The organism is Gammaproteobacteria bacterium (genome assembly GCA_016705365.1).
In the GTDB taxonomy this organism is placed as follows: Bacteria; Pseudomonadota; Gammaproteobacteria; order Pseudomonadales; family UBA5518; genus UBA5518.
Map to the genome: position 1 here is coordinate 230686 of JADIYI010000006.1, position 45990 is coordinate 276675.

A 45990-nucleotide genomic window follows, 5' to 3' on the forward strand; every position below is an offset into this window, starting at 1 on the left:
CGCCGTTCGACCAGCGCCTCGTCACTGGCCAGGAACTCCAGGCCCCGGTCGAGCAAGCCACGACTCTCCAGCGAGCTGATAAGGCCGCGGTACTCGTTGATCCGCAGCTGCGCCTCGCGCTCGGCAATGCTGATCGCCTGCGCCTGGCGGTAATTGTTGCGCAGCACCAGCTCGGCGACCTCGTCGCGCATTTCCTCGAGCAGCCTGACACGCTGCTTTTCGGTCATGTCGCCCGCTGCCATGACCCGGTTGAGCAGGATCTTGATATTGACCTCGTGATCCGAGCAATCCACGCCACCGGAGTTGTCGATGAAATCGGTGTTGCAGGCACCGCCGCGGCTCGCGAACTCGATCCGCGCGAGCTGGGTCATACCGAGATTCCCGCCCTCGCCCACCACCCGCGCACGGATCCGGCAGCCATCGATGCGCACCGCGTCGTTGGACTTGTCGCCGGCATCGGCGTGGCTCTCGCTGCTCGCCTTGAAGTAGGTACCGATCCCGCCGTTCCAGATCAGGTCGACGGGCGCGGCGAGTATCGCCGACATCAGCTCCGATGGCGTCAGGCGCTCGGCATCGCAGCCGAGCACACGGCGCATCTCCGCACTCAGGGCTATGGACTTGGCCGTGCGCGCAAATACTCCGCCACCGCTCGAGATCAGGCTCGCGTCGTAGTCCGCCCAGCTCGAGCGCGGCAACGCGAACAGCCGCTCGCGCTCGGCAAAACTGCGCGCAGGATCGGGGTCGGGATCGACAAAGATGTGCAGGTGGTTGAACGCCGCAATCAGCTTTGCATGCGGCGAGCGCAGCAGGCCGTTGCCGAACACATCGCCTGACATGTCGCCGATACCGACCACGCTGAATTCGCTCTGCTGCACATCGAGGTCGCGCTCGCGGAAATGGCGTTGCACCGACACCCACGCACCGCGGGCCGTGATCGCCATTTTCTTGTGGTCGTAGCCGACGCTGCCGCCCGAGGCAAAGGCATCGCGCAACCAGAAATCGTAGCGCGCGGAAATGGCGTTCGCGATATCCGAGAACGATGCGGTGCCCTTGTCGGCCGCCACCACCAGATAGGGGTCGGGATCGTCATGGCAGACCACCGCCGGTGGCGCTACCGTATTGCCGTCGACCAGGTTGTCGGTCAGATCGAGCAGGCCTTGCACGAATATCTCGTAACAGGCCACACCCTCGGCCTGCACTGCCTCGCGCGTGGCATCGGGACGCAGCTGCTTCAGCACGAATCCGCCCTTGGCGCCTACCGGCACGATCACCGCGTTCTTGACCTGCTGCGCCTTGACCAGGCCCAGCACCTCGGTGCGAAAATCCTCGAGCCGGTCGGACCAGCGCAACCCCCCGCGCGCGACCTTGCCGCGCCGCAGGTGGATCCCTTCCATGCGGGTCGAATACACCCAGATCTCGAATTTCGGCACCGGCCGCGGCATGTTCGGCAACGCCACCGAGTCGAACTTGAACGAGAAATATTCCTTGGCCACACCGCCGGCATCAGGCTGGAAACAATTGGTGCGCAGGGTCCCGTTGATCAGCTCCAGATAGGAACGCAGGATCTGGTCCTCGTTCAGCTGCGCGACCTGCTCGAGCGCCGCGAGAATGCGCGCCGCGACTTCCTGCTCCGCCGCCGCACGCCGCTCGCTATCGAGTGCCGGCGCCGGATCGAAACGCGCCCGGAACAGCTCGATCAGATCGCGCGCGATCCCGAGATGGCGTCCCAGCGTCTCGGCGACGAACTGCTGCGAGAAGTTGTAGCGCAGCTGCTTCATGTAGTGCGCGTAGGCGCGCAGGATCGCGGCCTCGCGCCAGCCGAGCCCGGTACCGACGATCAGGCGGTTGAAACCGTCGTTCTCGGCACGCCCGGCGAGCACGTTCAGAAACGCCGACTCCACCGCGGCGCTGATCGACGGCACGTCGATATCCTCGGACAGCGCATAGACCAGGCTGAAGTCGTGCACCCACAGCTCGCGCTGGTCGGAGCGGCGCAGCCGATAGGGGCGCTCGCCAAGCACCCGCATCCCGAGATTCTCGAACATCGGAATCACGTCGGAGAGCTCGACCGGACGATCGGCGCTGTAGAGCCGGAAATGCAGCAGGTCCTCGGCCTCGCGGATATTGCGGTAAAGATGCACGCCGAGCTCGCCTGCACTCTCCAGCGCGCTGAATTTCCGTATGTCCGCCACTGCCATCGGCGGGTCGTTGTCATCGCGGTAACCGGCCGGAAACGCGCTGCCGTACAGACCGACCAGCGTCGAACCCTGCTCCTCGCCGAACTCCTCCAGCAACGCGGCCGCCAGCTGATCCTGCCACTGCTGCGAAATGCGCACGATGAGATCTTCGAGTTCCTCCTGGTCGAAATCGGGCTGCTGTCCGGGGCACAGGCGCATCACGAAATGCGTGCGCACCAGCAGCGACTCGGAGAAGAAGGTCGTGAACTCGGACTCCTCGGCACCAAGTGCATCCATCAGCAGGTTTTCGATCCTGAGGCGCAACTCGGTGCAGTAGATCTCGCGCGGCCAGTACACCAGGCAGGAGGCGAAGCAGTAGCGCCGGTCCGGGCGGATGAACAGGCGGATCTTGCGGCGCTCCTGGATGTGAAAGATGCGCATCGCGGTGTGATAAAGGGTATCGACATCGCTCTGGAACAATTCGTCGCGTGGCAGCACTTCGAGCACGCGCTGCAGGGCGCGCATACGGTGACTGCTGGTGGCCGGGCGCGAGCGCTCGATGACCTGCGCGACCTTGCGCCGCACGATCGGGATATTGTCGGGGTCCATGGTGTAGACCACCGCGGTGAACAGCCCGAGAAAGCGGTGCTGCCCGTTGACCCGTCCCTCGCTGTCGAAACACTTGATCGAGATATAGTCGGGATACGCCACCCGGTGCACCCGCGAGCGGCGCGATGACTTGAAAAACACCACCTGCACCGGCAGCAGGTCCGCGGGACTGGAGGCGTCCCGGATCTCTTGCTCGAGATCGCTGACGCCCGAAGTCTCGCGCTCGCGCAGCAGCCCGAGGCGGGTATCGGCAACCGTGACTACCCGCGCCGTGCCCGTCGCCCAGTCAACGCCGAGCTCCTCGTAGCCGAGGAAGGTGAAGTTGCCATCCAGCAACCACTCGAGCAGGGCCCGGTTCTCGCTCCAGTCATGCTCGGAGATCCCGTCGGAAAACGACCCGAAATCCTGCACCAGGGTGCGCAGGCGGCCGCACATCGGCTCGAAATCCGATACCACGGTCTTCACCTCGGAGACCACGCTGGCGAGGCTGCTCTCGAGCTCGATCAGCAGCGCCGGGTCGGTGATCCGCGAGACCTCCATGTAGATCAAGGCTTCGCGCACGCGCTTGCTGCCATCGGCAGGCACGGTGGCGGGATAGAGATACAGCAGCTCGTTATCGCTGTCGCGCTGCACCGTGAGATCAGAGCTGATCAGCATGTGGATCACGATATTGCGCCGGTTCAGCTCCAGGCGCAGCGACTCGGCCACGAACGGCATGCCGTCGGTCAGCACCATGATCGCGGTGTGGCGCGATGACCAGCCGAATTGTTCGAAACTGGGATTGAAAATGCGGATCTTGGGCGCGCGCCGATCGTAGTCCTGCAGGTACTGCCAGGCGTAATGAATGGTTCCGTAGACGTCGACCGGCTTGCGCTCGCGCACGTCCTCGAAATCCATCCCCGCCAGCACCTCGGCCGCGAATCCCTTGAGCACCGGGTGGTCCTTGCCGGGCGAGCGGCGATCGATCTCTTCCTCGAGAAAACCGAGAAACCGCTCCTTGCTCTTGCTGTCGCTCATAACGTGATCACGCCCCGGTATTGCGCGAATGCGCGAAAGCGCGCAAACAGTGCCGCGCAGGATACTATGGAACCAAGATGCGGGCGACCGGTCGAAGCGAGCGGAATACGTATCCTCGAATCGCTTTTCACCGCGCCGGGTCGCGTAGAATGCGCGCCTCGTGCAATTTCCGGAGCATCGATCCCCGTGAGCAGATCCAGTGAATCCGTAGGCCAGTTGCAGCAATGGCTGGCGACCGAAGTCATCGGACAGGAGAACCTCGTCGAGCGACTGCTGATCGCGTTGCTCGCCGACGGCCACCTGCTGGTCGAGGGAGCCCCGGGCCTGGCCAAAACGCGCGCGATCCGCCAGCTCGCGCGCGGCATCGAGTGTGATTTCCAGCGTATCCAGTTCACTCCCGACCTGTTGCCGAGCGATATCACCGGCACCGACATCTATCGCCCGGAAGACGGCAGTTTCCGCTTCCAGCGTGGCCCCATATTCCACAACCTGGTGCTGACCGACGAAATCAATCGTGCCCCGGCCAAGGTGCAGTCGGCGCTGCTGGAAGCCATGGCCGAGCGCCAGGTGAGCATCGGCGGCACCACCTATGAACTGCCGCCGCTGTTTCTGGTCATGGCGACTCAGAACCCGATCGAACAGGAAGGCACCTACCCGCTGCCCGAGGCCCAGCTCGACCGCTTCCTGATGCATGTGCGCGTCGGCTATCCGGAGCGCGAGGCCGAGCGCGAAATCCTGCGCCTGGCACGTCGCGAAGCCGCGGAACACCCTGGCGTGCCGCCGGCTGTACTCAGCCAGGAAGCGGTTTTCGGCGCCCGGGCTGAGATATTGTCATTGCATATGGCCGAGCCGGTGGAGGAATACATCATTCATCTGGCGCTGGCCACACGTGGCAATGCGACGCTGCGCCAATGGCTGGATTACGGTGCCAGCCCGCGCGGCACCATTGCGCTCGATCGCTGCGCCCGTGCCCACGCCTGGCTGCACGGCAACGATTTCGTCGCACCCGCCAATGTGCAGGCGGTGGTGCACGATGTGCTCCGCCATCGGCTGATCCTCAACTTCGATGCCGAGGCCGCCGGCATGAGCACGGATGGAGTGATCGACGAACTGCTGAACTGCGTCCCGGTCGCCTGAGTCCGGTCATGGCCGTGCCATCCGCAGCCGTATCGATACCGGGCGCAACCGGCCCCTATTGCGATCTGCCGACACTGCTGCGCCTGCGTGCGGCTGCCGCCAGCCTGCGCATCACTCCGCCGAGCCGGGCCCTCAGCCGGATGAGCGGACCGCTGCGCAGCAATATGCGCGGCCGCGGCATCGAGTTCGAGGAAGTCCGCGCCTACGAGGCGGGCGATGACATCCGCAATATCGACTGGCGGGTCACGGCGCGCACCGGCAGCGCGCATACCAAGCTGTTTCGCGAGGAGCGCGAGCGCCCGGTCTATCTCCTCGTCGACCAGCGCCGCACGATGTTCTTCGGCAGCCGCCACACGCTGAAATCGGTGCAGGCGATACATGCAGCCGCACTGCTGGCGTGGGCAACACTGGATGGCGGCGATCGCATCGGTGGCCTGGTGCTGGGCGACCACGAACATCACGAAGTCCGTCCGCAACGCAGTCGCCACGCGGTACTTGCATTGCTGCGTCTGTGTCACGAATTCAACCACCGCCTCGGCATCCCGCGGGAGCAATCCGCCGCGGCGTGCCTCGATCTGGCCACGGCGCTGGCCGGGATCCGGCGCGTCGCGCGACCCGGCAGCCTGGTGATGATCATCAGCGACTTTCGCGGCTGGGACGAGGCGGCGGTGAAGCACCTGCACCTGCTGGCGCGGCATACCGAGATCGCCGCGATCAACGTGTTCGATCCGCTGGAGCGCGCGTTGCCGGCGATCGGTCGCACCGCCGTCTCCAACGGATACCGGCGCCAGGATATCGACACCTCGGATACCGGGTTCCGGACCCGCCATGCCGCAAGTCACGAGGCCGAACAGAACGCGCTGTCGCAGTCGTTCCGGCGTCTCGGGGCACCGTTCATCCAGATTGCGACCGACGAGCCCGCATTCGATGTGCTGGCCCGCTACTATCGCCGACGAAAACGCTCATGAACCCGGACCCGCTCGCGCCACTGCGCCCGCTGCATCTTCCGGATCAGATCGGCTGGTGGCCACCCGCACCCGGCTGGTGGCTGCTGGCCGGCGTGGCTGCCGTGGTGCTGGGTGGTACCTTGTGGCTGGCATGGCGCCATCTGCGAGGCAACCGCTACCGCCGCGCAGCGCAGCGCGAACTGAAGGCCGCATATCGGTGCCGCCACGCCGCGCCGCCGGGCGAGGCGCCGTTTGCCGCACAAGCCAGCCGGATCCTGCGTCGTGCCGCGCTGGTGCATTACCCGAGCCGCGAGGTCGCGGCGCTGTGCGCCGAACAATGGCTCGACTTTCTCGATCGCAGCGCCGGCCTCCGGGTGTTTCGCGAAGGTCCGGGCCGGGCACTGGCTGACGCCCCCTACAACCCCGGATCGCAACCCGACGATGCCGCGCTGCACGATGCCTGCCGGCAATGGCTGAGACGGCACCGATGATCAGTTTCATTTACCCGTGGATCTTTCTGGCGCTGCCGTTGCCGTGGCTGGTCCATCGTCTGGCAAGTCCCGCCACGACGCAGGAAGCGGCACTGTATTTTCCCCGCGCGCTGGCGCCCGAATCGCGGTCCTCGCAGGCCGGTGCCACTGCGCGACGTGATCGCTCGCGCCTTGCGTTGCTGCTGCCGGCGTGGCTCGGCCTGTTGTGCGCCGCTGCCGGGCCGAACTGGACAGGAGAACCGGTATCGGTTCCGGTCAGCGGCCGCGACCTGATGCTGGCGGTGGATATCTCGGAGAGCATGCAGACCGAGGATCTCGAACTAGCGGGCCGGCAGGTCGATCGACTGAGCGTGGTGAAATCCGTGGTCGGTGATTTTCTGCGTCGGCGCAACGGCGACCGCGTCGGTCTGATCGTGTTCGGCAGCAATGCCTATCTGCACGCGCCACTGACTTTCGATCGCGCCACCGTGGGGCGCCTGCTCGGCGAGGCGCTCATCGGTTTTGCGGGCCCCAAGACCGCCATTGGCGATGCGCTGGCGATCGCCGTGAAGCGACTGCGCGAACGTCCCGAGGGCAGCCGGGTACTGATCCTGCTCACCGATGGTGCCAATACCGCCGGCGAGATCGCGCCGCGACAGGCAGCGGAGCTCGCGGCACGCAGCGGGCTGCGCGTCTACACGGTCGGCATCGGGGCCGATGAAATGGAGCTGCCGGGAATATTCGGCAGTTCCTTCGGGGCGCGCCGCGTCAACCCCTCGGCGGACCTCGACGAAGAGACGCTCGGCTATATCGCGAGCGTCACCGGCGGGCGCTATTTCCGCGCGCGCAGCGAGAACGAGCTCGAATCGATCTACGCGGAACTCGATCGGCTCGAGCCGATCGAGCAGGAGCAACAGAGCTACCGGCCGACGATCTCGCTGGCCCACTGGCCGCTGGCGCTGAGTTTTCTCCTGTCGCTCGCCGTGGCGCTCCGCTACGCCTGGCCGATCGCGGAGCGCACGGCATGAACGCCACGTTCTCGGCACTGAGCCAGTTCCATTTTCTGCGCCCTCTGTGGTTGCTGGCGCTGCTTCCCGCGCTGCTGCTGTTCGCGTGGCTGCTGCGCGCGCGCAATCGCCGGGGCGCCTGGCGCACGGTAATCGATCCCGCGCTGCTGCGGGTGTTGCTGCTCGATGGTCCGGGCGCCGCGCGACGACCGGCGCTGCCGTTGCTGTTGTGCGGCTGGCTGATCGGTGTGATCGCCCTGGCAGGACCGGCCTGGGAGCGGCTGCCGCAACCGCTGCATCGCAACCAGGACGCCCTGGTGATCGCACTCGACCTGAGCATGTCGATGCGCGCGCAGGATATGCAGCCCTCGCGGCTCGAGCGCGCGCGCTTCAAGCTGGCCGACATCCTCGCCGCGCGCCGCGAGGGCCTGACCGCGCTGATCGTCTACGCCGGCGATGCCCATGTGGTGACGCCGCTGTCGGATGACAGCCATACGGTGGAATCGATGCTGAGCGCGCTGGCGCCGGAAATCATGCCCAGCCAGGGCAGCAATCTGCCGGCGGCGATCGAGGCCGCGACCGGATTGCTGCACGGTGCCGGCGTGGCACGGGCACGCCTGCTGGTGGTTGCCGATTCCTTTCCCGCCGCACAGCAGGCCGAAGTCGGGCGCCTGCTGCGCCACGGCGGCCTGTCATTGTCGCTGCTGGCAGTCGGCACCTCCGCGGGCGCGCCGGTGCCGCTGCCCGAGGGCGGATTCCTGCGCGATTCCGCCGGTGGCATCGTGGTGCCAGCGACAGACCTGCCGGGAATGGCGCGCGCGGTGGCGGCCAGCGGCGGGCGCTTCAGCGAACTGACGCTGGATGACAGTGATATCCGGACCCTGCTGCCAACCAGCATCAGCCCGGACCTGGCCGTGGATGACGGCAATTCGCGGCTGTTCGATCAGTGGCAGGATCGAGCACCGTGGCTGGCGATGTTGCTGCTGCCACTGGCAAGCCTTGCTTTCCGCCGTGGCTGGTTGCTGCTGCTGCCGTTGTGCATGTTGCTGCCCTCACCTCCCGCCGCTGCGTTCGAATGGCAGGATCTGTGGCTCACACCCGATCAGCAGGGTGCTCGCGCGCTTGCCGCGCAAGACCCGGCGAGCGCCGCAAAACTGTTCCGATCGCCGGATTGGCGAGGCAGTGCCGCCTATGCCGCCGGGGAGTATGCGGCAGCCGCGGAATCATTTGCCCACGGCAAGACCGCAGCTGCCGATTACAACCGTGGCAATGCACTGGCGCGTGCCGGGCAGTTGCAGGAATCACTGGCCGCCTACGATGCCGCACTGGCAGTTGAGCCCACGCTGGAGGATGCGATCGCCAACCGCAAGCTGGTCGAGGATCTGCTCAAGCAACAACAACAACAGCAGCAGCAGCAGCAGCAGCAACAGCAACAGCAACAGCAACAGCAACAGCAACAGCAACAGCAACAGCAACAGCAACAGCAACAGCAACAGCAACAGCAAAATTCTGATACGCAATCCGCCAATCGGCAAGGCGATCAGCAAGCGGCGGCGGAAAACAATCCCGCTGGGCAGGCGCAGCAGGACGAATCATCGCCACCGCAGGAGTCCAGGAACAAGGACACCGCCGCACAGCGCGAGGAGCAGCAGCGTGAGGAGCAGCAGCGTCGCGAAGCGGAGCAATCGCAACAGGCCGCATCCGGCGATCCGCGCAGGCAGGAGCCACAAGCCACGTCGGGCGAGGATCAGAAGCCGCCGGTCGACGAGGAAGACCAGGCGCTGGAGCAATGGCTGCGCCAGGTGCCGGATGATCCGGGCGCCTTGCTGCGCCGCAAGTTCGCCTACGAATATCAGCGCAAACGCGCTGCGAACCCGGATCAGGAGAATGTCCGATGAACGCGTTGTGGCGCATACTGGGCTGTCTGTTGCTGACGCTGAGCATCGCCGCCCCGGCCCTCGCGACCGCTACCGCGAGCGTCGATCGCAGCCGCGTCAGCGCCTCGGAAAGCGTGCAGCTGCGCCTTCGCGTCGACAGCACCCTGGCGGTTCCCGATCCCGACCTGCAACCGCTGACCAAGGATTTCGAGATTCTGTCGACCAGCCGCAATTCGCGTATTTCCCTGGTCAATGGGCAGGGAGAAGCCTTTACCGAATGGCTGGTCGAACTGATGCCGCTCGTCGGTGGCGAGCTGCAGATTCCCGCGCTGTCGATCGGAGCCGAACGCACCGATCCGATCCGCATCAGTGTCACGCCCGAAAATCCTGCCACCGGCGTGCCGGATCGCGATGTCTTCGTCGAACTGGAAGTCGACAGCGACAAGGTTCATGTGCAGCAGCAGATCCTGCTCACCGTGCGGGTGCTGCATGCGGTGAATTTCAACCGCGGGGCCAGCCTCGAGGAGCCGTCCATCGAGCATGCCGTGGTCCGCCAGATTGGCGAGGGCTCCTACGAGAAAGTCATTGCCGGGCGGCACTACGGAGTGTTCGAACGCAGGTACGCGATCTTCCCCCAGGCCAGCGGCGAATTGCGGATCCCGCCGCTGGCGTTCCAGGCCACCGTCGGTGGCAGCGGCAACAGCTTTTTCGATGCCTTCGGCAGCCGTGGACATGCCCTGCGGCTGCGCTCTCCCGAGCGCCGCATACAGGTCGCGCCGCCCGAGAGCGGCGCCAACCCCTGGGTGCCGGCCAGCGTGCTGACCCTGGTCGAGACCTGGGACAAGAGTCCGACCCGGCTGCGGGTCGGCGAATCCGCCACCCGCACACTCACCCTGAGTGCCGCGGGCCTGACGGGAGCGCAATTGCCCGAACTCTCCCCGCCGGGGGTGGACGGGCTGCGCTTCTACCCTGACCAGGCCGAAGTATCGGATCAGCAGCAGGAAGACGGCATCACCGGAACGCGCATCGAACGCAGTGCGGTGATCCCGCTGCGCAGCGGCGATATGGAGCTTCCCGAAGTGCGCCTGCGCTGGTGGGACACCGTGAACCAGCGCTTCGAGGAAGCCCTGGTACCGGCCAAGACGATTCGCGTGCTGCCTGCCGCTGCCGCCAGTGCGACACCCACCGCGAGCAGTGCTGCCGTTGCCGCCACACCGGCCACGGAATCGCCACCGGTACCCACTGCGGCGCTGCCGGCAAGCACCGCCACCGCACCATGGCCATGGATCATCGCGACCCTGGTGCTGGCGCTCGCCACGCTGGTCTCGAGTCTGCAATGGTGGCGGCTCTCCCGCGGCAATCCGGCCGCGGCACCTGCGCCGCACGGGCCCGACCCACGCGCCGAGCGCGAACTCTTCGCGACCCTGCGCACTGCCTGTCGCGCCGGCGACGCGGCGCAAACCGAACGCCTGCTGTGCCAGTGGGCGCGGCTGGCATTTCCCGACCTCAGGCTGCGCTCGGTAGTGGATGTCGCGAGGGTCGCCGCCAGGCCGGGCTTGGCGAAAGCCCTGCAGGACATGCTCGCGAGTCGCTATGGAAACGCCCCCGGGGACTGGGACCCGAGCGTGCTGCTGGAGCATATCGAGGCGTTGCGTGCCGCGGCAACAGCCGGGCGAAAGACCCCGACGAGGCCTGCGCTGCCACCTCTGTATCAGGGCTGAGGCGCTGTTCTCAGTCGAGGAACTCGCGCACATGCGCTTCGATTTCCGCACGCCCGCGGCTGCTGGCCATCGCGATCAGGACCTGGCCCGATGACAAGAGGTAATCGTCTCCGGGGTTGAAGGCCCAGTCGTTGCCGTCGCGCACCGCGAGCAGCACGTATTCGGGGCAGCGCAGCCTGAGCGAGGACAGCCGCGTGGGCGGAAACCGCTCGGGGATCACCACCTGCTCGACGCGCAGTCCGTGATCCGAGTGCAGCATCTCGTCAAGGAAACTCACCACGTGCGGGCGGATCATCGCGGAAGCAATGCGCATTCCACCGGTGAAATCGGGCGAGATCACGTCATCGGCTCCGGCCCTGCGCATTTTCTCGATGTTCTGCACCTCGTGCGCCCGTGCCACCACGCGGATCTTCGGGTTGAGCTGGCGCGCGGTGAACGTGATCATCAGGTTGCGCGAATCGTCACCGGTCACTGCGAAAACGCCGGCCGCATCCTCGATGTCGGCCGCCAGCAACACCGCGTCGTCCGAGGCATCGCCGTCGAGAAACAGCAACTCCGGAAATCGTTCGTGGTGCTCGTTGAATTTAGCCTGCTCGAGATCGATCGCGACGAACTGCCGCCCGGTGAGCCGCAACTCGTCGGCGGCGTTGCGACCGACGCGGCCGAATCCGCACACGATGTAGTGCTGGCTCAGCTTGCGAATCTGCTTCTCCATGCGACGCCTCCACAGCGTATGATCCAGGTCCTGCTCGAGAAAGAACATCGACAGACTGGTGAACAGAAAGGTCAGGGCACCGAAACCCACGATCGAGGCCATACCGGCAAATATCCGGTCGCCGGCGCTGACCAGCGGCATGACTTCGTTGTAGCCCACGGTCGAGACCGTGATCAGCGACATGTAGAACGCGTCCATGAACGTCGCCTGGCCGCCGCCGGCGAGATAGAACCCGATCGTCGAGCATACGATCACCACGACCAGGAACAGGCTCGCCGCAACGATACGGCGCACGATCCGCGGTAACGCGGAATGCTTCAGGCTGGGAGGCCGGTAGCGGGCCGCGTGGGTATGCTTGCGCAGACGCGATCTCATGACGCTGAACCGGTTTCAGCCCGTCGCGGCAATCGGCGCGGGCGCAAGACTCTTGGAAATCACCTCGTAGCTGTCGGGAGAGAGTCCCGCGAGGCCCAGCAATTCCTCGAGCGCCGCGCGCATTCCCCCGGCATGGGACGGTGCGTAACGGCGCCAGCGCGTGAGCGGCGTGATCAGGCGGGCCGCGATCTGCGGATTCAGTGCATCGATCTCCGCGACCTGGCGGGCGAAGAAACGGTAGCCCGCATGATCCGCCCGGTGAAACCCGAGCGGGTTGGAATGGAAATAGGCGCCCAGCAGCGCGCGCACCTTGTTCGGATTGTGCACATCGAATTCCTCGCTGGCGCGCAGCGCAACCACATCCTCCAGCACTTCCGTGGCCGGTCGCATGGCCTGCACCTGGAACCACAGGTTCATCGTCAGGGCCTCGTCACGCCAGCGGGCGTGAAAGTCGTCGAGCAACTCGCGCGACAGCGCACGATCGGCGCCGGCTTCGTTGTGCACCAGCGCCGTCAGTGCCGCGAGCACATCGGTCATGTTCTCCTGCGCGTAATACTGCTGTCTGGCCAGCGTTCGGCTCTCGGTATCATCCAGCAATAGCAGGTAGGACAGGCAGACATTCCTGAGACTGCGCCGGCCGATGTCCTGCGCCTCCACCCGGTACGCGGACGGCCCCGTGCTGGTCTGGTAACAGGACAGCAGTTCGGCGCGCAACTCGCCCGCCAGCACGCTGCGCAAACCCTTGCGTGCCCGGTGTATCACTACCGGGTCTATCACGTCGACCCGCTCGGCAAGATAGGATTCACCAGGCAGCACCAGCATCTGCGCGACCATCGCCGGATCGGCCGTGCGATCGCCCAGCAGCACGCGAAATGCCGCAACCAGGCGCGGCTCGGCAGCCGGTGTCCGCCCCGCCGCGATCGTATCGATATGCGCCCGCAACACCTGCACCGCGAGCGTCTGGCCCGCATCCCAACGCGCGAATCCATCACTGTCGCATTGCATCAGGCGCGCGAGATCGTCGGGCGAATACGGATACTCGAGCTTGACCGGCGCCGAGAAACCGCGCAGCAGGCTCGGAATGGGACGCTGCGCGATATCCGTGAATTCGAAGCTGTGCGATGGCTCGGTCAGCTCGAGCACGCGCTCGGTGAGCCCTTCCCCGAGCGCCAGGTCACCGTCACTGCCGACCAGCCCGAAGCGCAACGGGATGTGGAATGGCGCCTTCTCCGGCTGACCGGGTGTCGGCGGACAGCTCTGCCGCACATGCAGGCGATAGAGTTTGCGCGCGGCATCGTATTCGTCGCTCACCGCGAGCAGCGGCGTTCCGGCCTGGGTATACCAGCGCCGGAACTGTTCCAGATCGCGCCCACTCGCCTCTTCCATCGCGCACACGAAATCCTCGGTGGTAACGGCCTGCCCGTCATGACGCGCGAAGTACAGGTCCGATCCGGCACGAAAAGCCTGCGCACCGATCAGCTCCCGGATCATGCGCACCACTTCGGCACCTTTTTCATAGATGGTGACGGTATAGAAATTGTTGATCTCGATATAGGACTCCGGGCGTACGGGGTGCGCCATTGGCCCGCCGTCCTCGGCGAACTGGCTGGTACGCAGCAGCGTGACGTCCTCGATGCGCTTGACCGTGCGCGAACCGGTGTCGGCGGAAAACTCGCTGTCGCGAAATACCGTGAAGCCTTCCTTCAGGCTCAGCTGGAACCAGTCGCGGCAGGTGACCCGGTTGCCCGACCAGTTGTGGAAATACTCGTGGGCAACGATACCGGCGATGCGCTGGAAGCTGGCATCGGTGGTGATCGCGGGATTGGCCAGCACACAGGAGGTATTGAATATGTTGAGGCCCTTGTTCTCCATCGCACCCATGTTGAAATCGTCGACCGCGACGATCATGAACACATCGAGATCGTATTCGCGCCCGTAGACCTGCTCGTCCCAGCGCATCGCCTGCTTGAGTGCCTGCATCGCGAACGCGCATTTGTCGAGATCCTTGGACTCCACGAAAATGCGCAGCTGTACCGTGCGACCCGAGGCGGTGACGAATGCGTCATCGAGCGATTCAAGATTTCCCGCCACCAGCGCAAACAGGTAACAGGGCTTGGGGAACGGATCTTCCCAGCGTACCCAGTGCCTGCCATCGTCGAGCACGCCGCGCTCCACATCATTGCCGTTGCCGAGCAGCACCGGGTAACGCGCGCGATCGGCCACGATCGTGGTGCTGAACAGCGCCAGCACGTCCGGGCGGTCGGGGAAAAACGTGATCCGCCGGAAACCCTCGGCCTCGCACTGGGTGCAGAACATCTGGCGCGAGCGGTAGAGCCCTTCCAGCGCCGTGTTGAGTTGTGGCTGGATCTCGATCTCGCTTTGCAGGACGAACGCTGCGGGCACTCGCTCGAGGCGCAGCACCTCGCCATCGTAATGGAAGTCCTGCTGCGCCAGCTCGCGGCCATCGAGCGCGAGCGATCCGAGCACCAGCTGCTGCCCGTCGAGGCGTAACGGTGCATCCACCGTCTGCGCCGCGGGATTGCGCCGCAGCGCAAGACGGCTGCGCACCCGCGTGACTTCATCCCCGAGTTCGACATGAAGCTCGATGGAATCGACCAGGAAGTCAGGCAGCCGGTAGTCTTCGAGGCGGATCGTCCGTGGTTGTGCGTCTTTCATCGAGTGTCAGTCCTGCATGGCGCGGAGTGGGGAATCAGGCGTGGCGAATCGGGCGCTTCATGCACTGATCCGGACATGATAGGAACCGAAATTGCGTACGTTCAGAACGCCTTGGTCGAAAATCAGGTACTGCCCCTTGATGCCGAGCAGGGTGGCCTCGAGCAGCGGCGTCTTGTCGAGATTGAGCGACACCGCCTTCTGCGGATATTGCTGCACCGGGTACTCGATGGCGACGGTGGCGGGATTCCCGAGCACCGTGATCGCTTCGGTTCCGAAGCGGATCCGCAGGTTGTCGAGTCCCTGGCGATGGCGCTCCAGCAGCGCGCCAGCGTCCGCGGCCAGGTCCCGCGGGTCCGCGGCACCCTGGAGCATTGCCCGCCAATTGGTCTTGTCGGCAAACGATTCGACAAACAGGATCTCCGCGAAACCCGAGATCTGCCGCGTCGCGACCCGCAGCACCGGACGCGCCTGGGTTGCACCCTGATCGATCCAGCGCGTAGGCACCTGCGAGACACGGGTGATGCCGACCTTGAGACCGGAGGAATTCGCCAGGTAGACCAGGTGATCGCTCATGCAGGACTCCTGCGCCCACTCGGGTTCGCGACAGGTCCCCTGGTGAAAGTGGCAGGTCTCCGGCTTCACGATGCAGGAATCGCAGCGCGCCAGGCGCTTGAAGCAGGGAAAGCAATAGCCCTGGGCGAAGCTGCGCGTGGTACGCCGTCCGCAATGGCAGCAGCTGATCACACCGAGATATTCGAGCCGCAGGCGTTGCCCGATCAGCGGGTTGAGCGCGAGCTCGCTCTCGCCAAGCGGCAAGGCATAACGTACCGGCGCCGCCAGCTCCACACGCATCTTGGCGAGCGCGCCGCTGCCGAGCTCCTGCAAGGCTACGCTCCTCCCATGTCACGCACTATGCGAACGACTTCGGGCTCCTCGCCCGGGGCATCGCGGGATCCGGCTTTGGCGCCAAGATCGATATAGCCGGTGCGCTGCCGCGCCTCGAGGTGACGCTGCTCGTAGGCGATCACGGCCTGCAGGCACAGTTCACGCTGCTCGCGGCTGAGCGGATTGCCATCGGCCCATTTGCCGATCTCCACCGCACGCCGCAGGCTTGCGTGCACCTCGGGTGTAATCAATTGCAGTATGTCGTTGAAATCCATACTGGATCCGGCGTCTCAGCGCTCGTGTTGGCGGGGCGGCGAGTATAACAAAGCCGCCGCCAGCCCGAGCAGCATGCCGAGCGCGAGACCGGCGCCATGCGCCGCATTGGCGACCGCCCCGAAACCGAGCACCTCGAGCACGCCGCTCATGCAGATCAGCAACCATGCGAGCATGAACACCAGCACGCCACGCGGCAACGCAAGCCGGCGATCACCCGACAGGCGAGTCCACATCCAGGCATATCCGAGCAGACCGTAGATCACGCCCGAGAGGCCGCCGAACAGCACGTCACCGTCGATGATGTACTGGGCGATATTGCCCCCGACGCCGGTGATCAGCAGCACCGCGAGCGCCGTCATGCGCCCCCGCACCCGCTCCAGGCGGCGCCCGAACTCCCAGTACCAGAGCAGGTTGAACGCCAGATGCAGCACACCGAAATGCAGGAATACCGGGCTCAGCAGGCGCCAGTACTGACCACGCGCCTGGCTGGCAGCCGCACTCTCGAACACCAGGCGCCGGCCGACGACCTGAAAATCGCTGAACGTGAACCAGTGCAGCCAGCGCAGTTCGGTATCGAAGCTGCAAAGCGCTCCGCCGAGCACGCTCAGCACGATCACACCCAGCGTGAGCGGTTGCGCGCGCCACAGGCCGGCCCCGCGTTCGGCAAGGCCGATCGAGGTAGCCGCGGCGCTGTCCTGCACGGACAATTCCCCGCTGCGCCAGCGCGCATACAGGTCGCGCACCAGTGCGACGTGCTCCTCGCGCGCCACCATCAGCACCTGCTGTCCCGATGCCTCGTCGAAGATGCGGTGCGGCAGGCGCCGCGCCCACAACAAGCGACTGAACTCCGCAAGATCGGCGCCGATCGACGTTTCCAGTGCCCTGAATGCCGTCACCGCAACCCCCGCCTGTCCGCGCTGCCGCATTCAATCACCGGGACCGCTGCCCCAGCCGAGCTTGGCACGGCATATCGCGTAGAAATTGTGCTCGAGCGGATGCAGCAATTGCAGCCGCTCGGGCTTCTTGTGGATATGGATCACATCGCCGGGGCTGGCGCGAAAATTGAGCTGTCCGTCGCAACTGATGTTCGGGTGCAGATCGTTGTACTCGTTGATCACGATACGCACACTGCTGTTGCCATGGATCACCAGCGGCCGGCTGCCCAGCGTGTGCGGGAACATCGGTACCAGCACCAGCGCGTCGAGTCCCGGGTGCATGATCGGCCCGCCACCCGAGAGCGAATAGGCGGTGCTGCCGGTAGGAGTGGAAATGATCAATCCGTCGGAACGCTGGGTGTAGACGAACTGTTCCTCGATATAGAGATCGAACTCGATCATGCGCGCGGATACGCCCGAATTGAGCACCACGTCGTTCAGCGCATCGCCACGCGCCAGCACCTCTTCGCCGCGCATCACCAGCACGTCGAGCAGAAAGCGTGACTCCAGCACATAGCGCCCCGCCAGCACACCCTCCAGCTGGCTTTCGAGCTGCTGCGGGGAAATATCGGTGAGGAAACCGAGCCGACCGCGGTTCACTCCGAGCACCGGCACTTCCTGCGCCGCGAGCGAGCGCGCCGCGCCGAGCAGGCTGCCATCACCACCGACAACTATCACCAGGTCGCTGTCACGGCCAATATGTTCGCGTGGCCGCACCTCTCCCGGATCGGTTCCGAGATGTTCGGCAACCTCCTGCTCCACGATCACCTTGCGACCGCGCGCGCGCAGGAAATCGCGCAGATGCACCAGGGTCTCGAGCACGGCCTCGCTGCCCACCCGGCCCATCAGGCCGATGGTGCTGAATTGCGTCATCAAACTGCTACTCCCGCTCAGCCACCGTCAACGGCCCCATAACCGCGCGGCTCGCATTATGACCCGCCCACGGTCGCGGGCGCCATCGCGCGGGCACCTGCAACACGGCGGCAGATCGAGACGCAACACACCGAACTCCACCCCGGCGGCCCGCAACACGGGGTGCCGGATCAGGTCGATGCGTGGCAGCCCGGGCAGCGGCAGCTCCCGGGTGAGGGTCAAACGGCCTGCTCCTTCGGCGGCACGGTGCGCGGCATCTGCTTGTGCACATCGCAGCGGTCGTGCATCCCGCTGACGAACTCCGCCGGCTTGAGCAGCCGCGTCAGCGGTTTCGCGCACGGGCCGCCGTCACCGGCGCTGCCCTGGCACACCGGGCTCGTGTAATGCGCCAGCCAGCGCCGGTAATGTTCGACGCTGACGGCGCATTTTTCCGCCACGAAATTCTCGGTGTCCTCGATGTAGCGACTGAGGTCCTCCATCGCGATGGTCAGGTGACCGGCACCGGGCTGGTAGGCCACGAACTTGACCCCTTTTTCCTTCAGCGCATCAAAAAACTTGTCGGCACCATCGCTCATCAGCCGCATCTTGTCGCGGCGCAGATCGGTGAGCTCGGTACGCAGACCCTGCAACTGTTCCTCCGCCGCCTGCAGTTCGCGCCCGAGGCGTTCGCGTTCGACCAGGGACTGCTGTGCGCTCTCGGCCAGCGCGGCGTCGCGCGCGGCTTGCATTTCCGCACGAATCGCCGCGGTTTGCGAACGCCCCAGCTCGGTGAGCTGCTGCAGCGCGCGCGCCGCGGCGGCACGCTCGTCCGCGACCGCGGCCGCCTGCTCGGCGAGCTGCTCGCTCAGCACACCCTTTTCGTTCAGCAACACCTGTACCTGCCCCTGCAATGCGGACAGGCGTTCCCCGGTGCCCGCCAGCTCCTGGCGGTGCTGCTTCCTCAGCAGCGCAACCTGCTGATTGCTCTGCTGCATGAACGCAAGCATGGCATCCGCCGATTCCGCCGTCGGCGCGCCAGCTACCGCCATCCCCGGGGCAACCCCGGAAACCACGGGGACCGCACCGGTGATTACCGCTCCGGGCAGCTGTGGTGAATGATCGACCGCATCGATACCGAGCCGGTTGCCGTGCAGCTTCTCGCGCAGCTGGCTGAGGGTATTGCCGCCAACACCGAACTCGATATCCCAGAGACTGTCTTCCTGCCCCGGTATCGGGCACTGGCTGCGGGTGGCAAGACGCACCGGGCCGCCACCGAGATCGGGACCGCGCGCGGCGGTTTCGGCCAGTTGGCGTAGCGGCACATTCCAGCTCTGCTCGGGGAAGCCACGCTCGTCGAAGGGGGCGTAAAAAAGTACCGTGGCAACCACGGCCAGCGCGGAATCCACGCGCACATAGGCGGCCTGCATGTTGCGCCCGACAAATTCACGCATCGGCACCACGCAGTCGAGCAGCGCCTCGAACTCGGTATAAAGCATCTCCTTGATGATCGCGCCATCGGCAAAGAACACGATGGCTTCGTGTGTCTGGTGTGACGATTTTTGCTGAAAGCTCATCCCGATTCCTCGATATACGCCGCCGCCAGCGAGCGTCGGAAAATCATGTTAACAGGCACGGCCGAGCGCATGGAATCACGCTTGTTGACCCGAACGGGTACTGCTACCGTGCGCCGCAGCCCACTCGGATACAAAGAGCGTAGACCAATGAACGACACTGCACTGCGCGCGGCACTGCTTGGCGCATGGGAACTCGTCGCCTGGCAGATCGACTATTCCGATGGCCGTGACTGTTCCTGGCCCTTCGGCCCGGCGGCGCGCGGCCTGTTGCTGTATACCCCGGAAGGGCTGATGTCGGCGGCAATATCGAAATCGGGGCGTGCACCCTTGGCCAGCACCAGCGCCCGCCATGCCTCGGTGGCGCAGAAAGCCGCTGCCTTCGACAGCTATTTCCACTACCAGGGTTCGTTTCATGTCGAGGCAGGTACGGTTGTTCACGAGGTTCGCGAATCCCTGAACCCCGACTTTCCCGGCACCCGGCAGGTCCGCACCATCGAGTTCGATGGCGATTCGCTGGTGCTATCGGCGCAGGACCTGCTTCCCGGCAGCTCCGTGCAACGATTTCACCGTCTGCAGTGGCGCCGCCCGGTCCGCTCCGGCGACGCGAGTGTCTGAACGATCGCTGCGCCCCGGGCCGCTCACCGGAACCTGGACCGGCTGCTACGGATTGAGCGTGCCCAGCGCCGCTGCAGCCGACACCCGGCTGCTCGCCCTGACCGCGGCCTGATGAGCCGCAAACGCGCCTGCGAGGCGATCTCCACACCACGGTTGCGGCGGCCTTTGCGCATACAGATGGCGGTCGAGCTCCGCCACGGCCACACGCAATTCCTCATCCGGCAAGCGCGCGGAGTCTTGCGCATTGCGCCAGCGAATCCACGCGGCTCCCGCCGCGTTCGCGTCATCGTGTCGGCAAGCGTGCAGCAGGCGGCGCGCGGCCACCCGCTGCGGAGTGTTGACGAAGCGCTGCAATTGTCCGCACCAGCGCGCGATGGCGTGTCGCCAGCGATACCCGGCCCCGGCGGACAAGATCGTGATCAGCAGCCACGCCCAGGCACGCCCGCCACCCGGACCCGCTGCGGGCGCGGGCGCGACATCGACGGTGACGGCTTCCAGCATCGTGGATTCGAGGGTCCGCGTGTCCGGATTCCACCAGGTGTAGCCGAGCGCCGGGAGAGTGAAGCTGCCGGCCCGCGGCAGCAGATAGGTAAGGGTCTCGCGGCGCTCGCCGGTGAATTCGCCGCGCTCGAGATGGTCCTCGACCTTGGCGCTGCCCCGGTATACGCGAACACCCTCGGGCACGGCGACGGATGCCGGCGCGAGTGCAATCCCCGATACCGATGAGGCACGCTGGACGATGGTGCGCTTGAATACCGCACCGGCCTGCGTGGCAGCAGGCAACGGCTCCCAGGTTTCGCTGATCTCGAGCGCCGGCGTCGTGATCAGGAAGCCAATGGCCTCGCTGCCGGGCGGGCGGCGGATCTCGATGCTCCAGCCCGGCACCTGCGCCTGCTTCTCGACCACCGGGCCAGCGAAACCTTCGCGGCTCGCAAAATGAACCGCGAATTCCGGCATCTCGAAGCGGCCGGGGGTCTGGGCAAACAGCGCAAACTCGTGAGTCTGCACCGTCCAGCTCTCGCCCTCGGCTTCCAGCGATCCCACCACCGGGCTACCGATCTTGATGAGCACGCTGCCGGGGAGTTGCGGCAACTCAAAGCGCGGCGAGCCGGCAAACGGGCCGCGCGCGCGCAGCTCGACGTAGAACGGCACCCGCTGCCCGATCCACGCCTGCCGCTGCTCCACCCGCACCGCCACCGCGGCAACATCCGCCCGCGCCGCCGGGCAGACGAGCGCCAATAACGTCAGCAGCGCGAGCCAGGTCTTCATGGCTGAGCCCCCGCGGCGCTCAGCGCCTGCTGCCATGCAAATTTCGCCCGCAGGAAATCCGCCGGGCGCGTCTGCACGCGGCGCAGCCACAGCGCCTGGATCTCCTGGTCCGAGAGCGTCTTGCCGCCATCGAGTTCGGTATCGTGCCCCTCGTTCGGCTGGTCCTTGTCGAAGACGATCTCGTCGGCACCGATCCGCTGATCACCCAGATCACCGCCCTTCTGCGCGACGCGTTGCGCACGGGCGAGCGCGATGGCGCGGTTTTGCAGCGCCTGCCGCCAATCGGGATGACGCGCCAGGGCGCGGTCATAACAGGCAATCGCGGCATCGTAGGCACCCAGCATCAGCCGCGCGTTGCCCTGGTTGTAATGCGCCTCGGCGCTGTCACGGCGCGCGAAGGCCTGCGCGGCTTTCAGGTAATCACCGTTGCGATAATATGCGGCGCCCTGCCACAACGGATCGTGAAAAACCTCGGCCGACTCCGCAAACGCGCCGCGCGCAAACAGCTGCTGACCCTGCTGGTCGGGCGTGAACCAGAGTCCCGCCCAGAACAGCGTCACACCCAGCGCCAGCGCATTCACGTGGCGGCCTCCGCACGCTCGCGCCGGCGAAACGCTGCCAGCATCAACAACGCCAGCGGGGGCACCAGCCAGTAGCCCGCCTCCTGCCACTGCCCGCCCTGCTCGCCGCGCAGTGTGTCGGGAGTGCGCGCCGCACGCCGCACGAGCGCCGCAACATCGTCACCTTCGATGGCGAAGGCTTCGACATGGCCCGACAATATGCGTGCAGCGGCCCGCAAGGACTGGTCCTCCGAGGATCCCGGAAGGTTGAGTGCAAGAAATTGCACGGCAATGGAACGCTCCGTGCCAGCGGCTTCGAGCAACGCGGAATCGGTATCCACAGCATCGGCCAGCACCACGATGCTGCCACCACGTGCACCTTGCGCGAGCACGCGTTGCGCCAGCGCCAGTGCGCGATCGAGCCGGTCACCGGGCTCGGGCATGATCTGCGGCGAGACTTCGGCCGCCATGCTCGCCACGATCGCGGTATCGCGCGTCGGCGGCAGCACCAGGTGCGCGGAGCCGGCATACGCAATCAGGCCGAGTGGCTGACCGCGGCGTGCCGCGGCGAGATCCGCGATCTTCAGCCACGCGCGCTCCAGCCGCGATGGCTCGAGGTCCGACTGCTCCATGCTGGCATCGGCCTTCAGCAGGAGCATCAGCGGCGTGGCATCATCGGCGAAGGGGCTGGGCTCGAGCTGCCAGGTCGGGCCGGCAACGGCCACCACGCCCAGCAACCATGCCACCAGCAACGACCCGCCCTGCCAGTGCTGTCGTCGGGAGTGCCCCACCACCAGGGCCTCGAGCAATTCCGGCGCGAGCTGGCGGCGCCAGCCACGCAGCGGATCCGCCTCGCGCCGCCACAGCCACCACAACGCAACGGCAACCGGAGCCAGCAACAGCCACAGCGGACGGATGAAATGAAAATCGCCCGGCAGTCCGCTCATGACTGCACCTCGAGCTTGCCGCTGAGCGGATCGACGTGCAACGGTCCTGCTGCCTGCAACGCCAGCAGCTCGCGCGTATGGCGATACAGCGAAACGGCTCGCGCGCCGAAGGACAGTAACAGGGCCGCCAGCAATGGCCAGAAAAACAGATCGCGCCGCGGACGATAGCTGAGGACATCCACCTTGCGGGTCTCGATACGGTCGAGCTCGGCATAGATGCCCGCGAGCTGCGCCCGATCGGCGGCATGGAAATAACCACCGCCACTGGTTTGCGCCACCGCACGCAGCGTTTCCTGGTCGAGCTTTTCCTCACCCACCGTGGTCGGATCGCCGATCGCGACCGTGTGGATCGTGATGCCGCGCTCGCGGGCCACCCGCGCGGCCTCGATCGGCGGCACCTGGCTCGCCGAGTCATTGCCATCGGTCAGCGCGATGATGGTCTTGGCCGGTGCATCGCTGCGTTCGAACAGAATCAGTCCGAGCCCGATGGCATCGCCAAATGCGGTGCGCGCACCGGCCATGCCGATCGCCGTTTCATCGAGCAGGCGCCGCGTCAACCCGAGATCGGTGGTGAACGGCGCCTGCAGGAACGGCGCATCGCCGAACACCACCAGCCCCACCCGGTCCCCGCTGCGACGGCTGAGGAATTCGCCGAGTACCTCCTGCACCGCACGCAGCCGATCGACGCGCGCACCGCTGGCATCGGTGAAATCTTCCTGGCGCATGGAACCGGACAGATCGACCAGCAACAGCAGATCACGCGTCGGCAATTCGCGGCTCACCGCGGGCTCGAGCCATTGCGGGCGCGCCAGCGCCAGCAGCAGCAGCAACCATATCAGCGCTGGCACCAGCTGCGTCCAGGCACCGCGACTGACACGCGTCACCGTGGTTCCGGCGCGCAGTGCGGATTCGATCCGCTCTCCGAATGGCACGCGGACAGCGAGCAGCGGCGAACGACGCGGCGGCAGGACCAGACGCGACAGCCACGGCAGCGGCAGCAACAACAGCAGCCAGGGATAGGCCAAGCTCAGCACTTTAGTGACCCGCCTGCGTATCGCCGGCAAGCAGCCGGTGCGCGGCGATCCAGTGCGCCGCATACTCGCGCAACGTCCGCAGATCGGGCTTTGCCGCGCAGGCAGCGTATATCCCGCCGGCCAGCAGCGCGCGCACATCGGGAGGCATTTCCGCGGTACAGCGTGCAGCGAGCCAATCCGTCCATTGCATACCACCCAGTTGCGCGATAACCGACCGCGGCACCCTGGCCAGCGCGGTGCGCCGCAGCAGTTCGGCAATTGTCTCCGCATTGTCGGCGCGAGCCAGCTCACGCAGGGCTGCACGACGATAGGCGTTGGCGCGCCAGCGCGTCCAGGCACGTGCCGCCAACCATGTGCCAACGAGCAGGAGCAGCGCGAGCAGCAGGTACCAGCCCGGCGCCAACGGCCACCACGGCACATCCGCCGGAAGCGCGATATCGTTGAGGTGCTCGAGACTGGCCGCGTCGCTGCTCATCGACCGGCGCCGCCCGACTTCGGGTGCGCACCGAACAGTTCGCGCAATTGATCGACCGGGGGCAATGCCGCCGACAGCGGAATCACCGGAACACGCAACGCGCGGAAAATTTCCGCCCACTGATCCAGGCGCGCCGCGAAGCTCTGGCGGAACGCGACGGCGAAGGCAGAGCCGGCAGGAAGCGCATAGTGCACGCCGCGGTCGGTCGCGACCATGCCGGGGTGCGCTTGCAGCGACGCACCGAGCGGATCGTATACCGCGACCACCAGCACATCGTTGTGTGTCGCCAGCGAGGTCACCAGTCGCTGCGTTTGCCCGTCGGCGCCATCGAGGTCGCTGACCAGCACCACCAGGTGATCGTGGGTCGCGCGCCGCAACGCGCTCTCGAGAGCAACATTCAACGTGACCGCGCCGTCCTGCGGCTCCGCGCTGGCCAGGGCGCGGTTCAACTGCACCACGTCGTGCAGCAGGTGCAGCACGCGATTCTGGCTGCGGTGCGGCCGGATATCGCTGATCCTGGCCTCGTTGAACACGATGCCGCCGACCCGATCCCCGGCCGCAAGTGCGCGCCATGCGCCGAGCGCCGCGATCTCGGCGGCGGTAACCGATTTCATCGCACGGCGACTGCCGAAGAACATCGGGCGGCGCTGGTCGACCACCAGCAGCACCGGGCGTTCGCGTTCTTCGCTGTAGACGCGAACCTGCGGCGAGCGCAGCCGCGCGGTGGCGCGCCAGTCGATGGTGCGTACATCATCGCCGGGTGCGTAGCGGCGAAGCTCCTCGAACGCGAGGCCGCGTCCGCGCAGGCGCGAGCCATGGCGCCCGGCAAGCAGCGAACCCACCGGCTGGCGGGGAAGAAACGAAAAACCATGCGCCTCGGCCCTGAGTCCGATCAAGGCCGGCAAATCGATGGTGACGAGCGCGCTCATGCTGCTGGCGCTCTCAGACCGGCACCACCGCCTTGAGCAGCGCGTCGATCACATCGGTGCGGGTGATGCCTGCGGCTTCGGCTTCGTAGGACAGATGCACACGATGCGCCAGGCACGCGGGGGCGACGGCGCGGATATTTTCCGGCGACACGAATTCCTGCCCCTGCAACCACGCATGCGCGCGCGAGGCGGCATCGAGCGCGAGACTGCCACGCGGGCTGGCGCCAAGACGAATCCAGCGCGCGAGTTCGCCACCATGGCGCTGCGGTTCGCGTGTGCCGATGACCAGGTCGACCATGTAGCGCTCCGCGGCCTGGCCCACGTGGATCGCTGCCACTTCATCGCGCGCGGCAAAGACCAGTTGCTGCGCGATGCGCGGTGGTGGCGCGCTGCCCGCGGCTTTCTCGCCCCGCACCAGGCGCATGATCGCGGCCTCGTTTTCGGCCGGCGGATAGGGTACGTGCACATACAGCAGGAAGCGGTCCATCTGCGCCTCGGGCAGCGGATAGGTACCCTCCTGTTCGATCGGGTTCTGCGTTGCCAGCACCAGGAACAGACGCGGCAGATCGTGCGTCGTCCCCGCAATGGTGACGTGCCGTTCCTCCATCGCCTCGAGCAGGGCCGCCTGCACCTTGGCCGGCGCACGATTGATTTCATCGGCCAGCACCAGGTTGCCGAATATCGGGCCGCGCTGGAATTCGAACGCACCAGTCTGCTCGCGATAGATCTCCGAACCCGTCACATCCGAGGGCAGCAGATCGGGCGTGAACTGCACCCGGCGGAACTCGCTCTCGACCAGTTTGCCGAGGGTCTTGATCGAGCGCGTCTTGGCCACCCCGGGCAGCCCTTCCATCAGCACGTGACCGTCGGCGAGAAACGCGATGAGCAGGCGTTCGACCACGGCCTCCTGGCCGATGATCGCCGTGTTCATCACGGCAGCGATTTGCTGGAAGGCTTCACGAGGAGTCATGGCCGGCACCCGGAACGTTCAGGCCGGGAAGTATAACGGACCACACCCGGATATCGGCTGTGGTCCGCGAAAGATCAACCGCGCCGCGTGGCGCGGAGACCTCAGGTGCCACCGTGCTGCGGCTTCGATATCGCTTCCATCACCTGGTCGAGGTTGAAGCTGCCCGGCTTCTGCCGCGGCGGGAACTCGCGGAAGCTCTGCAGCCATTGCCCGACATAACCGGCCGCGGGGGCGAACACGAACATGTGTTCGACGAACCAGCGGTCATAGTCCATGCCGATATCCTGGGCCAGCTCGAACGGATCCATGCGCAGGTTGTTCAGCATCGGGGCGCGCAGCTTCACGAACGGTTCCTGCCAGACACCCAGACCATGCGCTTCCTGGCGCAGGAAGGTGATTTTCCAGTTGGTGTAGCGCAGGGCCGCGACGCTGCCGTCATCGGTCCAGTAGATGAACTCCTTGCGCGGCCACTCGCCCTGCCCCTTGAGAGCGGGAAGCAGGTTGTAACCATCGATATGGACCTTGTAATTCACACCGCCGATTTTCCTGCCCTTCAACAGGTCTTCCTTGGCACTGGAATCGCCGGCCGCGGCAAGCAGGGTCGGCAGCATGTCCTCGTGCGCGCCGATATCGTTGATCACCGTGCCAGGCTTGATGACACCGGGCCAGCGGATCATCGCCGGTACGCGGTAGCCACCCTCCCACTGGGTGTTCTTCTCGCCCCGGAACATCGTGGTGCCGCCATCGGGCCAGGAAAAAGACTCCGAACCGTTGTCGGTGGAATACATCACGATGGTGTTCTGGTCGAGACCAAGCTCCTTGAGCTTGGCGAGAATCTGGCCCACATGCCCGTCGTGCTCGACCATGCCATCGGCATAAACGCCGAGCCCGGTCTTGCCGGCAGCTTCATCTTGCAGATGGGTGAAGATATGCATGCGGGTGGAGTTCCACCACAGGAAAAACGGCTTGTCGGCCTTCGCGGCGCGCTCCATGAAATCAAAAGCCTTGGCGTTGACTTCCTGGTCGATGGTTTCCATGCGCTTGCGCGTCAACGGGCCGGTGTCGGTGATGCGACCGTCGGCATAGCTCTCGATCACTCCACGCGGCCCCCAGCGCTTCTTGAAGGCGGGGTCCCTGGGATAATCCACATTCTCCGGCTCCTCCTCCGCATTGAGGTGGTAAAGGTTGCCGTAGAACTCATCGAAACCATGTGCGGTAGGGAGCATCTCGTCGCGATCGCCGAGGTGGTTCTTGCCGAACTGCCCGGTCATGTAGCCCTGCGCTTTCAACAGCGTGGCGATGGTCGGGTCTTCCTTCTTCATGCCCTCCGGCGCACCCGGCAAGCCGACCTTGGTCAGCCCCGTGCGAATCGGCGATTGTCCGGTAACGAACGCCGCGCGTCCCGCGGTGCAGCTCTGCTGGCCGTACCAGTCGGTGAATACCGCGCCGTCGCGGGCAATGCTGTCGATGTTGGGAGTCCTGTACCCCATCATGCCCATGTTGTAGGCGCTGACGTTGAACTGCCCGATGTCATCGCCCCAGATAACCAGGATATTGGGCTTTTTCTGCTGTGCCGCGGCAGGCAGCCCCCAGATCAGAAGTACCAGCGCGGCAACCAGCGCGGGCAGCAGTGACTTGTTGATGCGATGATTTCCCGACATTTCTTGTTCTCCTTCGGATAATTGATCGATGCGTCTGGCAGGGTCGAATGCTGACGCGGTTGCAACCATGAGTCAACCAAACAGGCGCTGCCCGGGAGACAAGCCCGGCGCACCAGCACCGCCTTGCCATCCTGCAATTCGAACCTGCTCCTTATGCTGCTGCCAACGACCCGTTCGGGCAATGCCATAGCCGTTCTCCACCCATCGCCCGCACAATCCCCACCAGCTCAAATCCGGGCGTCGTCAGAATCATGCCTCCCTTCAATTTTTTTGAACGGCGTCTCTCGCAGCAGTGAACCTGGTGCGACCGCAAGCACTTCCGCAACCGACTCTGGTAACATTCCTGCACGGCGGATCTTTCCCGAAATCATCTGCGCGTGGCTTGAATTACCAGGAGAACAAAAAGATTCGCGGTACCCGTTTTCATGCAAGATCCTGCTCAAGCACGCCTTTTCCCGGCACTCGTTGCGAACCGTCCCGGGCAGCGAGGTTGCAATCTGCCACGCGACTGCTCCCACCGCCCTCAGACGCCCCGTGCCCACACAGGAGCTCTTTATGGATAAAACCGCGCACCCGGAACCGCGACTGAACCGACTCGGACGATTCGCACCGGGTCTGCCGGCGCTTCTCGGCTATCGCCGCGATGATCTGCCACATGACCTGATCGCCGGCCTGTCGGTGGCCGCCGTGGCCCTGCCGGTGGGTGTCGCGTATGCGCAGCTGGCCGGTTTCAATCCTGTTGTCGGTCTCTACGTGAGCATCCTGCCGCTGCTTGCCTACGCACTGTTCGGCACTTCGCGACAACTGATCGTCGGGCCCGATGCGGCCACCTGCGCGCTGGTCGCCGCAGCCGTGCTGCCACTGGCGGGTGGGGATCCGGATCGCTATCTGTCACTCTCCATCGCCCTCGCCGCGCTTACCGGCATCTTCTGTATCGGGGCGAGCTTTCTGCGGCTGGGCGCGCTCGCGAACTTTCTCTCCAAACCGATCCTGGTCGGATTCCTGAACGGGATTTCACTGCACATCATGGTCGGTCAGACCGGCAAGCTGTTCGGCTTCGCGATCAACGCGCAGGGCATCGTGCCCACACTGCTGGAGGTGGTAGCGAAATTCCAGCAGATCCACTGGCCAACCCTGGCAACCGGGCTGGCGACCTTCGCCGTCCTGCTCGGGTCTGCCCGGGTGCTGCCGCGCCTGCCCGCAGCGCTGGTCGCGCTCGTCTTCGCGGGACTGCTGGTTGTATTCCTCGGACTGGATACCCAGGGTGTTGCGGTCATCGGCCTGGTTCCGGCAGGCCTCCCGACCTTCAGGTTGCCGGTATTTTCCCTGGATCTGCTGGACGAAATTGCCGAGGCCGCGGCGGGCCTCGCGCTGATCAGCTTTTCCAGCATGATGCTGACCTCGCGCAGCTTCGCCTCCAGAAACGGCTACGATATCGACGCGGATCGCGAGTTTGCGGCGCTGGGCGTAGCCAACATTGCCGCGGCGCTTTCGCAGGGCTTCGCGATAAGCGGCGCCGACTCGCGCACCGCGATGAGTGACGCGGCCGGCGGGCGCACACAGCTCACCGGACTGGTCGCCGCCGGCGCAATCGCCCTGGTGCTGCTCTTCTTCACCGATGCGCTGCGCTATGTGCCGATCGCCGCGCTCGGAGCGGTGCTGATCAAGGCCTCGCTGTCTCTGCTCGATCTGCGCACGCTGCGCGAACTGTACCGGCTCGATCGGACGGAGTTCGTATTGTCGGTGCTCGCAACGCTTGGCGTGATCTGGGTGGGCGCGATCCAGGCAATCCTGGTCGCGGTGATGCTCGCGCTGCTGCGCTTCGTTCACCTGACCTCGAGGCCGCCGGTGGAGATTCTCGGCGAGGTTGCGGGTCATCCGGGATTCCACTCGGTCAGTCGCCATCCGGACGCGACCACCCAACCCGGCATGACGCTGTTTCGCTTCAATGCACCGCTGGTGTTCTTCAACGCACCGTATTTCAAGCAGCAAGCCAAGGCAGCGATCGAGGCGGCCGGCGCGGAACTGAAGTGGTTCGTCGTGGATGCCCTGCCACTGACGCAGGTGGATCTGACCGGTTACTTCGAGCTGCAGAGCATCGCGGAAATGCTCAAGGCACGGGGGGCGGAACTGATTGTCGCCGGTCGGATGACGCAGATCAGGGAGTGGCGCCAGTCCCGCGGACTGGCGGAGCGTGCTGTCGTTTCACGGTATTTCTCATCCCTCGAAGATACCGTGCAGGCCTACCGTTCCATGGCTGCCGGCGCGGCCGCCGTGAATCATGTCACCGCCACGGGAGATGATGCGACCGCCCGGTGAAGAGCGCCTGCTGGCGTCGATTCTCGCGTCAGGAACCGGGCACAGCCTGCCCTGTGCATTCACCGGCGATCGCCCGGCACACCGTGATTCGGCGGCTGGGCGACCCGTGCCGCAGGCGTTTGTCCCGGCTCACATGCGCCAGGCACCCATCAACCCGAAACTGCGCGGGCGCAATGCCTGGTTGCTCCAGTCCTGCGGGTCGTAGTAGGAACCCGCGGCAAGGTCGAGATCTGCCGTCTCGTCGGTGAGGTTCAGCACGAACAGCGAGATATCGTAATTCGAGAAACGCGCACCGAGGCGCAGGTTCACCAGCGCGAAGGACCCGGTGGGCTTCAGGCGCGGATCGTAAAACGGATCCGAGGCCACCTGGTCACCGACGCGGCGCATCTGCGCCGAGTAGGTGTAGTCGGCGCGCGCGTAGCCGTCATAGCCGCCCGGCAGGCTGAGCGTGTACTCGCCGGTGAGCGAGAGGGTCTGCGGCGGACCGGCGTCCGGGATCGCCGCGTCCTCGCTGTAGATCTTCACGCCGCCAGGTGAAACGGCATCCTTGTCGAAACGCGGATCGTTGTAGCCGTAGGCACCGCTCAGGACGAAATTGTCGGTGACCAGGAACTGGAACGACAGGTCGAAGCCCTCCGAGGTCGCATCGGCCAGGTTGTCGACAAAGTTGTATTCGCAGTTCGGCAGGCTGACGTTGGCCTGGATGTCCTTCCACTCGATGCGATAGACACTGCCGTCGAGCACCAGCCGCCCGCCCATGAGCCGGCTCTTGGCGCCCAGTTCGTAACTCCAGACCGAATCGGAATCGTAGGTTTCCGGCTGCACCGGGTCGCCATTGGCATCGACATAGCCGTTGGTTATCAGGTCGGCGTCACAGACCGAGGGGACGCGCAGCGAGGCTCCCGCCGGGCGGAATCCCTTGGCCGCCGTGGCGTAGACCATGTTGTCGTCATCCGGCTCCCAGGAGATGCCCCACTTCGGCGTGTAGGCCGTTTCATTCGAACCCGAGGCCGAGGTGGGATAAGAGGGTGCCATCGCGCCGCTGCCAAAGCTGCAGTCGGCCGGGTCGAAGCACGGGAACCCGAACGGCGCGTTGGCGTTGTTCTCCGGCCCGAGGTACGCCGCGTCGAAATCCAGCTCGTTTTCCGAGGCGCGGATACCCGCGGTCAGGGTGATCGTGTCGGTGAGGTCGAAGTCGATCTGGACAAATCCCGCCTTCTGCTTTTCCTGCGTGCTCCACTCGCCGTAGAACAGCACCCCGTTCGGTAGCGCGTCGTCCCCGAAGAAGTTCTGCAACCCCGTGGAACCCGGGCCGAAGGGATCGCCGTCGTTCACGCCGTAGTAGCCGTAATCGAAACCGGTGGGGTAGAAACCCACCCAGCTCGCACCGATCAGGAAGTTCTGGTTGATGGGCTGCGAGGCGTTCTGCTCCAGGTCCGAGTAGAACAGGCCCGCCACCCAGCGCAGCCGCGCATCGTCGTCGCTCGACTGCAGCCGGATCTCCTGCACGAAATTCTGCTGCTCGTTGTTGTACTGCGACATCGACCGCCAGCCCTCGGGGGCGTAAGTACCAGTGGAGGTGACGCCGTCGGCCTCGAGGAAATACTCGGGCGCGTAGTACTGCACGTAGCCCTTGGTGTAGTCGGACCACTGGTACTGGTCGCGATCGAAATACGAAGTGTTGGAGACCAGCTGCGCCCACCCGAGGTCCCAGTCGAGCGCGAGCGCCGTGAGCGTGAACTCGTCCTCGCCGCGCTGGTTGTCGGGCGCCGACATCGCGTTCAGCGTGACAGTCTCGCTGGTGTTGGGGAAGGTGTAGACGGTACCCGGGGCGCCGGTCTTGTAGTACTGCCGCGAATAGTCGCGGTCGTTCTCGTCCGAGGTGGCGAGATCGTAGACGCTGCCCGCGCCGGCGCCGTCGTTGTTGTGGACTTTCTGGTAGAACACCGACGGAGTGATACTCAGATCCTCGGTAGCCTGGAACTTGAACGCCAGGCGGAAGGCCTGCGTCTCGGCCCAGTTGACGTCCTCTTCGTAGGTCCTGGTCTTGGTGAAATCGACCGAGTCGCCATAGGAGGCTCCGGTCGGATCGACGATCTGGTAGGTTCCGCCGACGCCATCGATGAAACCACCGTCGCGCCGGTAGTAGACGCTGCCGCGCACCCCCACGCGATCCGACAGCGGCTGGCCGTAGGCGACACCCGCTTCATAGGATTCGTCGCCATTCTCCGTGGTCGAGACCTCGCCGCGCGCCGTTGCCGAGGTTTCGGTGAGGCTCGGCTGGGTCTGGATGAAACGCACCGTGCCACCCTCGGAACCGGCGCCGAACAGCGTGCCCTGCGGCCCGCGCAGCACCTCGACGCGTTCGATGTCGAACAGCCCCGGGAACGCGTTGCCGGAGGCGAAACCGAGGTTGCGCACCTGGATCGGGGTGTCGTCGATGTAGAGGCCGGTGGTGCCGGAGCCCGCGTTGGAGGAAATACCCCGGATCGCGATCTGGCTGGCGCCGGTAAAACTCTGCCGCGACAGGTTCAGGCCCGGTGTGAGCCGGACCAGGTCGTCGAACTGCTTGACGCCACGCTGCTGCAGTTCCTCGTCTCCGAACGAGGTCACGCTGATCGGAACATCGGAGAGCAGCTCGCTGCGCCGCGTGGCGGTCACGACCACTTCCTCGATACCGAGCGACGCACCTGCCGCTGGCGCGGTCTGCGCCTGAGCGAGCGGTACCGCGACCGCGATGCCTAGCAGTGGCAGGCTCGCGGCCATGCCGATCACCGCTCGGCGCAAACGGAACGCCCGGCCAACTCCAGCAACACAAATGCGCATGGTGTCTCTCCCCTTGCCGAGCCGCCTGGCGGAGGCCGGCGGCGATTTTCTTGATAGGGCGCTGATTGTCCAGATGTTCGCTGAACTTTGTCAAACCGCGGTTACCCGCGGTTACCCGGGCACTCCTCAACGCGAAACGCCGGTGGCGATAAATGCCTGCAGCTCCGCGGCCGCCACGTGCAACTTTGCCGCCATCAGTGCCAGCGACTGCTCCGCGGCAAGCAATGCCTCGGCGCGGGCGGCCTCGAAGCCCGCGATCGCCGGCGTCGGAGGACCGGCACCGCCGGCGAGGGCACGACACGCGGCGTCGAAAGCCGGCAAGGGCGGTGGCGCGCGATGCCCGAAGCGACTGGACCAGCCACCCTCGCCGGCCCAGAAACTCCGCTCGATGGCATAGACCTCCGGTGACAGGCGTTGGCACTGGCGCCCTTCGTAGAACGTGCCGATCGCCTCCAGCGCACCCTGGCGATCCTCCTTGCGCAGCGCCTCCATCGCGGTGTCGAGCGCTGCCACGCGGTGCGCGTACTCGGCAATGCGAACCGACTGCTCGAATTCCCCGTTGGCGGCATACAGCCAGGGCACCAGCGCGCGACGCACGAGCATCAGGGTGCGCGCAGCCGCATCGCCGCGCTCGCCCGCGCCGGCCGTCGCGACGGCAGCGGCCGCGGCACGAAACGCCGTGAGCGCCTCATCGATGTCTGCCAGGGAAACCCCGGCAAGCGGCTTCGCCTCCACGGCGAGTTGCTCGACCACGAAGTCGGCGAGCGCGGTCAGCCGCACCTCGGGACGCGCCTCGGTCGCGGCACGCGCGAGGCTGAGCCCCACGATACTCAGGTCGCGCGGCATGTTGGCAAAACGCCCGGCCAGGAAAACATCCTCCTGCGTATGGTAGAGGGGCGAGTACGAGGGATCCCAGGTGATCAGCGCGTTCGTTGCGGCCCCCCCCAGCACCCCGAAGTTCCAGGCATCGATGGAACTCCCGGTCAGTGCCCGCGCCTCGACAGCCTCGGCCAGGCCAAGGTCGGCGAGCACCGCGCGCTGGCCCGCGAGAATATCCGGCGTGGTCGAAAGTTTCGCCGCGGCCGGCGTCCAGCCGACGCCGTCCAGGTTGAACACCAGCGCTGCCTTGCGCGTCACCTCCGGGTTTGCGAGCAGGAACGCATGGGAGCCCGCAAGCCAGTCGCGCTCCGGATCCTCGAGCCCGGCCTCCTCGCTGCCCACGGCCATGAACAGCAGCGAGCGCGCGGGCCGGATTCCCGAGCCGGTGAACGCGCGGGCCATCTCCAGCACCGCGGCCGTACCGCTCGCGTTGTCGAGCGCGCCCTGGAACCAGCGGTCATAGTGCCCCGATACCACCACCCACTGATCGGGTGACTCCGTCCCCCGCAGCACCCCGATCACGTTGCGCGAGCGGCCATCGCCGATTTCGACGCGGCTCTCCAGCGCGATCTCCACCGCGCCCGCCACCAGTTCGGCCTGCAGCGCGCGCGCGGATCGAATGCTGATCGCCACCGTCGGCAGTTGTTCGTGCCCCCACAGGCTGTCCTGGCGCAGCGCATCGATACGGTCCCCGGAAGCGGGATGATCGAAGAACACGATCGCGCGCGCGCCGCGGTGCGCGGCTTCGGTAATTTGCGCCGGAGGCCAGTCGCGCAGGTCGCGCCGTACCAGCACCGCCTTGCCGCGCACATCGCCGATGCGATCGTAATCCGGCGCATAGCCGTCCCCGGCATCCACGAGCCCGAGCCGAAGGCGCCGCCCTTCGGCTTCGTTGCCACGCGCGAAATCGACGCCGTCGCGGCGACCGGACACGGCACCCGTGGCGTGCAGGGCGATCGCCGGCACCGGTTTGCCGTTGGCGAGCAGCTTGGGCTCGGCGTAACGGTAAGCGCGAACCGGAAACTCCTCGATGCGCACCTCGAGGCCGAGGCCGCGGAAGGTCTGCGCGATATCCGCGGCGAGCGCGGCTTCCTCGGGGCTGCCCGCAACCACGGAGCCGGCGCCAACGCCCTGCGCGATGCCATCCGCGCTGTGGCTGATCCACTCGATATCCGCCAGCGCACGCCGCGCGTCGATTGCATCGAGCACACGCTGCTCATCGGGCGATATCACAGCGCTCGCCGCGGGCACAAAGAAAAGCAGAACGGCGGTGAGCGCGGCGCCGGGCAAGCATGAGAACAGTTGGTCCATGGCGATTCGCTCCGTGCGGGCTGAACACGCGGGAGGCGTGCACACCGGCACGCAGAATAGGCCCGGAGCTAAGACAAAGGCCAGAAGCGGAGGCGCGCAGCACCCCCAGTGGGTCAGTTTTGACGGACGTCAAACAAACCGTCGGTCGGCAGTATCGGCGACTCGTACGACAACGCGCTGGCCGAGACCATCATCGGCCTCTACAAGACCGAAGTCATTCACCGTCGCGGTCCGTGGCGGCACCTCGATGCGGTCGAGTATGCGACTCTGGAGTGGGTCGACTGGTTCAATCATCGCCGGCTGCTGGAGCCGATTGGCAACATCCCGCCGGCGGAATTGGAGATGGCGTATCATGAAATGAAACGCAGGAAAGCGAAACGTGGATTCAATACAACTCGTGGATGGCTTTTAGCCAAGGCCGCAGTTGGCGCAGCATTGCGTAACCCACTTTCAGTCCCTAATGGTCGCGTACCCCACCCTGTGGCAGCAAGATGGCGCAGTCGGTCGGCGCCAGCATCAATGCCGAATGCAGGTCCAGAAACGCACTAACAACCCTGGTTCGCCGGCTGGCTCCCCCTTGAGCAGGCGCCACATACTCACTACTCAGCGCCAGGCGAAGACCCTTGCATGCCAATTAATCCCAGGAACACATCCGGCCTCAACAACACGTCATCAAAAGACCACAGCGTCCACTCGCTCTGGATCTGAGCGGGCTTGACAGCAATGCCGACGCGTTCCCGAGTCCAGCCTACTTCTGCGTAATCTACGATCACGCCGCGCGCATCGGGAACGTCGCATCCGATTTCTGGTGGGCTTGCACCGCGCCTCTGTAATGCTGTCAATGCACCCCGAATAGCCGGATCGACCTCCTTGAAAACATTTAGCCATCCCTGTCCGCCAACACTCTGTTCTCTGCGTAGCCGAGAAATCCTCTGCATGTCTGCATGGCATACAAACATACCCTGGTGTCCGGGGCGGGTTCGGTGACAGGGCGCACACAGAACCTGAAGGTTGCCAGGGTGATTATTGGACTTGATGCCGTCCTTGTGATGTACATAACAGAGACCCCTTGCTGACAGGAGATTCACGGAACACTGCTCGCAAACGAATCCCCTTTCTTCCCGGACTCGGGATGAGGCGGATGACAAATCTTCGGTATATCCATCAGCCGCATCGGTGTTTCGTCGCCCTGGCAAGTATGAAAAGCAGGAACTGTATGTGCTGAAAAAATCATCAAGGGAAAATTTGGCGGCTATCGGCCTCGTGGAACAAAATCGCGCATTCTCGTAATTGAGGCGGGTCAGACAATTTTGACAGACCTTCAGCCTGGCGTAGCCTTCTCTCTGACCGCGACCAATTCTTTCATTGACTATGTAAAACAGTCCTTGCAGTTTGTTGGTGGCAACATATCGCTCGTATCGATTTGTTGATCTCATCTCCACCAGTGTTCTGCAATCGGCAACGTGAAATCTGTTGCCCGCCCATGGATTCCCAGCTACCGCTTGAGCGACATTACCACCATGATCCCGGATATAGAGCAATACCTGGCGTCCACGGTAGGACAGCAAGCCGCCAATGGACGAAACATCCGCAAGCGTAACTTCTTTTCCTTCGTCCAGCTCAATGTCTATGGGTTCCAGCGGTTGCGAATACAAGTCAACGTTCAGGCGCGCGGAGTTCTTCGTGATGCGATGCACTTGCTCCCAGAGTTCAGTGAGGTCAACGCGCAGAGGCATCGCGACGACTCCTGTTCAGTATCTCACCGATCTTTGTTTCAGCATTGGTGATTACAGTAAAGCGCACGCGCCGCGATTTCTCGCGACTCTCAATACCATCCACCAACACCGGATGAGAGGAGGAGAAGCCAACGGCCGCGAATTTTTCCTTGATCCACTCTCGCTCGGGGGCGATCGCTTCGAGCGTGTATGCAAACTGCAATACTTCGCGTGTCCGGCCTTGCGACAGCGCCATATTCAGAAAGTAGGATTGATCCGGATCATTACTTCCGGTCCACTCGCTGCTGGTGTGGCCCTCGATTCTGACTTCCTGTATATCGGCCTTGAAATTGCCAAGCACCCTGACGTAAGCAGGAAAGAACTCCGCAATGACCAGTTCAAATTCCGGTCGCAACTTGACCGAGGCTGAAGCAAACGAAGCCTCATCACTGGTGAACTCGAAGGAAAGTTCATTTTCGTCTATCTGGGCTTTCCAGCGCTCGAGATCAGCAGAAAACTCTGTTCTGAGCGCGTTGTATATAGCAACATTTGTATTTCGATAGGCGTAGGCAATCTTTTCGATCTCCTGCTTCTGTACATGGATGAATCGCATATATGCAATTGCAATCAAAAGAAACACCATCATCAGACCGGCCATCAGATCCGACATGGATACCCAGTGCTCATGCCTGCTTTCGCGCAGTTCCGTCGACTTCCCGATAATATGTTCCATGCTACTGACGCAACGTTTCGGCAGTTTGCGAGTTGAACCTGGCCATCGCTCTTGCCAGACCGGAATAATCATCGGCGAACTGTCTGGTTATCGTCGCCAACGCGCTTCCCATGTCCGACATCACACGATTCAGCTCGCGGGTACGTCCTTCCTCCAAGGCAGCGAACTCCTTGTTGATTGCTTCCCTGGTGCGCTCGACTGCCGCATCGATATTCGCGGACACCCCACCCAAGCCCTTTTCGACAACCTTGCTCAACTGAAGCATCACCGCCTCGGTATTGCGCTGAACCTCTCCCTCAATCCGCGCGCCAAATGATCCAAACGACGCCATCACCTTGTTGACTGCCGTGTCGTATTCGTTTAGCACGCCACTCATCTGCTTGCGCAGGTTCCTCCGCATGTCCAGACACCTCAGAGGCCATGGTCATGAAACCCTGATGCACATCCTTGCTGGACGCTTCCATACGGGCAATGCTGTCGCTCATCGAATTTGTGAACGTGGATGACGCGTCCGACAGCAGAGTTGTCAGCCCCTCCGCATTGTTGCTGACGGTATGCGCCATCTCGTTCATGGCCGAATTGGTCGACGTTACGGATGCCTTGAAATCCGTGGCGCCTTCAAGCAACACAATCTGCATGCGCTGCGATCCCTCGATCAGATTATTTCCGATCTCCTCGAGCTTCGCATTGATGGTCGGAACCGCTTCAACCGCCTTGTCCCGCATCACGCCAAAGACCTCAAGATGCCTCTGAAGCTCCTGAATCTGGTGCTGATTGACTTCGAGTACCGTACGCAATTCGGCCATTGCCAGCGGGATCTCCTTGCACTCTTCCCAAATACCGGCAACGGCGGTCTTTGTTTCAACCAGGGATTCGACGGACTGCCGGTATTGCTGCCCCATCTGCTCGACCTGATCCTTGTACTCCGTCTGCCAGTCCACCAGTTTCTTGACGGACGCATCGAGCGCCTTGAAATTCTCGCCGAACTGCTCGGTGAGGTTCCTGCTGAAATCAACGATCACCTGTTTGAGCGCTTCGATAACCTGCTCGGTTGCGGACTTAGCCAGCAGATCGGCAAAACCGCGCAGCTCGGTCCATAAGCGCGTCTGAAATTGATCATGATTTCGCTGAACACCGCGCTCAAAGTCCTTTACATCTGCCTTCAGCAACTTCATCTGGCCGACCAGCGAATCTTCCTCGCTGCCTGCCAGGCTCTTTGCATCGAGCGCAGCACATCGGTCTGTGCTGTCAGCGCGTTGTGTATATCGGACGGCGTAACGGTATGCGTTTCCACATTTGCTTGTCGCCTGCGATCGAACCATACTGCATCGGCAAAATTGAATATCATTGCGCCGGCAAGACCGACGACACTGGTGAGGAAGGCTGTTTTCAGTCCCTCGATCAGGGTGGCAATACTTCCGTCTATTGCATCGGGCCGGATATCGAAATGCAGCAGACCGATTACAACTCCCACAAAAGTTCCGAAAATTCCAAGCGAAGTCATCAACCCTGGCGCGTATTCAACATAGCGCTGCGCGTTGGGCACAGCTTTCCACGCCATAGCCCCCCGCCGACAACAGGATTCCGATCACACCAAGTACCACTACATCCGTCACATCCTGTGGCGACATGACCATCAAGAACTGAGCAATTTCCTGTCCTATCCCCATCAACATAACTACATCCTTTGCTGAATTTTTCAGTCGTTATCGATTAATTCATGATTTGGCCAGTATGCTGACCATCAAATACCGCTTCGCCCGCGTCGCAGCCACATGCAGCAATGAGCGTTCGCTGGTCAGGGTGTCCACCACCACACCGGCATCCTCGTCTTCGGCGAAGCGCTCGGTGTAGGCCTCGGGGCCCTTGTAGCCAGCGATGATCATTGCATCGAATTCCAGGCCCTTGACCCGATGCATCGTGGCGATGCGTATCCCGGCTTGTCGGCATCGTCGCCGGCATCCGACGAGTCGTCGAACCTCGTATCCCGCGCCGCGACACAACTGCTCGTAGCGCTCGGAATCAGCGTTGGTGCGCGAGGCAATGCAAATACCTTGCTGCGGTATGCCATCAGCAAGCAGTTGTGCAATGGCCTGCTCGATCAGGGGTCGCTCCTGCGCCGTCGTCTTGCTGGTGCGTACATCGGGTGCCGAACCATGCGTTAGCGACTGATAGCCCACAAGCGTGTCGGGCTGTCCGTCGAGATCATCGATCGAGCAGTTCGCCAACTGCGCCACCGCCCAGCGGCGGATCTCGTCGGTCGTGCGGTAATTCACCCGCAAACGCCTGCCGCGACCCTGGATATTGATGCCGATACGCGACAGCACGACCTTGTGGCGGTAGATACGCTGGTGCGCATCGCCGACCAGGAACATATCGTTCGGGCCCTCGGGAACGGCGGCACGCAACAGCGCCAGCGCGGACGCGCTGAGATCCTGCGTCTCGTCGATCACAACCGCACGAATACCAAGTCCGTCGCGTTCCTGCTTCATCAGGGCCAGCGCGTCGCGATAGCCTCCTCGGCTTCCCTGAACCCAGCCCGGCGCAACAACGAGCGGTATTCCGCGAATACCGGCCAGATCGCGATGCGTTTTGCGCGATTCAGTTGCACTCCCCGGCCGATTCGGCTCGCGGCCTTGTAGTCATCCACGGTCTCGCAGCCCTGGGGGAGAACGACGCGTTCGAACTCGGCCTGATAGAACTCCTCGGGCAAGTCCAGATCGACCGGCGCGCAGGTGCAGGCCATTTTCCACAGCTCGCGGCGCTTGGGCTCGCTGAACAGCAGGTTCTCCTTGAATCCGTGCTTGCGCAGAATCCCGATTGCCCACTGGTCCATATGCACGACCTGGATGCGGTCACGCTCCTCGGGCGAGGCGACCATCGCGAGTTGCGCCTGGATATCCTTTGCAAGCGTTTTGGTAAAGGTTGTGAACAGCACCGGGCGACCGGGCACCTTGAGGTATTGCCGCGCCAGCCACACAGCGCGATGCATCGCGGCCACGGTCTTGCCCGTACCCGCGCCACCCAGCACGCGCACCGGTCCGTTCCAGTCGCGCTCGACCAGCTTGCGCTGCGCTGGATGCAGGAACACGCGCCACTTGGCGAGCGGCGCGGCAAGCAGCGCGTCCAGATCGCTGTCGTCGGTGATCAGCACGAAATGGCGGCGGGTTTCCACGCGCTCGAGTGCGGCGGCGTAATCCTGCGTATCGACCTCTGTCGGTGCCTCCCGGTCGCGAACCAGCGACTCGTAGCCCTCACCCGCGGCGAACATGAAGAGCGCCTCGTAGCCGTCATCCGGCAGGATTTTCTGTAGCGCGTCCAGGCCCGTCTCATCGGATACGCTGCGCACCTTCGGTATGCATTCCTCGGGAACACCAAGCCGCACCAGCTCCCGATCCTTCAGGCCGGCAAACAAACCCTTCAGCCGCGGCGGGCTCCGGCGCGGCTGCAGGCTGGACATCGTCCTGCCCTTCGACATACGAGGTCTCGAAAACCTGGATATTGCCGAGCTCCGGATTTACTGCCACACGATGCCGCCGCGCCCAGTCATAGGCGTTATCGTGCTTGTCGACCCATAACAGGCAATATACATTGCCGTTTTCGGGACGCAGTACAATGCCGCGATAATCCTGGTCAATACGCACCGAATGAATACCGTCATCCAGCGCCTGGCGGATCCGTTCATAGTTGATCCCCGACGCGGTCGGGTTCTGCCGGAACTTCGACAGAAAACGCATCACGCCCTGCTGCTTGTCGCGTGGCAGGCGCGAGAACGCCTGCAGGAAATCATCGGACAACGCCACCTTACCGCTACGTTCATCCTGGTCTCCCTATCTCAATTCGTTCAGCGGCGCACCCTTGTCGGGTGTGAACGCACGCCATCCCAGTTCCTCAAACAGTGCAATCTGGTGTTCGTCGAGCACCATGGCGATCCGTCGCTCCGGCCAGGCGAGTTCGGCTTCACCGGCTACCCGCCCGTCCTGGTCCAGCAACTCGAATCCTACCTCCGGTGGAGGCACCGACGCTTCGCTCAGTTCGCGAATCCGATCCTGAACAGCGTCCGCCGCGGCTGCCGCGACCAGTCCCCAGACAGCGTCCAGGCTGGCAGACTTCTTCCAGACCGGTGCCGCGACGAGTTCCTCGATCGGGCATTCGATATCTGCTACTGCCCAAACATTTACAACCGGAAGCAGCAGATTCGCTGCCTGCCACCATTGCTGCCAGGAGCGCTTGCGCTCATCATCCGGCGCATTCGGTGCGTCGCGCCAATGCAGCACGATCGTGGGCTGTCGACTCCGATCCAGCGGTGACGATGGCAAGGTCGAAATCGCGGAACTTGTGCCCCGCACCGCAATCGCAAAGAGCGCCGCGGGCGAGGTCCAGCAGCGACCAAGATCGGCAGTGCTCTCCCAGGCAAACGGGGCAGCGACTGCAGCCGGGAAAAAGCCTCGCTGGCGCAGAGACTGGTAAATTCGGTGGTCTGGAGCGGCCTGGCCCCGATGCGCAGCGCCAGCGTTATACCTACCCGAGTCAGCGTGTCATCGTCCATACCCTGCAGGCGGTCGCGCAGCTGTGCGAAGGCACCCTGTACGTGGAAATGCTGATGTTCCCCCACCTCGAAGCGCTTGCACACCGCTTCCGCCGCACCGGCGTTCGACACAAATGCTCCAGCCCATGGCGTTTCCGGCTGGTTGTCTCCACCATCGAGGAAGTAGGTCACGTCGCCGGCGGTCAGCGTCCAGACCGTGAAGCGACCGCTGCGGGCGATCGCCATGCGTTTGGCAATATCATCGCCGATGCGATTCCTGTGGTACTGCCAGCCATCGAGAAACACCGCAATCGGCAGTGTTCCCGGCGCTGATTCCGGCCACAGCAGAAAATCGGGCTTGCAGGCGATCACGACTCCCTGCTCGGGGCCCAGCAGCGCCTGCGGTTCGATCCGCCAATTGCGCTCACCAGCGCGCAAATGGTACCCCGGCTTGCCGCGCACGATTGCAGCACCGAGATCAAAACGCTCCGCATCCTCCGAGGGCGCCGCCGCAGCGCCTCGATAAAGCGTTTCTCCAGTTCGCTGTCGAACATGGCGTTTGGCGTTACTACCTCGCCCACGGAACTCACCCGCTTCAGCTTGTCCTGATAGCCCACGATTTCCTTCAGCAGCAGTGTCGCGGTGCGCCTCGATACGCGGTCGCGCTCGAAACTGTTGCGGTAGCGATACACGCAGCGGTAGCAGCCATCCGCCTCGGAGTCGGTGTTGCAGCCGCAGGATGAGCGCAGCCAGCGCCAGCTGCAGCACTCGAATATGGGTTGCGGATCGCGCATCAGGTCCTTCAGATAACCGGTGCCGCCCGGCACCGCGTCATAGATCACCAGGTACTGCCGGGGATTGTCCTGCCCGTCGGCAATACGCACATCGCGTGCCACGCGAAGATGTTCCACGGCACCGGCGAATCGCCTCTCCAGCCCCATCTGAACCGCCGCCACAAAGGAATGCACCCGCGTTTCGGCATCGCCAAAGGCTGCCTCGGGCAGATACAAGCGGATGCCCTCGCTATTGAACTCGCGGTACAGGAACACGCACTCGGCACTCGGTGTGGCTGCGTCACGGGGCCGCGCGCAATAAATCGCATGGTTCTTCCAGTGATCAGCCTGTTTGCGGCGTCGCTGCAGGGTGCCGCACTCAACGCATATGGTGAAGCCGCGGCGACGCTGGTCATCACCGGCGATCATCATGTTCTGCCCGTCGCTCGCGCGTTCGCCGAAATTGACCTCGCGAAAGCCGATCCGATCGATAAACTCGAAGGCGAAAGGGTATTCCTCGCGGTCCACGGCCCAGGCACTGGTGATGGCGTTTGGTGCGATATCAATCAGCGCCTGCCGAACATAAAAACGCCGCTCGCGATCATCGGTGTCATCGCCCACCCGGCTCTTGCTGTCCATCGTTCGGGCGTACACCGTTTGCAGGCGCAACATCGGCCGAACCCGCCCCGCATCGCTCCACATGCCGTCGGAGCAGCGTGGACAAACTGCCTGTTCGCTCGCGCTCGGCTCGGACGCCGCATACGAACAACTGCGACAGAAGCGCCAGCGCCCGGTCCTTCGGCCGGAACTTCCACCTGCTCGATTGTGACCCGGCGCCCCTCCGCATAGAAGGTGTTCTCGGGCGCCAGCTCGGTGATCGCGCTAACACCCGGGCGTTCGTATTTGAGCAGCATGACGCGGTCTTCATCGGTTGCACCCGGTCGCAGCCCATCGCGCACGATCACCGAGTGCAGCGTTACCCCCTGCTCGGGAAAGGTGTAATTTGGCAGCAGCCCTTCATCGGTAAGCCATTGCAGCACGGCACGACCATGAATCTCGAGAACGAGTTTCTGCACCGCGGTCCGCTCGGTACGCAGATCACGCAACTCGAATTGCTGCGTCTCGCCCTGTACCGGTTCGGCCTCTACGCGCTGAATCTCCCGTTCGATGCGCAATCGCCGTCGCTCAAGATCCTCGAGATCGCCGGCCACCGCCATCAGCCGATTGAGAATTTTCCAGCCGAGCGAGCCCTCCGCCGTCGCCTTGCCTTCGATAAACCGCTCCAGCCACTCGATGCTGCGTTCGGAAAGCGTTGTGCCCGGCGCCCGAAACATCTCCACGAAGGCAGCCAGCAGACCGGCGCGGTTCTCCTCGATGTAATACAGCCAGGTGTACGGAAAGCGGCTGCGCGTCTGGTTGCGAACCGCGGCAATCACATCACGAAGCTGTTTGGGGATGCGTGCCTTGTCGCCAACGTGGTGCACCCAGCTATCGAGCGTGAACGCCGCAAGCTGGCGCTCCAGAACCGCCGAGGCATTGAGAAAGATGCCGGGAGGGATCGATCTGCCCGGCCAGCATCGCCCGCGGTGCGGCCCAGAAATACAGATCGTGCGGCCGTCCGTTGGCAACCGTGGCAAGCGCGGCATTGCCGGTTTGCGACCCGCCCGCCCACACCACCGCTGCAGATAATTCGCCTGGTTTGGCGGTACCGAGCACAGCAGCACCGAGGACAGATCGCCGATATCGATGCCCATCTCCAGCGTGGGTGTGGCGGAGAGGACATTGATCCGCCCTCCTTGAACGACAACTCCACCCCGCTCGCGGGTTTCGCGATCGAGCAGGCTCGAGTGCTCATGAGCAAAAATGCGGCGCACGTCCGCGTGAAAATACAGTTGCTGGTAAAAACCCAGATCATTGGCCGGAGAAGCCACATAGCTGCCCCAGCAACCGGATCGCCGGCACACCGTTCCAGCCAGTGTTGCCGCAGGGCCGGTCAGCGCTTCATGTCGACAAAGGGTACAGCGCCACGACGCCGCGCAATCCAGCACTTGCCAGCGCTCGGGTCTGATTCCCCATACCGCTATCCCGTCACGCTCGGCAGGGAGCGCGGAGCTCAACTCCTGCGCCGCGAGTGCCTGCAGGGCGATCCGGTAGACAATCGCCAGTTCGGTGTCGTCAAAAAACGCCTGGGCACGCAGCGGTTCGAAGCACTTGAACACCCATTCCTTGTAGAACGCATGACCGTCGCCCGTGCCGGTGACTGCGTCGCAGCGTCCGTAGTCCTGCAGACACACGAAACGCGGAGGCCGCGGTCCACTGAGAAGGCGAAACTCCGCCGGGTTGTTGCGATAGGAAAAAACGCTGCACCCTTTCGAGGCATAGAATTCGAGGGATTGATGCCAGATCGCGCCAATGCGCAACATGCGCGCCAGAAGTCCAAGCAGGAATACCCGAACGGCATCGCTGTCGATGACGCGCAGCGCATCCACATGCTCGCGCAATTGCGTAACGGTCTGCTCCAGCGCGGCCCCGAATGCCTCCTCATCGACCGCCACCGAGGCGCTTTGCGTACGCGGCAAGGTGCGCCCGATATGCGCGTCCTGTCCGAACTCACGAAAGATCGCCCAGGTCATGGCGCGCTCGACCAGGCGCTCGAGATAGTCCGTGTCGGGCAGCTGATCATCCCTGACCAGCGCTTCGTAATCGCGCAGCCAGGAGAGTTCCGGTGGCGTGAAGGTCTTGAGATAGTTGCGCCCGTGCGGATTGTCCCACCAGGTATTGCGCAGGGCAGCGGGCAGTTCCGCGAGCGTCAGTGGCGTGCCGGCTGTCGCCGCAGCGCGGATTACCTGCGCCAGCGCAGGCCGCATATTGAACCGCCAGGTGCGTGCCTCGAAGAAGCCCGCGCGATGCGCGGCATCCTGAACCGAGTCTGAAAACGCAATCAGCTTCTTGTCGGAATTGTAGCGGCTGCCGAACAACTGCCCGAGTTCCACGCTGGCAATACTCGCGGCCTGCGAACCGAGAATGGTCAACGTGCGATCACCCTCGCAGTAGGGGCAATCGTGGTGCGACTTCACCACCGTTGCCCCTTCGCGCTGCACGGTACGGTGGTTGTGTGCCACCTCGACCAGAAAGACAGCGCCGCCGCAATGGGTGCATTCGCTCGCTTCGGCGCCATTCAGTACCGCGCAATCAG

General features: G+C 64.2%; 36 protein-coding genes and 2 pseudogenes (1 of these 38 only partly in view). 9 read left to right on the forward strand and 29 right to left on the reverse strand.

Going from position 1 to position 45990, the window contains the following annotated elements:
• On the reverse strand, window positions 1-3803 hold the 5' portion of the coding sequence (locus IPF49_07030; protein MBK6287377.1) for an NAD-glutamate dehydrogenase. It extends 1057 nt beyond the left edge of the window; the window shows 3803 of its 4860 coding nt (coding positions 1-3803); its start codon is at window positions 3801-3803; its stop codon lies off the left edge, out of view.
• Between the two features lie 66 nt (window positions 3804-3869).
• Between IPF49_07030 and IPF49_07035 the strand changes: the two genes are divergently transcribed.
• Genes IPF49_07035 through IPF49_07060 form a run of 6 tightly spaced genes read left to right on the forward strand, consistent with a single transcriptional unit; the run spans window position 3870 to window position 10962 of the window.
• Complete coding sequence (locus IPF49_07035; GenBank protein MBK6287378.1) at window positions 3870-4940, forward strand: MoxR family ATPase; 1071 nt, start codon at window positions 3870-3872, stop codon at window positions 4938-4940.
• 8 nt (window positions 4941-4948) lie between these two features.
• The gene (locus tag IPF49_07040) at window positions 4949-5908 is read left to right on the forward strand and encodes a DUF58 domain-containing protein (GenBank protein ID MBK6287379.1); all 960 of its coding nucleotides are present in this window, start codon (window positions 4949-4951) and stop codon (window positions 5906-5908) included.
• Complete coding sequence (locus IPF49_07045; protein ID MBK6287380.1) at window positions 5905-6378, forward strand: DUF4381 domain-containing protein; 474 nt, start codon at window positions 5905-5907, stop codon at window positions 6376-6378. Before IPF49_07040 ends, IPF49_07045 begins: the two co-directional genes overlap by 4 nt.
• Window positions 6375-7385: a VWA domain-containing protein gene (locus IPF49_07050; GenBank protein MBK6287381.1), complete on the forward strand. Its 1011-nt coding sequence runs from the start codon at window positions 6375-6377 to the stop codon at window positions 7383-7385. The genes IPF49_07045 and IPF49_07050 overlap by 4 nt, the downstream gene beginning before the upstream one ends.
• Complete coding sequence (locus IPF49_07055) at window positions 7382-9262, forward strand: VWA domain-containing protein (GenBank protein MBK6287382.1); 1881 nt, start codon at window positions 7382-7384, stop codon at window positions 9260-9262. The genes IPF49_07050 and IPF49_07055 overlap by 4 nt, the downstream gene beginning before the upstream one ends.
• Window positions 9259-10962, forward strand: a complete 1704-nt coding sequence (locus IPF49_07060; protein ID MBK6287383.1) for a protein BatD — start codon at window positions 9259-9261, stop codon at window positions 10960-10962. The genes IPF49_07055 and IPF49_07060 overlap by 4 nt, the downstream gene beginning before the upstream one ends.
• A gap of 10 nt (window positions 10963-10972) precedes the next feature.
• On the opposite strand, the gene IPF49_07065 is transcribed toward IPF49_07060, so the two are convergent.
• From IPF49_07065 to IPF49_07095, 7 genes are all read right to left on the reverse strand, one after another.
• Window positions 10973-12052 carry an NAD-binding protein gene (locus IPF49_07065; protein ID MBK6287384.1) on the reverse strand — a complete coding sequence of 360 codons (1080 nt, stop codon included), beginning with the start codon at window positions 12050-12052 and terminating at the stop codon, window positions 10973-10975.
• 15 nt (window positions 12053-12067) lie between these two features.
• Window positions 12068-14728 (reverse strand): aminopeptidase N, encoded by a 2661-nt coding sequence (pepN, locus tag IPF49_07070; protein ID MBK6287385.1) that lies wholly within the window; start codon window positions 14726-14728, stop codon window positions 12068-12070.
• A 57-nt stretch (window positions 14729-14785) separates the two neighbouring features.
• The gene (locus IPF49_07075; GenBank protein ID MBK6287386.1) at window positions 14786-15613 is read right to left on the reverse strand and encodes a DUF2797 domain-containing protein; all 828 of its coding nucleotides are present in this window, start codon (window positions 15611-15613) and stop codon (window positions 14786-14788) included.
• A gap of 2 nt (window positions 15614-15615) precedes the next feature.
• A complete protein-coding gene (locus tag IPF49_07080) occupies window positions 15616-15888 on the reverse strand; it encodes a DUF1315 family protein (protein ID MBK6287387.1) in 273 nt (90 codons plus the stop codon).
• A gap of 15 nt (window positions 15889-15903) precedes the next feature.
• Window positions 15904-16815, reverse strand: a complete 912-nt coding sequence (locus tag IPF49_07085; GenBank protein ID MBK6287388.1) for a rhomboid family intramembrane serine protease — start codon at window positions 16813-16815, stop codon at window positions 15904-15906.
• The gene (locus tag IPF49_07090; GenBank protein MBK6287389.1) at window positions 16816-17697 is read right to left on the reverse strand and encodes an NAD(+) kinase; all 882 of its coding nucleotides are present in this window, start codon (window positions 17695-17697) and stop codon (window positions 16816-16818) included.
• Window positions 17698-17915: 218 nt separating this feature from the next.
• Window positions 17916-19250, reverse strand: a complete 1335-nt coding sequence (locus IPF49_07095) for a hypothetical protein (GenBank protein MBK6287390.1) — start codon at window positions 19248-19250, stop codon at window positions 17916-17918.
• A gap of 147 nt (window positions 19251-19397) precedes the next feature.
• On the opposite strand from IPF49_07095, the gene IPF49_07100 reads away from it, so the two are divergent.
• On the forward strand, window positions 19398-19865 hold the full coding sequence (locus tag IPF49_07100) for a lipocalin-like domain-containing protein (protein ID MBK6287391.1): 468 nt from the start codon (window positions 19398-19400) through the stop codon (window positions 19863-19865).
• A 45-nt stretch (window positions 19866-19910) separates the two neighbouring features.
• Here IPF49_07100 and IPF49_07105 read toward each other — a convergent pair whose 3' ends face one another.
• From IPF49_07105 to IPF49_07145, 9 genes are all read right to left on the reverse strand, one after another.
• Window positions 19911-21134, reverse strand: coding sequence for a BatD family protein (locus IPF49_07105; GenBank protein MBK6287392.1), 1224 nt, complete (start codon window positions 21132-21134; stop codon window positions 19911-19913).
• Complete coding sequence (locus IPF49_07110; protein MBK6287393.1) at window positions 21131-21715, reverse strand: tetratricopeptide repeat protein; 585 nt, start codon at window positions 21713-21715, stop codon at window positions 21131-21133. Before IPF49_07110 ends, IPF49_07105 begins: the two co-directional genes overlap by 4 nt.
• Window positions 21712-22641: a VWA domain-containing protein gene (locus IPF49_07115; GenBank protein MBK6287394.1), complete on the reverse strand. Its 930-nt coding sequence runs from the start codon at window positions 22639-22641 to the stop codon at window positions 21712-21714. Before IPF49_07115 ends, IPF49_07110 begins: the two co-directional genes overlap by 4 nt.
• Entirely contained in the window at window positions 22638-23675 is a 1038-nt protein-coding gene (locus IPF49_07120) for a VWA domain-containing protein (GenBank protein ID MBK6287395.1), read from the reverse strand. The genes IPF49_07115 and IPF49_07120 overlap by 4 nt, the downstream gene beginning before the upstream one ends.
• 1 nt (window position 23676) lies before the next feature.
• The gene (locus tag IPF49_07125) at window positions 23677-24150 is read right to left on the reverse strand and encodes a DUF4381 domain-containing protein (protein MBK6287396.1); all 474 of its coding nucleotides are present in this window, start codon (window positions 24148-24150) and stop codon (window positions 23677-23679) included.
• Complete coding sequence (locus IPF49_07130; GenBank protein ID MBK6287397.1) at window positions 24147-25079, reverse strand: DUF58 domain-containing protein; 933 nt, start codon at window positions 25077-25079, stop codon at window positions 24147-24149. Before IPF49_07130 ends, IPF49_07125 begins: the two co-directional genes overlap by 4 nt.
• A 13-nt stretch (window positions 25080-25092) precedes the next feature.
• Complete coding sequence (locus IPF49_07135) at window positions 25093-26049, reverse strand: AAA family ATPase (GenBank protein MBK6287398.1); 957 nt, start codon at window positions 26047-26049, stop codon at window positions 25093-25095.
• A gap of 101 nt (window positions 26050-26150) precedes the next feature.
• The gene (locus IPF49_07140) at window positions 26151-27710 is read right to left on the reverse strand and encodes an arylsulfatase (GenBank protein MBK6287399.1); all 1560 of its coding nucleotides are present in this window, start codon (window positions 27708-27710) and stop codon (window positions 26151-26153) included.
• Between the two features lie 227 nt (window positions 27711-27937).
• Window positions 27938-28153 (reverse strand): hypothetical protein, encoded by a 216-nt coding sequence (locus tag IPF49_07145; protein ID MBK6287400.1) that lies wholly within the window; start codon window positions 28151-28153, stop codon window positions 27938-27940.
• Between the two features lie 172 nt (window positions 28154-28325).
• Between IPF49_07145 and IPF49_07150 the strand changes: the two genes are divergently transcribed.
• Window positions 28326-30029 carry a SulP family inorganic anion transporter gene (locus IPF49_07150; GenBank protein MBK6287401.1) on the forward strand — a complete coding sequence of 568 codons (1704 nt, stop codon included), beginning with the start codon at window positions 28326-28328 and terminating at the stop codon, window positions 30027-30029.
• Between the two features lie 129 nt (window positions 30030-30158).
• Here IPF49_07150 and IPF49_07155 read toward each other — a convergent pair whose 3' ends face one another.
• The gene (locus IPF49_07155) at window positions 30159-32855 is read right to left on the reverse strand and encodes a TonB-dependent receptor (GenBank protein ID MBK6287402.1); all 2697 of its coding nucleotides are present in this window, start codon (window positions 32853-32855) and stop codon (window positions 30159-30161) included.
• A 126-nt stretch (window positions 32856-32981) separates the two neighbouring features.
• Window positions 32982-35045, reverse strand: a complete 2064-nt coding sequence (locus tag IPF49_07160; protein ID MBK6287403.1) for a M28 family peptidase — start codon at window positions 35043-35045, stop codon at window positions 32982-32984.
• 135 nt (window positions 35046-35180) lie between these two features.
• Between IPF49_07160 and IPF49_07165 the strand changes: the two are divergent.
• Window positions 35181-35381, forward strand: a pseudogene (locus tag IPF49_07165) (transposase).
• A gap of 263 nt (window positions 35382-35644) precedes the next feature.
• Here the strand turns inward: IPF49_07165 and IPF49_07170 are convergent.
• The 10 genes and pseudogenes from IPF49_07170 to IPF49_07215 all read right to left on the reverse strand — a co-directional run.
• Entirely contained in the window at window positions 35645-36781 is a 1137-nt protein-coding gene (locus IPF49_07170) for an HNH endonuclease (protein ID MBK6287404.1), read from the reverse strand.
• Entirely contained in the window at window positions 36765-37493 is a 729-nt protein-coding gene (locus IPF49_07175) for an OmpA family protein (GenBank protein MBK6287405.1), read from the reverse strand. The genes IPF49_07170 and IPF49_07175 overlap by 17 nt, the downstream gene beginning before the upstream one ends.
• Before the next feature lies 1 nt (window position 37494).
• Window positions 37495-37869 carry a hypothetical protein gene (locus tag IPF49_07180; protein MBK6287406.1) on the reverse strand — a complete coding sequence of 125 codons (375 nt, stop codon included), beginning with the start codon at window positions 37867-37869 and terminating at the stop codon, window positions 37495-37497.
• Complete coding sequence (locus IPF49_07185; GenBank protein ID MBK6287407.1) at window positions 37790-38668, reverse strand: hypothetical protein; 879 nt, start codon at window positions 38666-38668, stop codon at window positions 37790-37792. The genes IPF49_07180 and IPF49_07185 overlap by 80 nt, the downstream gene beginning before the upstream one ends.
• Complete coding sequence (locus tag IPF49_07190; protein MBK6287408.1) at window positions 38665-39054, reverse strand: MotA/TolQ/ExbB proton channel family protein; 390 nt, start codon at window positions 39052-39054, stop codon at window positions 38665-38667. Before IPF49_07190 ends, IPF49_07185 begins: the two co-directional genes overlap by 4 nt.
• A gap of 157 nt (window positions 39055-39211) precedes the next feature.
• Window positions 39212-41230: pseudogene (locus IPF49_07195) on the reverse strand (DEAD/DEAH box helicase).
• 93 nt (window positions 41231-41323) lie between these two features.
• Entirely contained in the window at window positions 41324-41512 is a 189-nt protein-coding gene (locus IPF49_07200; protein ID MBK6287409.1) for a hypothetical protein, read from the reverse strand.
• 158 nt (window positions 41513-41670) lie between these two features.
• Entirely contained in the window at window positions 41671-42393 is a 723-nt protein-coding gene (locus IPF49_07205) for a hypothetical protein (protein ID MBK6287410.1), read from the reverse strand.
• Complete coding sequence (locus IPF49_07210; GenBank protein ID MBK6287411.1) at window positions 42390-43433, reverse strand: DUF1998 domain-containing protein; 1044 nt, start codon at window positions 43431-43433, stop codon at window positions 42390-42392. Before IPF49_07210 ends, IPF49_07205 begins: the two co-directional genes overlap by 4 nt.
• Window positions 43361-45990 (reverse strand): helicase (locus tag IPF49_07215; GenBank protein ID MBK6287412.1); only part of this gene is annotated, 2630 nt, incomplete at its 5' end. The genes IPF49_07210 and IPF49_07215, both read right to left, overlap by 73 nt.

What these genes read in the sequence shown, in the direction of transcription:
- IPF49_07065 (MBK6287384.1), bottom strand. Translation starts at nt 12,052, where the DNA reads ATGAGATCGCGTCTGCGCAAGCATACCCACGCGGCCCGCTACCGGCCT.
- IPF49_07080 (MBK6287387.1), bottom strand. Translation starts at nt 15,888, where the DNA reads ATGGATTTCAACGACATACTGCAATTGATTACACCCGAGGTGCACGCA.
- IPF49_07050 (MBK6287381.1), top strand. Translation starts at nt 6,375, where the DNA reads ATGATCAGTTTCATTTACCCGTGGATCTTTCTGGCGCTGCCGTTGCCG.
- IPF49_07185 (MBK6287407.1), bottom strand. Translation starts at nt 38,668, where the DNA reads ATGAAGTTGCTGAAGGCAGATGTAAAGGACTTTGAGCGCGGTGTTCAG.
- IPF49_07105 (MBK6287392.1), bottom strand. Translation starts at nt 21,134, where the DNA reads ATGAAGACCTGGCTCGCGCTGCTGACGTTATTGGCGCTCGTCTGCCCG.
- IPF49_07175 (MBK6287405.1), bottom strand. Translation starts at nt 37,493, where the DNA reads ATGGAACATATTATCGGGAAGTCGACGGAACTGCGCGAAAGCAGGCAT.
- IPF49_07155 (MBK6287402.1), bottom strand. Translation starts at nt 32,855, where the DNA reads ATGCGCATTTGTGTTGCTGGAGTTGGCCGGGCGTTCCGTTTGCGCCGA.
- IPF49_07180 (MBK6287406.1), bottom strand. Translation starts at nt 37,869, where the DNA reads ATGAGTGGCGTGCTAAACGAATACGACACGGCAGTCAACAAGGTGATG.
- IPF49_07125 (MBK6287396.1), bottom strand. Translation starts at nt 24,150, where the DNA reads ATGAGCAGCGACGCGGCCAGTCTCGAGCACCTCAACGATATCGCGCTT.
- pepN (MBK6287385.1), bottom strand. Translation starts at nt 14,728, where the DNA reads ATGAAAGACGCACAACCACGGACGATCCGCCTCGAAGACTACCGGCTG.
- IPF49_07190 (MBK6287408.1), bottom strand. Translation starts at nt 39,054, where the DNA reads ATGGCGTGGAAAGCTGTGCCCAACGCGCAGCGCTATGTTGAATACGCG.
- IPF49_07035 (MBK6287378.1), top strand. Translation starts at nt 3,870, where the DNA reads ATGGAACCAAGATGCGGGCGACCGGTCGAAGCGAGCGGAATACGTATC.
- IPF49_07090 (MBK6287389.1), bottom strand. Translation starts at nt 17,697, where the DNA reads ATGACGCAATTCAGCACCATCGGCCTGATGGGCCGGGTGGGCAGCGAG.
- IPF49_07060 (MBK6287383.1), top strand. Translation starts at nt 9,259, where the DNA reads ATGAACGCGTTGTGGCGCATACTGGGCTGTCTGTTGCTGACGCTGAGC.
- IPF49_07055 (MBK6287382.1), top strand. Translation starts at nt 7,382, where the DNA reads ATGAACGCCACGTTCTCGGCACTGAGCCAGTTCCATTTTCTGCGCCCT.
- IPF49_07115 (MBK6287394.1), bottom strand. Translation starts at nt 22,641, where the DNA reads ATGAGCGGACTGCCGGGCGATTTTCATTTCATCCGTCCGCTGTGGCTG.
- IPF49_07100 (MBK6287391.1), top strand. Translation starts at nt 19,398, where the DNA reads ATGAACGACACTGCACTGCGCGCGGCACTGCTTGGCGCATGGGAACTC.
- IPF49_07095 (MBK6287390.1), bottom strand. Translation starts at nt 19,250, where the DNA reads ATGAGCTTTCAGCAAAAATCGTCACACCAGACACACGAAGCCATCGTG.
- IPF49_07045 (MBK6287380.1), top strand. Translation starts at nt 5,905, where the DNA reads ATGAACCCGGACCCGCTCGCGCCACTGCGCCCGCTGCATCTTCCGGAT.
- IPF49_07170 (MBK6287404.1), bottom strand. Translation starts at nt 36,781, where the DNA reads ATGCCTCTGCGCGTTGACCTCACTGAACTCTGGGAGCAAGTGCATCGC.
- IPF49_07040 (MBK6287379.1), top strand. Translation starts at nt 4,949, where the DNA reads ATGGCCGTGCCATCCGCAGCCGTATCGATACCGGGCGCAACCGGCCCC.
- IPF49_07160 (MBK6287403.1), bottom strand. Translation starts at nt 35,045, where the DNA reads ATGGACCAACTGTTCTCATGCTTGCCCGGCGCCGCGCTCACCGCCGTT.
- IPF49_07135 (MBK6287398.1), bottom strand. Translation starts at nt 26,049, where the DNA reads ATGACTCCTCGTGAAGCCTTCCAGCAAATCGCTGCCGTGATGAACACG.
- IPF49_07130 (MBK6287397.1), bottom strand. Translation starts at nt 25,079, where the DNA reads ATGAGCGCGCTCGTCACCATCGATTTGCCGGCCTTGATCGGACTCAGG.
- IPF49_07210 (MBK6287411.1), bottom strand. Translation starts at nt 43,433, where the DNA reads ATGGACAGCAAGAGCCGGGTGGGCGATGACACCGATGATCGCGAGCGG.
- IPF49_07085 (MBK6287388.1), bottom strand. Translation starts at nt 16,815, where the DNA reads ATGCGGCAGCGCGGACAGGCGGGGGTTGCGGTGACGGCATTCAGGGCA.
- IPF49_07140 (MBK6287399.1), bottom strand. Translation starts at nt 27,710, where the DNA reads ATGTCGGGAAATCATCGCATCAACAAGTCACTGCTGCCCGCGCTGGTT.